Genomic DNA, 57671 nt, shown 5'->3' with positions numbered 1-57671 from the left:
ACGCGCTGCAGCAGGGCAACCAGCTGCCCGCACTCGTCGGTGAGGTCGCCCGCAACAAGGCCCTCGCCATCGCGCTCGGCAAGGTCACCGTCGTCGACACCGACGGCAAGCCCGTCGACCTGACCGGCTTCGTGGCCGTCGAGGGCGAAGAGCCCGCCGAGGGTGACGACGCCGCCGACGAGGCTCCCGCCGACGAGGCTCCCGCCGACGAGGCCGCCGCTGAGGAGGCTCCCGCGAAGGCTCCCGCCAAGAAGCGCGCCCCCGCGAAGAAGAAGGCGGCTGCCGACGAGGCTCCCGCCGACGAGGCCGCGGCTGACGAGGCTCCCGCGAAGGCTCCCGCCACGAAGCGCGCCCCGGCCAAGAAGAAGGCCGACGCCGCTGACAGCGAGTAAGTCATGACGGAGGGGGCGGATGCCACGGCATCCGCCCCTTCTTCGTTCCCGGATGCCGTCGAGCGGCCTCGGCGCGCCGTTCGGCGCATCGCTCGCGCGGTGTGTCTCGGGCGCGCGGCGTGCCGGACATCAACCCCCGTCGAGTATCCAGGACACGCCGCACGGCCCGACGGTCAGCGGCGTGTCCTGGGCATTCGACACGCCTGACGACAAATGGATGCGACACATGAACGACTGGCAGAACAGAGTGGATGCCGTCTGGGCAGACGAGGCGCTGAGCCCTGACGACGTGGTGACCCGGATCGACGAGCTCGCCGCCGAGCGACCGGCCGATGACGCCGTGGCGCTGTTCGAGCGCGCCGGAGCGCGCGACTCGGCCGGGATCGAGGGAGAGGCCGAGGTGCTGTACCGCCGCGCTCTCGAGATCGGCCTCGACGACGAGCGCCGCACGCGCGCCACGATCCAGCTGGCGAGCACGATCCGCAACCTCGGCAAGACCGAGGAGTCGCTCGCGATGCTGCAGGCCGAATACGAGCGCGAACCCCGCGGTCCGTTGCACGACGCGGCCGCCGCCTTCTACGCCCTGGCGCTGGTGTCGAGCGGAGCGCCCGAGCGGGCGGCATCCATCGCCCTTCAGGCCCTCGCACCGCACCTGCCCCGCTATACCCGGTCGGTAACCGGATACGCGCGAGAAATCGCCGGAACACCGCGCTGATCCGCCCGCGGCGAACACGGCATCCGGTGTCGGAGGCCCCCGGTAGATTCATTGCAGATCACGGAAGAGGAGCACACATGCCCGAACCCCTTATGGCAACGAGCGTCTTCGACAGACTGCTCAAGGACCGCATCATCTGGCTCGGTTCCGAGGTGCGCGACGACAACGCCAACGAGATCTGCGCCAAGATCCTGCTGCTTGCCGCAGAAGACCCGCAGAAGGACATCTACCTCTACATCAACTCGCCCGGTGGCTCGATCACGGCCGGCATGGCGATCTACGACACGATGCAGTTCGTGCCGAACGACATCGTCACCGTCGGTATCGGCATGGCGGCGTCGATGGGCCAGCTGCTGCTGACCAGCGGCACCAAGGGCAAGCGCTACATCACGCCCAACGCCCGCGTGCTTCTGCACCAGCCGCACGGTGGCTTCGGCGGAACCTCGAGCGACATCCAGACGCAGGCGCAGCTCATCCTCGACATGAAGCGTCGTCTGGCCGAGATCACCGCGGCCCAGACCGGCAAGAGCGTCGAGCAGATCAACGCCGACGGTGACCGCGACCGCTGGTTCACCGCTCAGGAAGCCCTCGAGTACGGCTTCGTCGACCACATGCGCGAGCACGCCACCGACGTCACCGGCGGCGGCGGAACCGCAGCGGTCTGAGGCGAGAGGAAAAGGACACCCACATGAACATCCCCACCTTCGGCGGCGCAGCGTCTCACATGCCGTCCAGCCGTTACGTCCTTCCTCAGTTCGAGGAGCGCACGGCCTACGGCTACAAGCGCCAGGACCCCTACAACAAGCTGTTCGAAGACCGCGTGATCTTCCTCGGCGTGCAGGTCGACGACGCGTCGGCCGACGACGTCATGGCCCAGCTGCTCGTTCTCGAGTCGCAGGACCCCGACCGCGACATCATCATGTACATCAACTCGCCCGGTGGCTCGTTCACGGCCATGACGGCGATCTACGACACGATGCAGTACGTCTCGCCGCAGATCCAGACGGTCGTGCTCGGTCAGGCCGCCTCCGCGGCCTCCGTGCTGCTGGCCGCCGGCGCCCCCGGCAAGCGTCTCGCCCTGCCGAACGCCCGCATCCTGATCCACCAGCCCGCGATGGGCGAGGCCGGTCACGGTCAGGCGTCCGACATCGAGATCCAGGCGCAGGAGATCCTCCGCATGCGCACCTGGCTCGAAGAGACCATGGCGCGCCACACCGGTCAGGACGTCGCGAAGGTCAATAAGGACATCGACCGCGACAAGATCCTCTCCGCCGCCGAGGCGATGGAGTACGGCATCGTCGACCAGGTGCTCACGACCCGCAAGCGCACCCCGGCGGCCCTCACCGCCTGACGCGCTCGCGACACGATGAAGCCCCGCAGACCCGTTTCGGTCTGCGGGGCTTCATCGTGCGCGGGGAGCGGTGCCGCGCGGGACCAGTGCTGCGCGGGGCTTGGTGCCGCGCGGGGCCGGTGCTGCGCGGGGCCAGTGCTGCGCGGGGCCAGTGCTGCGCGGGGCTCCGCCGCGGCTTGCGCGCTCTTGCGGTGCGGCGCGTGCGGCGGTCCCCACCCATCGCGAGACTGCATCTCGCTGACGAACCGGCGTCAGGCTGCAGCGGCGATGTCAGCGAGATGCAGTCTCGGCGTCGCCGGGCACCACCGCGGCGGGGTGACCATCCCCGCGGGTCGACGTTCGCGATGATCCGGCGGGCGAACGGATGCCGTGTGTCCGCCGTCGGCGATCATGACGCCGCCGCGCGCGCGAATGCCCTCGGTTCGCCCGGGCTCGGGTTAGGCTCGGGTAACACACCGGCGCAGGCCGGGTGACGGGAGGATCCGCGATGGCACGTATCGGTGAGAGCGCCGACCTGTTCAAGTGTTCCTTCTGCGGCAAGAGCCAGAAGCAGGTGCAGCAGCTGATCGCCGGTCCGGGCGTCTACATCTGCGACGAGTGCGTCGAGCTCTGCAACGAGATCATCGAAGAGCGCATGGCCGAGTCGTCGGCCGGCGAGGTCGCCGAGTTCGATCTGCCGAAGCCGCGCGAGATCTTCTCGTTCCTCGAGGAGTACGTCGTCGGGCAAGAGCCCGCCAAGCGCGCTCTGGCCGTCGCCGTCTACAACCACTACAAGCGCGTGCGCTCGCACGGCACCCTTCAGCCCGCGGAGCAGCGCGCCGAAGAGATCGACATCGCCAAGAGCAACATCCTGCTGCTCGGGCCCACCGGTTGCGGCAAGACCTACCTCGCTCAGACGCTCGCGAAGCGCCTCAACGTGCCGTTCGCCGTCGCCGACGCCACGGCCCTCACCGAGGCCGGCTACGTCGGTGAAGACGTCGAGAACATCCTGCTCAAGCTGCTGCAGGCCGCCGACTTCGACGTCAAGCGCGCCGAAACCGGCATCATCTACATCGATGAGGTCGACAAGATCGCCCGCAAGGCCGAGAACCCCTCGATCACCCGCGACGTGTCGGGCGAGGGCGTGCAGCAGGCGCTGCTGAAGATCCTCGAGGGAACGGTCGCCTCGGTTCCGCCGCAGGGCGGCCGCAAGCACCCGCACCAGGAGTTCATCCAGATCGACACGACGAACGTGCTGTTCATCGTGGCGGGCGCCTTCGCCGGGCTCGAGGAGATCATCTCCGCTCGCGTCGGCAAGCACGGCGTCGGCTTCGGAGCGCCCCTCCAGCGCAAGGAAGACGCGCCCGATCTCTTCAGCGAGGCGCTGCCCGAAGACCTGCACAAGTTCGGTCTGATCCCCGAGTTCATCGGTCGCCTGCCCGTCGTGGCATCCGTCTCGCCCCTCGACCAGGACGCGCTGACCGAGATCCTCACGACGCCGCGCAACGCGCTGATCAAGCAGTACCAGCGCATGTTCGAGCTCGACGGGGTTCAGCTCGAGTTCGACGACGACGCCCTGCGCGCGATCGCCGACCTCGCCGTCAAGCGCAAGACCGGCGCTCGTGGGCTCCGCGCGATCCTCGAAGACGTGCTCGGCCCGATCATGTTCGACGTGCCCTCGGCCGACGACATCGCCAAGGTCGTCATCACCCGCGCGGCCGTCGAAGACGGGGCGCAGCCGACGATCGTGCTGGCGCAGAAGCGCCGCAGCGCCTGACCGCGCTCCCCGTGTTCCACGGGCGCGGCGAGCAGCTGCGGGTGAGTCCCCTCACCGTCGGGGGTATGACCCGCGGCGCCCGGCTGATCGTGCGTGATCGTCCGGACGCCGCGCTGACGACGCTCGTCGAGGCCCTGCGCGCCGAGCGATTCGACGTCGGCGACGACCGGATGTCGAAGGCGTTGTCGGCACGCGGCTCGGAATGGATCGCGCAAGACCTGCGCATCGGAGCCCCCGCCCCGACGTGGTCGTCGGGCATCGTGGATGCCGCCGTGCAGCACACCCCGCTCGCCTTCGTGCCCGGTCTCCGCCGCCGGGCGACCCCGACGGTCGTCATCGCGAGCGCCCGCGCGCACGACGAGGGTGCGGAGCTCGTGGTGTTCTCGCACCCGACGCTGGTGGGCTGGACCACGGCGAACGACGCCGCGCACCTCGTCAGCGCCGCGCTCGACCGCGTCGAGGCGCAGTACGCGCCGGCGGGGCTGCTGGTCTCGCGGGAGGCGCTGCGCGGGATACCGAATGACGGGGCTCCCGCCTCGCAGGCCTTCGTGCGCGACGTGCTCGGCTGGCGCTGACGGATCGCGGGAGGGCGCCGTGCAGCAGGTGCCCAGGCCGGGGGCCGACACGAGGTTCTGCGGCGGGCAGGATGGAGGGATGCTCTCGGATCTCTCCATCCTGCCCGTCGCCCTCTCGAGCCGAGCAGGGGAGGTGCAGCTGCGTCGAGCCGTTCCCGGCGACCTGCCCGGATTGATGGCGCTTCTGTCGGACGACCCGATCAGTGCGGCCCGCGGTGATCGTGGCGACGACTCCGACGAGGAGGCCTACGCCGCGGCGCTGCGAAGCGTCTTGAACGCTCCGCTGAACGACCTCCTCGTGGTCGACGACGCGGCCGGCCGTCTGGTCGGCACCCTGCAGCTCACCGTCATCCCCGGCATGGCTCGGCGCGGTGCACCCGCCTGCTCGTCGAGGCCGTGCGCGTGTCGTCGACCGAGCGATCGTCGGGCATCGGCACCGCCGTCATGCAGTGGGTGATGCACGTGGCCGCCCCGGCGACCGGCGCGACCCTCGTGCAGCTGACCTCCGACGCCGCGCGCGTGGACGCCCACCGGTTCTACACGCGACTCGGCTTCGTCGACTCGCACGTCGGCTTCAAGTACGCGGTCTGACGACGTCGGGCCCAGCCGCACGACGCGACCGGGCCCGACATTCGGCCGACCTCAGCCGGCGAGACCGCGTCGTTCGAGGAGCGGCTGGATCTCGGCATCCCGACCCCGGAAATCGCGGTACGCGGCGAGAGGATCGCCGGAACCGCCGACCCCCAGGAGCCTCTGGCGGAAGCGGTCGCCGTTCTCGCGCGTGAGGCCGCCGTTCTCGCGGAACCACTCCACGGTGTCGGCGTCGAGCACCTCGCTCCAGATGTAGGAGTAGTAGCCGGCGCTGTAGCCGCCCGAGAACACGTGGGCGAAGTACGTCGAGGCGTAGCGGGTCGGAACGGTGGGGTTGTCGAGGCCGATGCCGGCAAGGGCGCGCGCCTCGAAGGCCGCGACGTCGATGTCGGCCGACGCCTCATCGACGGACAAGCCGTGCCACGCCTGATCGATCCATGATGCGGCGAGGTACTCGCTCGTCGCGAAGCCCTGGTTGAACGCCTCGGAGGCGTGCAGGCGCTCGACGACGTCGGCCGGGAGCGGCTCGTCGGTGTCGATGTGACGGGCGTAGTTCGTGAGGACCTCGGGCCAGAGGATCCACATCTCGTTCACCTGGCTGGGGAACTCGACGAAGTCGCGGTAGACGGCCGTTCCGCCGAAGTGCGGGTAGGTCACGGTGGCGAAGAGCCCGTGCAGGGCGTGGCCGAACTCGTGGAAGAGGGTGGTGACCTCATCCAGCGTGAGAAGCGTCGGGGTCCCGGGCGCCGGCTTGTTCACGTTGAGGTTGTTGACCACGATCGGGGCCGTGCCGCGCAGGGCCGACTGCGTCACGATCGAGTTCATCCACGCGCCGCCGCGCTTGCTGTCGCGCGTGTACAGGTCGAGCAGGAACAGGCCGAGCTCGCTGCCGTCAGCGTTGTGCACCTCGAACACGCGGACGTCGGGGTGGTAGCCCTGAAGATCGTGACGTTCGGTCATGCGGATGCCGTAGAGCTTCTCGGCCGCGAAGAACACGCCGTCGCGCAGCACGCGCTCGGCCTCGAACCACGGACGCAGGGCAGCGCGGTCGAGGTCGTAGCGCTCGGCGCGGACCTTCTCGGTGTAGAACGCCCAGTCGTGGGCTTCGATCCGGATGCCATCGACATCGGCGATCTTCTGCAGGGCCTCTTGCTCGGCGCGGGCGTTGGCGGCAGCGGGGGTGGCGAGTCGACGGAGCAGGTCGCGCGCGGCATCCGGAGACCCCGCCGTCTGATCGGCGAGGACGGCGGCGGCGTGCGAGGGGTAGCCGAGCACCTCGGCGCGCTCGGCGCGAAGGCACACGATCTCGCGGAGCACCGCGCGGTTGTCGTTGTCGTTGCCGCGGGTGGCGCGCGAGCGCGAGGCCTCGAGCAGGCGGCGGCGGCTCTCGCGGTTCGTGAGCGAGGCGAGCAGGGGGTGGCCGGTGTACAGCGTGAGGTTCACGACGTAGCGTCCGTCGAGGCCGCGGCTCGTGGCCGCCTGCGCCGCGGCCGAGAGCTCGCCGTCGCTCAGGCCGTCGAGTTCGTCGGCGGTGTCGAACACCACCGCGAGCTCGTTGGTGTCGGCGAGCAGGTTCTTCTCGAACGTGGTCGTCAGCACCGACAGTCGCTGGTTGAGCTCGGTGAGCTTCTGCTTCTGCGCGTCGTCGAGACCGGCACCGGCCAGCGACATCTCGCGGTGGTACCGCTCGACGAGGTAGCGGCTCTCGGCATCGAGGTCGAGGCCGTCGAGCTGCGCGTGCACAGCGGCGATCCGCGCGAACAGGTCGGCGTCGAGCTGGATCGCGTCGCGGTGCGCCGACATGAGGGGAGCGAGCTCTTCTTCGACGGCCTGGATCGCGAGGGTGCCGTCGGCGGATGCCACGGTGTAGAAGGTGCGCGCGACCCGGTCGAGCACCTGCCCGCTGCGCTCCAGCGCGACGAGGGTGTTCGCGAACGTGGGCTCGTCGCTTTGCGCGGTGATCGCGTCGACCTCCGCCCGCTGCGCGGCGAAACCGGCGCGGAACGCGGGGAGGTAGTGCTCGACGTCGATGCTGCCGTAGGGCGGCAGGTCGTAGGGGAGCGAGGGCGGCGCGAGGAGGGGATTGTTCACGGCATCCGTCATCGGTCCAGCCTAGGCGCAGTCTGCCGTGCGATGCAGAGAACATGTTGCAAAGAAGCGCTTGCAAAGGTAACTTTGCAGTCATGGTCGAGCAGCCGAAGCCCCGCGAAGAGCGTGTTCTGGATGCCGGGGCACTCCGCGCCCTGGCGCACCCGCTGCGCGTGCGGCTCTATGACATCCTCAGCCAGTACGGCCCGCAGACCGCGAGCAGCCTCGCGGAGCTGACGGGGGAGTCGACCGGAGCGACGAGCTACCACCTGCGAGCGTTGGCCCGTCACGACCTCATCCGCGAGGTCGCCGACCGCGGCACCGCGCGCGAACGCTGGTGGGAGCGCCCCGCCGGCAGCGTCACGCTGACGAACCCCGAGCTCGAGCACACGCCGTCGGGACGCGCCGTGATGGAGGCTGTGCACTCCGAGACCCTGACGCTGCGCCACCAGCAGCTCATGCACTTCGCCACCCACGGGTGGGACGAAGACGAAGAGTGGCGCGAGGCATCGGTGATCTCGACCGCGACCGCGCGCCTGACCGCCGAGCAGTCGCGCGACCTCGTGCAGCGCATCGGCGCCCTCATCGACGAGACCGTCCAGCGCTACCGCGACCAGACGGGCGAGGGCGTGCGCCCCGTCACGATCCGCAACGACGTCTTCCCCCTGCCGACCGAGAGGGGCTCCGCATGACCGCCGTCACCCGCACCATCGTTCTGCCGGTGCGCCCCACCCCCGTCGAGGCGGCACTGCTCGCGTTGTCGCGGGCGATGACTCGTGTCGCCGAGGAGCGGATGCGCCGTCGCGCGTGGGCCGTCGAGGCGGAGCCGGCACGGCGAGCCGGCCGTGCCGCATCGCAGGCGATGTCGGCGGATGCCCCGCGGTACCTGTTGCCGCGGTGACGCCGGCGGTTCCTGAGCTTGTCGAAGGGCCAGCGACCCGCGTGCAACCCAGGTCCCTGAGGTTGTCGAAGGGACCGGAACCCGCGTGCCCCCGGTGGCTTCGACAAGCTCAGCCACCTCGCTTCAGGCCCGGCAACCTCGCAACCCAGGTCCCTGAGCCTGTCGAAGGGACCGCGACCCGCGCGCCCCCGGTGGCTTCGACAAGCTCAGCCACCTCGCCTCAGGCCCAGCAACCTCGCAACCCAGGTCCCTGAGCCTGTCGAAGGGACCGCGACTCGCGCGCCCCCGGTGGCTTCGACAGGCTCAGCCACCTCGCCTCAGGCCCGACAACCTCGCAACCCAGGTCCCTGAGCCTGTCGAAGGGACCGCGACCCGCGTGCCCCCGGTGGCTTCGACAAGCTCAGCCACCTCGCCCAGCAACCCGCGCGCCCCCGGTGGCTTCGACAGGCTCAGCCACCTCGCTTCAGGCCCAGCAACCTCGCAACCCAGGTTCCTGAGCCTGTCGAAGGGACCGCGACCCGCGCGCCCCCGGTGGCTTCGACAGGCTCAGCCACCTCGCCCAGCGACCCGCGCGCCCCGACGGCTTCGACAAGCTCAGCCACCTCCCTGCCCCGGAACGCAAAGAGCCCGCCGACGCACGAAGGCGTCGACGGACTCAGCAGCGCGAACCCGGAGGCTCAGGCGAACTCGGCGTCGTCGTCGTAACGCACGACGACCTCGCCCGCGGCATCCTGGCTCACGATGACCCCGGTGTCGAGCTCGGCGACGGGGCGCCCCTCGAGGAAGGTCAGCGTCCACTTCGGAGCGGGCGCGCTGAGCCCGTCGGGGTTCAGCGCGGCTTCGACGGCGGCGATCTGGGCGTGAAGAACCTCGGGAACAGCCTTGGGCGGCTGCTCGCGGGCGGTCCAGCGGGTTCCGAGTTGCATCAGGCCTCCTGGGGTGCGAAAACGATGTCGGTCACGGTGGTGGTGTCGGCCTCGGCGAACAAGATCGTCTCGATGCGGCCCACGGCGCGCAGGTCGCCCTCGGCGAGGCGCAGGGCCTCGACGTTCGGCCCCGACACGGTGAGCGAGGTCACCTGCGTCTTCTGCGAGGCCTTGGCCTCGGTCTTGGCGCGACGGATGCCGATGAGGGCGGCGCTCACCGCGGTGAGAACTGCCGGGTCGCCCTCGATGCCGAGCGGCTCGGGCCAGGCCGCGGTGTGCACCGAGCCCTCTTCGAACCACGACCACACCTCTTCGGACGCGAACGACAGCACGGGCGCGAACAGACGGACGAGCGTCGACAGCGCCGTGCGCAGCGCGAGGGCGGCCGAGGCCTGGCCCACGTCGGACTGGTCGTACGCGCGCTCCTTCACGAGCTCGAGGTAGTCGTCGCAGAACGTCCAGAAGAACGACTCCGTGATCTCGAGCGCCCGCGCGTGGTCGTACGCCTCGAAGGCGGCGGTGGCGTCGCGCACCACGGCATCCAGCGTTGCGAGCATCGACGCGTCGAGCGCGTGCGTCACCGCGGCGCCCTCGGGCACGGGGAACGACAGCACGAACTTCGCCGCGTTCAGCAGCTTGATCGCGAGGCGCCGACCGATCTTCACCTGCGTCGGGTTCTGCGGGTCGAACGCCGCGTCGGTGCCCAGGCGGCTCGACGCCGACCAGTAGCGCACCGCGTCGGAACCGTGCTGCTTGAGGATGTCGGCGGGCGTGACGACGTTGCCCTTCGACTTCGACATCTTCTTGCGGTCGGGGTCGACGATGAAGCCCGAGATCGCGGCATCCGTCCACGGGCTGCGGTCGTCTTCGAGGGCGCTGCGCAGCATGGTCGAGAAGAGCCACGTGCGGATGATGTCCTGCCCCTGGGGGCGCAGGTCGAACGGGGCCACGAGATTCCACAGCTCCTCGTCGCGCTGCCAGCCACCGGCCAGCTGCGGGGTGAGCGACGAGGTCGCCCACGTGTCGAGGATGTCGCGCTCGGCGTCGAAGCCGCCCGCCGCGCCCCGCTGGTCTTCGGTGTAGCCCGGGGGCACGTCCACCGTCGGGTCGACCGGCAGCGAGGCGAGATCGGGCGTCAGCACGCGCGAGTAGTCGCGCTCACCACTGTCGTCGAGGCCGTACCAGACCGGGATCGGCACGCCGAAGAACCGCTGACGCGACACGAGCCAGTCGCCCGTGAGGCCGCTGGTCCAGTTCTCGAAGCGCACGCGCATGAAGTCGGGATGCCACGACATCTCGCGACCGAGCGAGATGAGGCGCTCGCGCAGCTCGGCGTCGCGCGCGCCGTTGCGGATGTACCACTGGCGCGTCGACACGATCTCGAGCGGGCGGTCGCCCTTCTCGAAGAACTTCACGGGGTGGGTGAAGGGCTTGGGGGCGCCCTCCATGACGCCGGACTCCTGCAGGAGCTCGACGATGCGCTTCTTGGCGCTGAACACGGTCTTGCCCGCGAGCTCGTCGTAGGCCGCCTTCGCGGCATCCGTCACGATCACATCGGGGGCCTCGGCCACGATGCGGCCGTCCTTGCCGATGATGGTGCGGTTCGGCAGGTCGAGCTCGCGCCACCAGATGATGTCGGTCACGTCGCCGAAGGTGCAGATCATGGCGATGCCCGATCCCTTGTCCTTCTGCGCGAGGGGGTGCGCGAGCACCGGCACTTCGACGTCGAACAGAGGCGTGCGCACGGTCGTGCCGAACAGCGGCTGGTAACGCTCGTCGTCGGGGTTGGCCACCAGCGCCACGCAGGCCGGCAGCAGCTCCGGGCGGGTGGTCTCGATGAACACATCGCCCGAGCCGTCGGTCTTGGCGAAGCCCACCCGGTGGTACGCGGCGGGCTGGTCGCGGTCTTCGAGCTCGGCCTGGGCGATCGCGGAGCGGAAGTCCACGTCCCACAGCGTCGGGGCCATCGACTGGTACGCCTCGCCGCGCTCGATGTTGCGCAGGAACGCCAGCTGGCTCGTGCGGATCGAGTCGTCGGAGATCGTGCGGTAGGTCTGCGTCCAGTCGACGCTGAGGCCCAACTCGCGGAAGAGCTCCTCGAACTGCTTCTCGTCTTCGATCGTCAGCTGCTCGCACAGCTCGATGAAGTTGCGGCGGCTGATGGGCACCTGGTCGGCGGCCTTGCTGCTCTTGTTGTCGCCGCCCGCGAACGGCGGGGTGAAGTCGGCGTCGTAGGGGAGCGAGGGGTCGCAGCGCACGCCGTAGTAGTTCTGCACGCGGCGCTCGGTCGGCAGGCCGTTGTCGTCCCAGCCCATGGGGTAGAACACGGTCTTGCCGCGCATGCGCTCGAAGCGCACCTTCACGTCGGTGTGCGTGAACGAGAACACGTGGCCGATGTGGAGGCTTCCGGATGCCGTCGGCGGCGGGGTGTCGACGGAGTACACGCCCTGGCGGCCGAGCTCGGCGGCGCGCAGGCGGTCGAAGACGTAGGTGCCGCGTGCACGCCAGGCGGCGTCCCATTTCTGCTCGAGGCCTTCCAGGGCGGGCTTGTCGGGAATGGTGGCCATAGGGGTACTCCTCGAGCGATATGGGCGGCACTGTGTGAGCGTGCCTGATGGGTTCTGCGTCCACGATACCGGGGGTCTCGCGCGAGCGCGCGTCGTGGCGCGCAAGCTCAGCGATTCGCGCAGATTCAGCCCGGCGGGGCGAATGCGGGCTGAGCTTGTGGGGATTGCTGAGGTTGCGCGGGCATGCGTCACGTGCCGCGCGGTGTGAGGGAATCGCGCATCCTCAGCTTGCGAGGGTGGATGCCGACTGAGATTGCGGGGATCGCGGAGGTTGCGCGGACGAGCACGCAATCGGCGCCCGCACAGGGTCAGGGATTCGCGCACCTTCAGCTTCCGGAGGCGGATGCCGACTGAGATTGCGGGGATCGCTGAGATTGCTCCATCTGCAGCGATTGCGTGTTGGCATTCCTCCCCAGCGGGATGTTCATCCACAGGGGTCGCCGCGGTGCGTTTTTGCTGCTCCAGGCGGGCGACGATGGCGCACATGGATGACGCCCTCGCCCGTGCCGTCGCAACGCGAACCGCTGAACTCGGAGGCGTTGTCCGCCCGACCCGTCTCATCCGCGAGGGGCACAGCCGACACCGGATCTCCCAAGCGCTCCAACGTGGATTCGTTCTGAGGGTCAGGCGGGACTGGATCGCGCTTCCGACGGCCGACGCACACGTGGTCTCCGCCGCGCGAACGGGCGTCGTGCTGTCGTGCGTCACCGCCGCCGACAGGCGTGGGCTGTGGGTCGCCGAACGGCCGGACAAGCCACACGTCGCGTATCCCGGCCGGGGAAGGGTCGCAGGTCCCGCCGCCGTCGTGCACTGGCAGCGGGCTATCGTCCCTCGGCATCCGGATCTGCTCGAAGACGAGATCGAGAACATCCTGCTCACTGTCGCCTCGTGTCAGCCGTACGAGGCGGCTCGCGCGATCTGGGACTCCGCGCTGAACAAGAAGCTGGTCGATCTGGCGCACCTACGCCGTCTGCCCTGGACCGGTGCCGCACGCCGGCTCGTTCGAGAGGCGTCGCCCTGGGCCGACTCCGGGCTCGAGACGTTCGTGATCGTCCGACTGCGGTGGATGGGTCTCCCCATCCGATCGCAGATCTGGATCCACGGTCATCGCGTCGACTTCCTCATCGGAGAGCGGCTCGTCCTTCAGGTCGACGGCGGACACCACGTCGGGGCGCAGCGCACGGAAGACATCCGCCACGACGCGGAACTGATGCTGCTGGGCTACCACGTCATCCGCGTGGGATACGAGCAGGTCATGAACCGCTGGCCCGAGGTGCAGGAGCAGATCATGCACGCCGTGGCGCAGGGGCTGCACAAGGCGTGAGCGGTCGCGCACACTCAGCGATTCGCAGATCTTCAGCAAGATGGGGCGGATGCCGACGGAGGTTCTGCGAATCTCGGAGGTGAGGCGGGTTACGAGCGAGACGCCGGCCGCGCAGCTCAGCAATCCGCACGGAGTCGCCGATCCGCGCGACCTCGGTGCCGAAAGACGGATGCCGACGGAGACTGGGCGTACCACTGAGGTGGTGAGTTCCTGTGGGTACACGGTGCCGCTCTCGCAAACTCAGCGATTCGCACGTCCTCGGCCCGCCGGGGCGGATGCCGACGGAAGTTCTGCGAATCGCTGAGCTTGTGAAAGCCCGTGGATGCGGTGCTGCTTTCGCAAACTCAGCGATTCGCACATCCTCGGCCCCGAGGGGCGCATGCCGACTGAGGTTGTGCGAATCGCTGACTTTCTGCGGCGGGGCACCCGCCCGCGTTCGCTGTGAGCGCGCGCGGCGCCGCGGACTTTCCGCACTCGGTCCAGGAACCCCGGTAAGCTGAAAGCCTTCCCACCAGAGATTCCGAGGTTTCTCCATGCCTTCTTCGCTTTCGCGCCGCGTGCTGTCGGCTGTCGCCGTCGCGGCCGTCGCCGCCCTCTCGCTCTCGGCCTGCGCCGGGTCGGACCCTGCCGCGCAGGGCGACGGCGAGGTCGTCTGGGCGATCGAGGGAGCGAACCTCTCGGCCGGGCACATGGATCCGCAGACCAGCCAGCTCGACGTGTCGGCGATGGTGCAGCGCGCGGTGCTCGACTCGCTCGTGTTCCAGGAGGCCGACGGTACGTTCTCGCCGTGGCTCGCCGAGTCGTGGGACGTCGAGGACGGCGGCGCGAGCTACCTCTTCCGCCTGCGCACCGACGTGACCTTCCACGACGGCACCCCTTTCGACGCGGCCGCGGTCAAGGCGAACTTCGACCGCATCGTGAACCCCGACACCGCTTCGGCGCAGGCGGCCAGCATGCTCGGCGGTGACCTGTACGCGGGCACCGATGTCGTCGACGAGCACACCGTGCGGGTGCGCTTCACGCAGCCCTACGCTCCGTTCCTGCAGGCCGCCAGCACCGCCCTGCTCGGCTTTTACTCGCCCAAGGTGCTCGAGACCAAGGCCGACCAGCTGAAGGCCGGCGGTCCCGACGTGACCGTCGGCACCGGCCCGTTCGAGCTCACCGAATACACGCCCGACCAGGACATCGTGTACACCCGCAACGACGACTACACGTGGGGTCCCGACGGCGGTGGCAAGCCGAGCTTCAAGACGCTGCGCGTCGACATCCTCCCCGAGGCGTCGGTGCGCGTCGGTGCGCTCTCGAGCGGACAGGCCGACGTGGTGACCAACCTGCCGCCGAACCTCGTGCAGCAGGTTCCCGCCGACGACACCGTGAAGTCGATCGCCTACCCGGGCCTGCCGTACTCGCTGTTCCTCAACGAGAAGTACGGCGTCTTCGCCGACCAGAAGGTGCGTCAGGCGTTCACCCGCGCGATCGACGTCGACACCGCGGTGAACGAGATCTTCTTCGGTCAGTACCCCCGCGCCTGGAGCGTCCTCGGCGCGACGACCCCCGGCTACGACGCGAGCCTCGAGAACTCCTGGCCCTTCGACCAGGCTCAGGCCAACGCCCTTCTCGACGAGGCCGGATGGACGGGTCGGGATGCCGACGGCATCCGGACCAAAGACGGTCAGCGTCTCACCGCCCGGTGGATTGCCTGGACCCCGGTTCCCGACGACCGCGCCGCACTCGCCAACGCCGTGCAGAGCGACCTGAAGGCCGTGGGCTTCGACCTGCAGCGCGAGGTGCTCGAGCCGGGTGCCTACAACGAGCAGTACGGCCCCAAGACCTACGACGTCACCGACTGGGGCTTCTCGGGCGTCGACGCCGACCTGCTGCGCAGCCACCTCGCCACCGACGGGTTCCAGAACGCCTCTCAGGTGAGCGACCCCGCCCTCGACGCGCTGCTCGAGCAGGGCGCCTCGACGACCGACCCCGCCGCCCGCAATGCGATCTACGCCCAGGTGCAGCAATGGAACGCCGACCAGGCCACCATCGTGCCGCTGTACAGCCCGGCCCTGATCAGCGCCGTGACCCCGAAGGTCTCGGGTCTGACGTTCGACCTGTACGGCCGTCCGCTCTTCGCGACCGCTACGGTCGGCTGAGCCGTCGGGTCTCAGACACACTATTCGGATGCCACGCTCTCGCTCGCACGTACTGCTGACGCGCCTCGGCGGGATCGTGGCATCCGTCGTCCTGGTGCTCTGGGGAGCGGCGACGCTGGCGTTCATGGCGTTCCGGATCATCCCGGGCGACCCGGTCGACGTGCTGCTCGGACCGCAGGCGCAGGTGAGCGAGGCGGTCAAGGCCGGCATCCGCAGCGACCTGGGTCTCGACCGACCCGTGCTCGAGCAGTACGCGACCTTCCTCGGCAGGCTCGTGCGCGGCGACCTCGGTGAGTCGTACCAGCTGCGCCAACCGGTCGTCGAGGTCATCGGGCGCCAGCTCGCCCCGACTCTGCAGCTCTCCGCGCTCGCGCTGGTGATCGCCGTGGTGCTGGCCCTCGCCTCGTCGCTGCTCGTGCGCGGGCGGACCGGTCGGGCCGTGGCATCCGGGATCGAACTCGTCGTGCTGTCGTCGCCGGTGTTCTGGACGGGGCTGCTGCTGCTGAGCGTCTTCTCGTTCCAGCTCGGGTGGTTCCCAGTGTCGGGGGCGCGGGATGCCGCCGCGATCGTGCTGCCCGCGGTGACCCTGGCCCTGCCGATCGCGGCGCTGCTGTCGCAGGTGCTGCGCGACGGCGTCGAAGCGGCCGAGCGCGAGCCGTTCCTCACCACCGTCCGCGCGCGCGGGGCGACGCCCCTGCGCGAGAGCGTGCACCACACGCTGCGCCACGCGAGCGTCGGGGGAGTGACGCTCGCGGCCTATCTCGTCGGGTCGCTGCTCGGCGGCGCGGTGCTGGTCGAGACCGTGTTCGCCCGACCCGGCATCGGCCGCGTGACGCTGACGGCGATCACCGACCGCGACCTGCCGGTGATCACGGGCGTGATCCTGCTGAGCGCCCTCGTCTTCGTCGTCGTGAACACCGTCGTCGACCTCGTCGTGCCCCTGATCGACCCGCGCCTGCGCACCGCCGCGCCGGCGGTGGCCGCCCGAGCGGCGGTGCCGTCGTGAGCGCCCCCGTCACGCTGCGGCAGCGCACCCTCCGCGGTCAGGCCGCCGCGCTGTGGATCGCCGGCGCCGTGCTCGCCCTCATCGCCCTGGCCGCCGTCGCCCCCGGGCTGCTCGCGACCCACGACCCGCTGCTGACCGACGTGCGCGCTACCCTGCAGCCGCCCAGCGCCGCGCACTGGTTCGGCACCGACCAGAGCGGACGCGACGTGTACTCGCGCGTGATCTACGGGGCCGGACGCTCGGTCGGCATCGGCCTGCTCGCCACCGGCCTCGCCCTGGTCGTCGGGGTGATCGCCGGTTCGCTCTCGGCCGTCGCGCCGCGATGGGCGGATGCCGCGGCCATGCGCATCGTCGACGTGCTGCTCGCGTTTCCGGAGTTCCTCGTCGCCCTGCTGGTCGTCGCGGTGCTCGGTCCCGGCCCGGTCAACGTCGCGGTCGCCGTGACCATCGCCGCGGTGCCCGTGTACATCCGCCTGGCGCGGGCGCAGACGCGCACCCTCGCCGCCGCCGAACACGTCGAGGCCGCACGGATCATCGGGGTTCCGACCGCCGTCGTGCACGTGCGGCACGTACTGCCCGGCGTGCTGGGCGCGGTGAGCGTGCTGGCCACGATCGGCATCGGTACCTCCATCCTCGCCGCCGCCGGGCTGAGCTTCCTCGGGCTCGGCCCCACCGAACCCACCGCCGAATGGGGCCTCATGCTCTCCGCCGGCCGCAACCTGCTGCTGCAGGCGCCGTGGGTAGCCGTCTTCCCCGGGCTCGCGATCACCGCGACCGTCGTGAGCGTCAGCGTGATCGGCCGCGTCCTGCGCGCCCGCGCCGAGGAGCGCGACGCATGAGCGGGCTGCGGGTGCGTGGACTCCGCATCGACGGATCGACCGGCGCGATCGTGCGCGGGCTCGAACTCGACGTCGCCCCGGGCGAATGCGTCGCGATCGTGGGGGAGTCGGGCACCGGCAAGTCGGTGAGCGCCCGCGCCCTGCTCGGCCTCCTGCCCGCGGGCCTCACGGCTCGCACCGACGAGCTCGAGGTCGACGGCGTCGACGCCCGATCGTTCGGCGAGCGGCAGTGGCGCGGGCTGCGCGGCGACCGGATCGCCCTTGTGTCGCAGGACGCCCTCGTCTCACTCGACCCGCTGCGCCGCATCGGTGCCGAGGTGGCCGAGCCCGTCCGCATCCACGAGCCCGACGTGCGGGGAACGGCGTTGGCCGCGCGCGTGCGCGAGAGCCTCGGGCGGGTGTCGCTCCCCGAGCCCGAGACGCGGGCACGTCAGTACCCCCACGAGCTGTCGGGAGGTCTGCGGCAGCGCGCGCTGATCGCCTCCGCGCTCGCCGCGAATCCCGCCGTACTGGTCGCCGACGAGCCGACGACGGCGTTGGATGCCACCGTGCAGGCGCGCGTGCTCGATCTGTTGCGCCGCATCGCCGACGACGGCGTGGCCGTGGTCTTCATCAGTCACGACCTCGGGGCGGTCGCCCGCGTGGCGGACCGCGTCGTCGTGATGCACGAGGGGCGCATCGTCGAGACCGGACGGACCGCCGAGTTGCTCGCCTCTCCCCGTGATCCTCATACGCGCGCGCTAGTCGAGGCGGTGTCGCACGAGCCCCTCCGCCGGGCACCGCGCACCGACGCCCCCATCTTCACCGCCGACGCCCTGACCAAGCGCTTCGGCGACCGTAAGGCGGTCGACGACGTGTCGATCGAGTTGCGCCGCGGCCGCACACTCGCCGTCGTGGGGGAGTCGGGCTCGGGCAAGACGACCCTCGCGCGCCTGATCGTCGGGGTGTCGGATCCGGATGCCGGGACCATGACGTTCGCGGGCCGCCCCTGGTCGTCGCGGGTCGCCCGCGGCGCCGCGCGGACCCGCGTGCAGCTCGTGCAGCAGAACCCGTGGGGCGCCCTCGACCCCCGCTGGACGGTCGGCCGCACGCTCACCGAGGCCGTGGCCGCCGGGGGAGTCGCGCGTTCCGAACGTCGCTCCGCCGTCGCCGCGCTGCTCGAAGAGGTGGGCCTGTCTCCCGCGTTCGTCCGGCACCGGCCCGCGCAGCTGTCGGGCGGGCAGCGCCAACGCGTCGCGATCGCCCGCGCCCTCGCCGTGACGCCCGACCTCCTCGTGCTCGACGAGCCGGTGTCGGCGCTCGACGCGTCGGTGCGCGCGCGGATCCTCGACCGCCTCCGCGCCCTGCAGGCCGAGCGCGACCTCGCGATGGTGTTCGTCACGCACGACCTCGACGTGGTGGCCGGCATCGCCGATGACGTGATCGTGATGAAGGACGGGCGCGTCGTCGACTCGGGCACCGTGTCGTGCGTCTTCGCGGCTCCGCGGCATCCGTTCACCCGAGAGCTGCTGGCCGCGGCGGGTCTGGGCTCGGCCGGCGCGTGAGGCGGGGGTCGTGTCCGGCCCCGCACCTTCCGTTGAGCGTCCACAACACCCGGACGAGACCGCCCCCGCGTCCGGGTTTCTTGGACGCTCGACCGCCGCGCACACCCCGCAGCGCGCCGCGCCCGGCTCGCGTAGACTGGATCCACACGCACCGATCCGGCCATCACCGGGGAGCACGCGGAAGAACGTCCGGCCCTTCGACTCGCTCAGGGACCGGATCAGTAGAACCGCGCGGGGCAGGCCCGTCACAGCCGCAGTGAGAGTGGCACCGGTCCCGAACGGGGGCGGCGCAACGCGGGGTGGTACCGCGGTCCGCACGGATCGTCCCCGCAGGTGGATCCCAACCTGCGGAGAGACATGACCTACCCACGCCCCTCATCCTTCGGCCCGGCCGCTGACGCGCAGAGCGTCGCCGCCACGGCATCCGTCGTTCCGAGCCCCCGCTTCCCGTCGATCGAGAACGACACGCTCGACTTCTGGGCGCACGACGACACCTTCCGTGCCTCGATCGCCAACCGCGAGGGCGCCGAGGAGTGGGTCTTCTACGACGGCCCGCCCTTCGCCAACGGCCTTCCGCACTACGGCCACCTGCTCACCGGCTACGCGAAGGACGTCTTCCCGCGCTTCCAGACGATGCGCGGCAAGAAGGTCGACCGCGTCTTCGGGTGGGACACGCACGGTCTTCCCGCCGAGCTCGAGGCGATGAAGCAGCTCGGCATCACCGAGAAGGACGAGATCGAGGCGATGGGCGTGGCGACCTTCAACGCCAAGGCCCGCGAGTCGGTGCTCGAGTACACGCGCGACTGGCAGGACTACGTCACGCGTCAGGCCCGCTGGGTCGACTTCGAGCGCGGCTACAAGACGCTTGACACCACCTACATGGAGAGCGTGCTGTGGGCGTTCAAGACGCTCCACGACAAGGGTCTCGCCTACGAGGGCTATCGCGTGCTGCCGTACTGCTGGCGCGACGAGACGCCCCTGTCGACGCACGAGCTGCGCATGGACGACGACGTCTACAAGATGCGTCAGGACCCCTCGGTCACCGTGACCTTCCCGCTCGTCGGGGCCAAGGCCGAGGCGCTGGGTCTCACCGGCGTGCGTGCTCTCGCGTGGACGACGACGCCGTGGACGCTCCCGACGAACCTCGCGCTGGCCGTGGGTCCCGGCATCCGCTACGCCGTGATCGAGGGCGGGCCGAACGGTGCCGCCGACGTGCACCGCGCTCCCGACGGCACGCCCGACGAGGCGTTCGAGGCCGTCGCCCACCGCTACCTGCTGGCCGAAGACCTGCTTCCGGGCTACGCCAAGGACCTCGGATACGAGAGCGCGGATGCCGCCCGCGAGGCCGTGCAGTCCACGATCCTGGGCTCCGAGCTCGAAGGTGTGTCGTACGACCGCCTCTTCGACTACTACGCCGACGCCTCCGTCTGGGGCACGCAGGACGCCTGGAAGATCCTCGTCGACGACTACGTCACCGTCAGCGACGGCACGGGCATCGTGCACCAGGCTCCGGCCTATGGTGAGGACGACAAGCGGTTGGCGGATGCCGCGGGCCTGCCGACGATCATCTCGCTCGACGACAGCGGCCGCTTCCTGCCCGCCGTCGCCGACGTCGCCGGCGAGCTGTGGATGGAGGCCAACCGCCCTCTGATCCGCCTGCTCAAGCAGGACGGGCGCCTGCTGCGCGAAGCCTCGTACGAGCACTCGTACCCGCACTGCTGGCGCTGCCGGAACCCCCTGATCTACAAGGCCGTGTCGAGCTGGTTCGTGCGCGTGACCGACATCAAGGACGACCTGCTGGCGAACAACCAGCAGATCACCTGGGTGCCCGAGAACGTCAAGGAGGGCCAGTTCGGCAAGTGGCTCGAGGGCGCGCGCGACTGGTCGATCAGCCGCAACCGCTACTGGGGCTCGCCGATCCCGGTGTGGAAGAGCGACGACCCGAACTACCCGCGCGTCGACGTCTACGGCTCGCTCGCCGACATGGAGGCCGACTTCGGCCGCCTTCCGGTGAACGCCGACGGCGAGGTCGACCTGCACCGCCCGTACATCGACGACCTCACGCGTCCGAACCCCGACGACCCGACGGGGAAGTCGACGATGCGCCGCATCGAAGACGTGCTCGACGTGTGGTTCGACTCGGGCTCGATGCCGTTCGCGCAGGTGCACTACCCGTTCGAGAACCACGAGTGGTTCGACGAGCACGCCCCCGCCGACTTCATCGTCGAGTACATCGGGCAGACGCGCGGCTGGTTCTACGTGATGCACGTGCTCTCGACCGCGCTGTTCGACCGCCCGGCGTTCACCGGGGTGTCGTGCCACGGCATCGTTCTGGGCAACGACGGGCAGAAGATGTCGAAGTCGCTGCGCAACTACCCCGACGTGCGCGAGGTGTTCGATCGCGACGGGTCGGATGCCATGCGGTGGTTCCTCATGTCGTCGAGCGTGCTGCGCGGGGGCAATCTCGTCGTGACCGAGGAGGGCATCCGTTCGGGCGTGCGCGAGTTCCTGCTGCCGCTGTGGAACGCGTGGTACTTCTTCGCGACGTACGCCAATGCTTCGGCGGCGCCGATGGCTGAGCCTGTCGAAGCCTCCGGCCCCGGGGCCGCGGGGGTACCGGCAGCGACCGGCGGATACGACGCCGAGTGGCGCACCGACTCCACCGACGTGCTCGACCGCTACATCCTGGCGCTCACCGGCGACCTGGTGACGAACGTCGCCGCCGACCTCGAGGGTCTCGACTCCACGACGGCCGCCGAGCGCCTGCGCGACTTCGCCGAGGTGCTGACCAACTGGTACATCCGCCGCTCGCGCGACCGCTTCTGGGTGGGCGTGACCGACGACCCGCGCAGTCGCGAAGCCTTCGACACGCTCTACACCGTGCTCGAGACGCTGACCCGCGTCGCGGCCCCCCTGCTGCCGCTGGTCACCGAGCGCGTGTGGCAGGGCCTGACGGGCGGGCGCAGCGTCCACCTGACCGACTGGCCCGACGCCGCGGCGTTCCCCGCCGCCGAAGACATCCGCACCGCGATGGACACCGTGCGCGAGGTCTCGAGCGTCGCCAACGCGCTGCGCAAGCGCGAAGGCAAGCGTGTGCGCCTGCCGCTGCCGCGTCTGACGGTGGTGACTCCGGATGCCGCGGGCCTGGCCCAGTTCGACGACATCCTCCGCGAGGAGCTCAACGTGAAGAGCGTCGAGCAGGTCGCCCTGCAAGACGGGACGGCCGCCGAGTACGGCATCACGCACCGCCTGTCGGTCAACGCACGCGCCGCCGGACCCCGCCTGGGCAAGCAGGTGCAGCAGGCGATCAAGGCCGCCCGCGAGGGCGACTGGAGCGAGGTCGACGGACGGGTCGTCGCGGGCGGCATCGCCCTCGAGCCCACCGAGTACGACCTGGTGGTCGAGACGGCGGGTCGCCCCGAGGGCGAGGCGTTGGCCGTGCTCGCGCGCGGCGGTTTCGTGCTGCTCGACACCGTGACCACTCCCGAGCTCGAGGCCGAGGGACTGGCCCGCGACATGATCCGCGGCATCCAGGACACCCGCAAGGCCGCCGGCTTCGACGTGAGCGACCGCATCTTCCTCTCGCTCACCTTCGTCGAAGACACCGACGCGCAGGCCGTGGCCCAGGCGTTCGACGTCGCGGGCGTGGCATCCGAGACCCTCGCCGAAGCCGTCGTGCTCGCCGGTCCCGAGGGTCGCCTGATCGAGCGCGGCGAACTCGCGCCGGCCGAGTACGAGACAGTCATCGACGCCAAGACCTACGCGAACGTCGGCGCCGTCACGGTGGCCGTCGCGCGGATCGGAGCCCCCGCATGAGCGATCGCACCAGGGCGGATGCCGTCTACTCGGCGCTGCTCGAACGCCAGGGCGAGCAGTGGGTGCAGCCGCGCGTCGAGCGCACGCGCCGCGTGCTCGAACTGTTGGCCGACCCGCAGCGGACGTACCGCGTCATCCACGTGACGGGCACGAACGGCAAGACCTCGACCAGCCGCATGATCGAGAGCCTGCTGCGTGCGATGGGGCTTCGCACGGGCCTGTTCACCAGCCCGCACCTCGAGCGCTTCACCGAGCGGATCCTCATCGACGGAGAGCCCGTGGCCGACGCCGCGATCGCCGATGCGTGGGACGAGATCCAGCCGTTCGTCGGCATGGTCGACGGCGAGCTCGAAGCCGCCGGAGACGCCCCGCTGACGTTCTTCGAGCTGCTCACGGTGCTCGCGTTCGTCGTCGCGGCCGACGCGCCGATCGACGTGCTCGTGCTCGAGGTCGGCATGGGCGGGGAGTGGGACTCCACGAACACCGCCGACGGCGACGTCGCGGTCTTCACCCCGATCGACATCGATCACGTCGACCGTCTGGGCTCGACGATCGCCGAGATCGCCACGGTGAAGGCCGGCATCATCAAGCCGGGTGCCGCGGTCGTCTCGGCCGCGCAGCCCGACGAGGCCCTGCGCGCGATCCGCGCTCGCGCCGAGAAGGAGGGCGCCACGGTCGCGGTGGCCGGAGACGGCTTCGCCCTCGAGGGCCAGACCCTCGCGGTCGGCGGGCAGCAGCTCGACATCCGCGGGGTCGCGGGTGCGTACCGCGAGGTCTACCTGCCGATGTACGGCGCGCACCAGGGCGCCAACGCGGCCCTCGCCGTCGCTGCCGTTGAGTCGCTCATCGGGGGCGGCACCCAGCCCCTCGCCGCCGACGTGGTGGCCGACGGCATCGGCAACGCCACCTCGCCCGGCCGCCTGCAGCTCGTCGGCACCGCACCGACCGTGCTGGTCGACGCCGCGCACAACCCTCACGGCGCCCGCGCGTTGGTCGCCGCCCTCGACGAGGCCTTCGACATCGACGAGTGGGGCGCCGTGGTCGGCATCCTCGACGGGAAGGACGCGGTCGGCATCATGTCGGCCCTCGTCCCCGCCGTCGCGCGCGTGTTCGCCACGGCTCCCGACAGCGACCGCGCGACCGACCCCGACGTGATCGCCGATGTGGCCGAGGCCGCCGACCTTCCGGTCACCGTGCACCCGACCCTCGAAGACGCCGCCGACGCGGCGCGCGCGTGGGCCACGGAGTCCGACCGCCGGGCCGTCGTCATCGCCGGATCCGTCGTGCTCGCCGGAGAAGCCCTGCGCCTGGCGGAGCTCGAGGACTGGAAGTCGGGGTGGCAGGCGTGAGCCCGCGTGAGCCACGCGCTCCGCGCCCCCGGCGCCAGCGCGGCGCGCAGGAGTCGCTCGGCTCCGTCGTGCTCGGCTTCGAGTCGATCATCGTCTTCCTCGGCGGTCTCGTCGTCTACGGCCTCAAGGTGCTCCCCGCGGGCATCGAGCCGTGGTGGGGGATCGTCGGCGGTGTCGTCATGGCGATCGCGATGGTCGCCGTCTCGGGCCTGCTGCGTCACCGCTGGGCGCTCTTCGCCGGGTGGGGCCTGCAGGTCGTGCTGCTGCTCGCCGGTTTCCTGGTTCCGGCCCTCGCCGTGGTCGCCGTCATTTTCGGCGGCATGTGGGCGTATGCGACGATCAAGGGAGCGGCGCTCGACCGACGCAACGCCCGGCTCGCCGCTGACCCCGACCTCTCGAACGGAGAATGACCCATGGCTACCGAAGAGACCCTCGTCCTGGTCAAGCCCGACGGCGTCGCCCGCGGCCTGACCGGTGCGATCCTGGCCCGCATCGAGGCGAAGGGCTACGCGCTCGTCGACATCCGCCTCGTCGAGCCTGACCGCGAGACCCTCGCCCAGCACTACGCCGAGCACGAGGGCAAGCCGTTCTACGAGCCGCTGCTCGAGTTCATGATGTCGGGACCCTCCGTCGCGATCCGCCTCGCCGGCAACCGCGTCATCGAGGGCTTCCGCTCGCTCGCGGGCACGACCGACCCCACCACCGCCGCCCCTGGCACGATCCGCGGCGACTTCGGCCGCGACTGGGGCCTCAAGGTGCAGCAGAACCTCGTCCACGGATCCGACAGTGTCGAGTCCGCCGAGCGCGAGCTCGCGATCTGGTTCTCCTGATCCCGGATGCCGAGAAGGCCGCCGCCCCGCGAGGGGTGGCGGCCCTCGTCGTTCGGGGGAGAAGTGGCTGACCCTGTCGAAGCCGCCGGGCCCTGTGTCGGGCTCGCGGCAGAGGTGGCTGAGCCTGTCGAAGCCACCGGTCCCCGCGTCGGTCGGGGGAGAGGTGGCTGAGCCTGTCGAAGCCACCGGTTCCTGCGTCAGGCTCACGGCAGAGGTGGCTGACCCTGTCGAAGCCGCCGGGCCCCGCGTCGGGCTCGCGGCAGAGGTGGCTGAGCCTGTCGAAGCCACCGGGACCCGCGTCGGTCGGGGGAGAGGTGGCTGAGCCTGTCGAAGCCACCGGGCCCTGCGTCGGGCTCGCGGCAGAGGTGGCTGAGCCTGTCGAAGCCACCGGGCCTGCAGTGGGTCCCGGTCCCTTCGACAGGCTCAGGGACCTCAGTTGCGCGGGCTCACGCGGGTCCCGGTCCCTTCGACAAGCTCAGGGACCTGTGCTGCGCGGCCTCGCGCGGGTCCCGGTCCCTTCGACAGGCTCAGGGACCTGCGCTGCGCGGGCTCACGCGGGTCCCGGTCCCTTCGACAGGCTCAGGGACCTGCGCTGCGCGGCATCGCACGGGTCCCGGTCCCTTCGACAGGCTCAGGGACCTCAGTTGCGCGGGCTCACGCGGGTCCCGGTCCCTTCGACAAGCTCAGGGACCTGTGCTGCACGGGTCCCGGTCCCTTCGACAGGCTCAGGGACCTGCGCTGCGCGGGCTCACGTGGGTCCCGGTCCCTTCGACAGGCTCAGGGACCTGTGCTGCGCGGCCTCGCACGGGTCCCGGTCCCTTCGACAAGCTCAGGGACCTGTGCTGCACGGGTCTCGGTCCCTTCGACCAGCTCAGGGACCTGTGCACCCCGTGGGGTCAGAGCTGGGCGAGCACGTTCAGCCGCAGCTGCGCGATCACCGCGACGACGACGAACGCCACGATCGTCATGAGCGGCACCCACGCCATGAGGCGGTCGGCGACCTCGCGCACGCGCTCTCGCGGGATCACACCCTCGCGCAGCACGTGCAGCGTCACCACGAAGAACGACGGGATCACCACCGACCACGTCACCATGCACCACGGGCAGAGGGTCGCCAGCACGAACAGGCTCTGCGAGATCAGCCAGATGACGAAGCTGATCGCGAAGACGAAGCCCAGCCAGAACAGCACCCAGAACCACCGGGCGAAGCGGGCGCCGGCCAGCAGCGCCATGCCGACCACGATCGGAGCGATCCACGCGCCGAGACCGATGATCGGATTGGGGAAGCCGAACACGCTGCCCTGGGCCGACTGCAGGTTGGCCGAGCACTGCACGAGCACGCTGAAGTCGCAGGATGCCGCGGTGCCGGGGTTCTGCAGTTGGGCGAAGCGTTCCATCGTGAGCGAGAAGGCCGCCCACCACCCGACGACGCCCGCGAAGATCAGCCAGATCGCGACCACGACCGGACGACGGGGAGTGACGGTTTCGCTCATGGGGGCGATTCTTGCACTGCCCCGCTATGCAGTCGCTTTGAACGCGCCTGGCCGTCGCGACGCGCCCGCGAGACCGGCAGAAGGCTTCTCGTGGGCGAACGCGGCGGTTCGTGCGATAATAAAGGCTGATGTGACCGCGGCCGCGCCGCAGGAACATCACCCAGAAGACTTCGGGCGATGACCGCCCTTCGCAGCACGAGCCGCAGGCCGGCTGCAGACCGAGTGAGTTCGCGGCCCCGCCGGGTGCGGCGCCGCATGAGATTTCGTCGGGCGACGCGCGGTGTCGCCCGCCAGGGAGTACCTCCGCATGGCTGATGTGACCGACGATCAGAACCCCACCGACGACACGCCCCCCACGTCCGCGTCCGACGTGACTGCCCCCGATCTCGCGGCCCCTGCGGTCGACGAAGAAGAGGCCGCGGTTCAGGATGCCGAAGACGCGGCGTCGACCGACACCGAGGCCCCCGCGGTGCTCGACGAGGCCGCCGCGGCGTCCGAGGACGACGCGAGCGCGCCCGCCGAGGCTCCCTCCGACGAGGTGCCCGCCGAGGCCCCTGTCGACGAGGCCCCCGCCGAGGCAGCGGCCGACGAGGCGACTCCGGCTGCCACAACCGAGCACACGGCACCCGAGGCCGACGCGACGGCCGAGGCGCCGGCATCCGCCCCCGAGCCCGAGGCAACCTCCGAGCCCCAGGCGGCCCCCGAGCCCACGGCCCCCGCCGAGCCCGAGAAGCCCGCGCGCCCGACCGCCGTCTCGCTCGGACTGCTCCCCGAGAACTTCGTCTCCGCCGTCTCGACGGCCCTGCACTTCTACGCCCCCGAGCTGCCGCCGCTTCCCGTGCGCGACGACTCGTGGGACCGCGACGACCGCGACGACGACGCCCCCGCTGAGCGCGGCTCCGCCAACGCGCGTCGCCGCAACCGCCGCCGCGGGGGAGTGGGCACCGGTTCCGACGAGGTCGTCGAGGCCCCGGCTCCGCCCGTGCGCCAGCGCGCGGTCGAGGTCATCACCGAGCCGCAGCGCATCAAGGGTTCCACGCGCCTCGAAGCCAAGAAGCAGCGTCGCCGCGACGGTCGCGAGGCCGGTCGCCGTCGCCCCGTCGTGACCGAGGCCGAGTTCCTCGCCCGCCGCGAGGCCGTCGACCGCGTCATGGTCGTGCGCTCGAAGGCCGGTCGCATCCAGATCGCCGTCCTCGAAGACAACGTGCTCGTCGAGCACTACGTCGCGCGCAACCAGGACGCCTCGCTCATCGGCAACGTGTACCTGGGCCGCGTGCAGAACGTGCTGCCGAGCATGGAGGCCGCGTTCGTCGACATCGGTCGCGGCCGCAACGCCGTGCTGTACTCCGGCGAGGTCGACTGGGACGGCGTCGAGACCAACAACCAGCCGCGTCGCATCGAGCTCGCCCTCAAGTCGGGCGACCGCGTGCTCGTGCAGGTCACCAAGGACCCCGTGGGTCACAAGGGTGCTCGCCTGACGAGCCAGATCTCGCTGCCCGGCCGCTACCTGGTCTACGTGCCCAACGGCACGATGAACGGCATCTCGCGCAAGCTCCCCGACACCGAGCGCGCGCGCCTGAAGAAGATCCTCAAGGAGGTGCTCCCCGAGTCGTCGGGCGTGATCGTGCGCACCGCCGCCGAGGGCGCCACCGAAGAGCAGCTGACCCTCGACGTCCAGCGCCTCACCGCGCAGTGGGAGCACGTCTCGAGCCAGATCAAGACCATCCAGGCCCCGGCCCTGCTGCACTCCGAGCCCGACCTCCTGGTCAAGATCGTCCGCGACGTCTTCAACGAGGACTTCACGCGCATGCTCATCCAGGGCGACGAGGCGCTGCAGACGATCTCGTCGTACCTCCAGGGCGTCGCCCCCGACCTGCTCGAGCGGGTCGAGAAGTACGAAGGCGAGCAGGACCCGTTCGACGCGTTCCGCGTGACCGAGCAGATCGAGAAGGCCCTCGACCGCAAGGTCTGGCTGCCCTCGGGCGGCTCGCTCGTGATCGACCGCACCGAGGCCATGACGGTCGTCGACGTCAACACCGGCAAGTTCGTCGGCTCGGGCGGAAACCTCGAAGAGACCGTCACCAAGAACAACCTCGAAGCGGCCGAAGAGATCGTGCGCCAGCTGCGCCTGCGCGACATCGGCGGCATCATCGTCGTCGACTTCATCGACATGGTGCTCGAGTCCAACCGCGACCTCGTGCTGCGCCGCCTCATCGAGTGCCTGAGCCGTGACCGCACGAAGCACCAGGTCGCCGAGGTCACCTCGCTCGGTCTGGTGCAGATGACCCGCAAGAAGCTCGGCCTCGGCCTTCTCGAGACCTTCAGCGAGGCGTGCGAGGTCTGCGCCGGTCGTGGCGTCGTCGTGCACCACGACCCCGTGGTCAAGCACCGTCCCGCGGGCTCGTCGTCCAACGGCGGCGGCAACGCCAACGGCGGTTCGTCGAACCGTCGCGGCCGCGGCGGCAACGGCCCCTCGAACGGCAACAACGGAAACGGCGGGGGCAACGCTCCGGCGCAGAACACCGGCGCAGCGGCGGCCCCGGCCGGCGGCACGCACACCATCACCGAGGGCGTGAAGTCGGCGCTGGCGCAGATCGCGGCATCCACGGTCAAGCCCACCCTCGACGATCCCGCCGTGGTCGAGGCGGCGGTCGTCGCGTCCGTCGAAGCCGTGCTCGAGGCGAAGAGCGATTCCGCCGCCGAGGCCCCGGCCCCGGCGCGCGAGAAGCGTCCGCGCAAGAAGCGCGAGCCCAAGGCTCCCCGCACCGAGAAGGACGCCCTGCTGGAGTCGGTGCTCGAGGCGCTTCCCGAGCCCAAGGCCCCCGGTCAGGGACGCTCGCGTCGTCGCGTGACCACGGCAGCGCTGACCGGTACGCCGGTCAACGCGCAGCCGACCACCGAGGCCTGAGCCCGCTTCTCCCGTGAGGGGTCGCTCTCCGTCGCCGAGCATCGCTCGGGCGAGGGCGAGCGGCCCCTCACGCGCAGGAGGAGGGGGACGGATGCCGAGGGGCCCGGCGGGCCGTCAGAACGCCGACAGTCGGCCGTCAGGCGCCGGGGCGGCGCTCTCGTGCCGTGATCCGCAGACCCGAGGCGCGCAGACGGCGCACGAGCTCCTTGCCGCCCACGTGCTCCGCGCCCGCGGCGACGAGGTCGGCGTGCCGCTCGTCGGGCACGTCGTAGTGGTCGAGGTCGAAGGCGCGGCGGGGAATGCCGGCGGCGGAGGCGAAGGCGTGCAGCTCGGCGAGATCGCTGTCGCTGACCAGGTGCGCCCACAGTCGACCGTGTGCGGGCCACTGCGGGTCGTCGATGAGGATCGCCATCCCGCGATCCTACGGTCGACACGCGGGCGGATGCTTTTGCCGGATGCCCTCCGGTGAGCTAAACTCGACCCTTGGTGCGTCGCGTCCGCTCTGTACGAGCGAGACCCCGCTGACTTTCGTCGGCCGGATCGCACCGAGACTTGGGTCATCAGACCCTCCCGACGTCATCAGACAACCGGAGCCCCGCGGCTCCCGAACGAAACAGGTGTGAAGTGGTTTACGCAGTTGTGCGCGCCGGCGGCCGCCAGGAGAAGGTCCAGGTCGGCACCATCGTCGTGCTCGACCGCCAGAAGGCGAAGATCGGCGAGAGCATCCAGCTGCCCGCCGTCCTGTTCGTCGACGGCGACGCGGTCACGACCGACGCCGACAAGCTCGCGAAGGTCTCGGTCACGGCCGAGGTGCTCGGCGAGGAGCGCGGTCCGAAGATCGTGATCCAGAAGTTCAAGAACAAGACCGGCTACAAGAAGCGCCAGGGCCACCGACAGGACCTCACGCGCGTCAAGATCACCGGCATCAAGTAAGAGCCAGGAGACGCAGAGATGGCACACAAAAAGGGCGCAAGCTCCACCCGTAACGGTCGTGATTCCAACGCACAGCGCCTCGGCGTGAAGCGTTTCGGCGGCCAGGTCGTCCTCGCCGGCGAGATCATCGTCCGCCAGCGCGGCACGCACTTCCACCCCGGCGCCAACGTCGGCCGTGGTGGCGACGACACGCTGTTCGCTCTGGCCCCCGGTGCGGTCCAGTTCGGCGCGAAGGGCGGCCGCAAGGTCGTCAACATCGTCACCGCTGCAGCGGAGTAATCCACAGCGCTTCGGCGCTCCAGAGGGGGTGGGCTCAGCCCGCCCCCTCTTCTCGTTTTTCACGTCGGCATCGCCCGACCCTTCCCGGAAGGACCCGCCATGGTCACCTTCGTCGACCGCGTGACCCTGCACCTGCGTGCAGGAAAGGGCGGCAACGGCTGCGTCTCGGTGCGCCGTGAGAAGTTCAAGCCGCTGGCCGGTCCCGACGGAGGCAACGGCGGCAGCGGCGGCGACGTCGTTCTCGTCGCCGACCCGCAGACGACCACGCTGCTGTCGTACCACCACTCGCCGCACCGCTCCGCAGGCAACGGCGGATTCGGCATGGGCGATCACCGCTCGGGCGCCCTCGGTGAAGACCAGGAGCTGCCCGTTCCGCTGGGCACCGTCGTGAAAGACGTCGACGGCAACGTGCTCGTCGACATGATCGCCCCGGGTATGCGTTTCGTCGCCGCCCCGGGCGGCCTCGGCGGGCTCGGCAACGCGGCCCTGTCCTCTCCCAAGCGCAAGGCTCCCGGCTTCGCGCTGCTGGGCACCCCCGGCTACGAGGGCGACGTCGTCCTCGAGCTCAAGACCGTCGCCGACGTGGCCCTGGTCGGGTTCCCCTCGGCCGGCAAGTCGAGCCTCATCGCCGCCGTGTCGGCGGCGCGGCCCAAGATCGCCGACTACCCGTTCACCACGCTGCATCCCAACCTCGGTGTCGTGCAGGCCGGCGACGCGCGCTTCACGATCGCCGACGTGCCCGGCCTCATCGAGGGCGCGAGCGAGGGCAAGGGCCTCGGGCTGGAGTTCCTCCGCCACGTCGAGCGCTGCACGGCCCTCGTGCACGTGCTCGACTGCGCCACCCTCGACCCCGGCCGCGACCCGCTGAGCGATCTCGACATCATCCTCGCCGAGCTCGCCGCGTACCCCGTGCCCGAGGGCCAGGTACCCCTGCTCGAGCGCCCGCAGATCATCGCCCTCAACAAGGTCGACGTTCCCGAGGCGCACGAGCTCGCCGACTTCGTGCGCCCCGATCTCGAGGCCCGCGGCTTCCGCGTGTTCGAGATCTCGACTGTCAGTCGCTCGGGCCTGCGCGAACTGACCTTCGCCCTGGGCGAGCTCGTCGAGCAGCACCGCCTGGCCACGATCGCTGAGGCTCCCGCCGAGCGCGTCGTCATCCGCCCGCGCGGCGCCCAGAAGGACTTCGAGATCAAGGTCGAGGGCGGCACGTACGGCCCGGTGTACCGGATCCTCGGCGACAAGCCGGTCAAGTGGGTGCAGCAGACCGACTTCCAGAACGAAGAGGCCGTCGGCTACCTCGCCGATCGTCTCGCGCGCCTCGGCGTCGAAGACGGACTGTTCCGCGCCGGCGCGGTCGCGGGTGCGACCGTCGTCATCGGCCCCGGAGACGGCATCGTCTTCGACTGGGAGCCCACGCTCACCTCGGCCGCCGAGCTGATGACCGCTCCCCGCGGCACCGACCCGCGTCTGGTGCAGAACCCGCGTCGCACCTCGTCGGAGCGTCGCGAGCAGTACCACGAGCGCATGGATGCCAAGGCCGACGCCCGCGCCGAGCTCGAGGCCGAGCGCCGCGCGGCGCGTGCCGTGGGCATCACGCCCGACGGCGACTCGGCGGAGCTGCAGGAAGCGGCATCCGGTACCGAGGACGACCAACGGTGACCGCGTCGACGCGCGCCGACATCCCCGGCGCCGCCCGCGTCGTGGTGAAGGTCGGTTCGTCGTCGATCAGCGGCGACGGTGCGCACCGCATCGACACGATCGTCGAGGCCCTCTCGCGCGCGCATGCGGCGGGGACCGAGGTCGTGCTCGTGTCGTCGGGTGCCATCGCCACCGCTCTGCCGCTGCTCGATCTGGGCGGGCGTCCGAACGACCTCGCCACGCAGCAGGCCGCCGCGGCGGTGGGGCAGAACGTGCTCATGTGGCGCTATCAGACCTCGCTCGATCGCTTCGGGCTCCTCGCCGGTCAGGTGCTGCTGACCGCGGGCGACCTCGAGAACGCCACCCACCGCTCCAACGCCCGTCGGGCCATGGAGCGTCTGCTGGGCCTCGGCATCCTCCCGATCGTCAACGAGAACGACACCGTCGCGACGCACGAGATCCGCTTCGGCGACAACGACCGCCTCGCGGCCCTCGTCGCCCAGCTGATCGGCGCCGACGCCCTGGTTCTGCTCAGCGACATCGAGACGCTCTTCACGCGTCCGCCGAGCGAAGCGGGCGCGCGTCCGATCGTCGACGTGGCCTGGGGCGACGACCTGTCGGACTTCGAGTTCGGCGCGGGCGTCGTCAACGGCGTGGGCACCGGGGGAGCGGCCACCAAGGCCTCCGCGGCCAAGCTCGCCTCCACCGCCGGCGTGGGAGTGCTGGTCACCAGCGCCGACCTCGTCGCCTCGGCCCTCGCGGGCGAGCAGGTGGGCACCTGGTTCGCCCCCAACCCCGACCCGGTGACCCTGGCAACGGGCCCCGTGGGCGCTGTGGGCGCGCCGGTACACTGAGCGCATGTCCGTGATCGCCGCCTCCGTCGACGAGCGCCTGCGTCTGGCGAAAGACGCCGCGCGCGAGATCGGGCTGCTCGACTCCGTACGCAAGTCCGCGGTGCTGCGCGCCGTCGCCGACGCCGTCGAGGCCGCGACCGACGAGATCGTCGCCGCGAACGCCGAAGACCTCGAGCGAGGGCGGGCGGATGCCATCGGCGAGGCCCTCCTCGACCGCCTGCGCCTCGACGCGGGGCGCGTAGCGGCCCTCGCCGCGGCGGTGCGCGACGTCGCCGACCTGCCCGACCCCGTCGGACGCGTGCTCGACACCCGCACCCTGCCCAACGGCCTCGCGCTGCAGAAGGTCGCGGTGCCGTTCGGCGTCGTCGGTTCGATCTACGAGGCGCGTCCCAACGTCACGGTCGACATCGCCTCCCTCGCCCTGCGCTCCGGCAACGCCGTCGTCTTGCGCGGCGGCTCGGCGGCCCAGGCCAGCAACGCCACCCTCGTGCGCGTCATGCGCGATGCGCTGAGCGCCCAGGGGGTCGATCCCGAGGCGATCCAGAGCGTCGACGATTTCGGCCGCGACGGCGCCCGCGCGCTGATGAACGCCCGCGGGCTCGTCGACGTGCTGGTGCCCCGCGGCAGCGCGGGTCTCATCGAGACCGTCGTGACCGAGTCGACCGTGCCGGTGATCGAGACCGGAGCCGGTGTCGTGCACATCGTCGTCGACGCCTCCGCGCGCGCCGACTGGGCGCGCGATATCGTGCTGAACGCCAAGACGCAGCGCCCGAGCGTGTGCAACGCCGTCGAGACGGTGCTCGTGCACCGCGACGCGGCCGACCGTCTGCTGCCCGAGCTCTTGGCATCCGTGATCGACGCCGGCGTCACCGTGCACGGCGACGAGACCACTCGCGCGACCGACTCGCGCGTCGTGCCGGCCAACGACGACGACTGGGCGCGCGAATACGGAACCCTCGACCTCGCCGTGCGCGTCGTCGACGACCTCGACGAGGCCCTCGCCCACATCCGCCGCTACTCGACCCAGCACACCGAGTCGATCATCACCGATGACCAGAGCGCCGCCGATCGCTTCCTCGCCGAGGTCGACTCGGCCGTCGTGCTGGTGAACGCCTCGACACGTTTCACCGACGGCGGGGAGTTCGGCTTCGGCGCCGAGGTCGGCATCTCGACCCAGAAACTCCATGCCCGCGGCCCCATGGGGCTCGCCGAACTGACGAGCACCAAGTGGCTCGGGCGCGGCGGCGGCCAGGTCCGCGCCTGACCGCCTAAAATGACAATGCGCTCTGCGCAGACACTTCGAACGGAGCACTGATGACTTTCGTGTCACTTCTCGCCCAGGTCGCCGAACAGGCCGGACACCACGAGGGCGGCAACGTGCAGGCCACGACCTTCTGGTACGGCGCCCTGGCCTTCGTGGTCTTCGTCTGCCTGAGCCTGGTCACCCTGTCGTACCGCAACGTGTCGAACCGTCACGCGCACAAGGCCGAGGCGTACACGAAGAAGCACGGCACGCCCACCCCCGAGGCGCACGGCCACTGAGGCCCGCTGTATGTCGGTGACGCGCGCCCCTCGGATCGGGGTCATGGGTGGGACGTTCGATCCCATCCATCACGGTCACCTGGTCGCCGCCAGCGAGGTCGCCCAGTCGTTCGATCTCGATGAAGTCGTCTTCGTTCCCACGGGTCGCCCGTGGCAGAAAGACGACGTCACCGAGAGCGAGCACCGCTACCTCATGACGGTGATCGCGACGGCATCCAACCCGCAGTTCACCGTGAGCCGCGTCGACATCGACCGCGCCGGCCCGACGTACACGATCGACACGCTGCGCGACCTGCAAGACCAGCGGCCCGGTGCCGAGTTGTTCTTCATCACCGGCGCCGACGCGGTGGCCCAGATCCTGAGCTGGCGCAACCACCAGGAGCTGTGGGTCCTCGCGCACTTCGTCGCCGTCTCGCGCCCCGGTCACGTACTGACCACCGAGGGCCTCCCGTCGCAGAATGTGAGCCAGCTGGAGATTCCGGCGCTGTCGATCTCGTCCACCGACTGCCGCGCCCGTGTGCGCCGAGGACACCCCGTGTGGTACCTCGTGCCCGACGGCGTCGTGCAGTACATCGCGAAGCACCACCTCTACCGGAGCAAGCCATGAGCACGTCCGAGAACCCCGAGACTCCGCCCCTGACCCGTCGTCAGCTGCGTGAGCTCCGCCAGACCGGCGCGACGCCCATCATCGTCCCGCAGCCCGACGGCGAGACCCCGGATGCCGCGGCCGTCGAGCCCGCGACCCCGACGACCCCCATCGACGAGACGTCGACGCCGCACCAGGTCATCGATGCCGTGCCCGAGGGTGAGCAGCCGGCCGAGCCCGCTTCCGCGGAGGAGGCGCCCGTCGAGGAAGCCCTGTCCGACGAGGCTCCGGCCGAGGAAGCACCCTCCGACGAGGCTCCGGCCGAGGACGCCCCGGTCGACGAGGCTCCGGCCGACCAGGCTCCGGCCGAGGAGGCCCCGGCCGACACCGCCGACGAGCCCGCGCCCGCCGTGGCCGCCCTCGACGAGCGTCCGGCCGCTGCGGCCTTCCCCCCGGCCTTCGGCTCGCCCTTCTCCGACGACGGCGCCGAGTTCGGCGTCTCGGGTCTCACCCGCCGCCAGGTGCGCGAGCAGGAGAAGATCCGTACGGCCGCCGTACCGATCATCAGCTCCGATCTCGAGCGGTCGCAGCCCGCGGCTCCGGCCCCGGCTCCCCGCGCCGACGATGCGCCGGTGCTCCCCGCGATCTTCCGCCCCTCCGCCCCCGAGACCGACGAGACGGCCGTCTCCGAGCCGCAGGGCGCCGCCTCCGTCGTCAATCCGGCGCTGGGCTCCGACCTGCTCGAGGGTGTGACGCCCGACGTCACCCTGCCCGCCTCGTTCGATCAGCTGATCACGCGCGGACCGGGCGGCACGGGCGCCGTCTCGACGCCCAATGCGCTGATCCTCTCGCAGACCCCGACCGGCGTGCCGCTGGTCGGCCCGATGACCGGCACCGGCGAGATCATGATCACCGGTTCGTTCGACCTTCCGGCGGGCCTCGGCTCGGTCGGGCACGCCCCCGGCACGACCGACGGCCATGACGCCGACGCCGTGCTTCTCGACGGCGAGCTTCCGCCCGCCTCGTCGCCCACGCCGATCGCCGCGAGTGCGGCCATCAGCACCGTCAAGCAACCCGGCGAGATCATTCGCCCCCCGGCGCCCGAGAAGGGGAGCAAGCTCCTCCTCGTGCTCGTCATCACGACGGGCATCCTCGCGCTGGGAGTGGTCGTGGCCCTCGGCCTCGCCATCACGACAGGAGTCTTCCGATGACAGCCACCGACAACGGCCGCGAGATGGCGCAGATCGCCGCCATCGCCGCCGACGCGAAGGGCGGCGACGACATCGTCGCGCTCGACGTGTCGGAGCCTCTTCCCCTCGTCGACATCTTCCTTCTCATCACCGGTCGCAACGAGCGCAACGTCGCCGCGATCGCGGACGAGATCGAAGAGAAGCTCCTCGAGTCGGGCCACAAGCGCCTGCGCCGCGAGGGCCGACAGGAGTCCCGCTGGGTGCTCCTCGACTTCGGCGACCTCGTCGTGCACGTCTTCCACGAGGAGGAGCGCGTGTACTACGGCCTCGAGCGCCTCTGGAAGGACTGCCCGGTCGTTCCGATCGAGCTGCCCACGCCGGCCAACGCCGCCGACTGAGCTGCGCGTGTTCGACGCCCTCTGCCCGCTCGGGCAGGGGGCGTTCTGGCGTGCGCCCGAGCGGATCGGGTCAGCCGTACCGTTCGCGATAGCGCCGCTCCGCCGCCGGGTGCAGCGCGAGGGGCGCGGTGTCGATCAGGCTCGCCGGCGTCAGGTATTGGATGCCGAGGGCGTCGGCCGGCACGAGCGCCGGGGCGTCGTCGATGAGCGCGTCGACGAGCCCGCGTACGAGGTCGTCGGCGAGGTCGCTGCGCGCGAGCAGCAGGTTGGCGACGCCGATCGTGGGGACAGCGCGCGGGGCGTCGTACACACCCGCCGGAATCGTCGTCGCCGCGTACACCTCGGGGTACGCGCGGGCGAGACCGTCGAGGGCGGGGGTGGTGTCGATCACGGTGATCGGCACCCGGGTTGCGAGGTCGGCGATCTGCGGGGTGGGAACACCGCCCGACCAGAACAGCGCGTCGATCGTGCCGGCCGCGAGGTCGTCTACCGCTTCGCGGAACGTGCGCTCGACGACGCGGGGCGGCGTGGCCGAACCGGCCAGCCCCGACACCTCGAGCACACGACGCGCGGTGGCCGCCGCCCCCGATCCCGGCGCCCCGAGAGACACCGTCCGCCCCGCGAGGTCGTCGAGGGTCCGGATGCCGCCGTCGGCACGCACCACGCACTGCAGGTAGTTCTGGTAGACGCGCCCGATGGCCACGACGTCGGCGGCGGGATCCGCGGCCGCCGCGGAATCCACCAGCGACAGCGCGAGGTCGACGTGTCGCGCGGCGAGCAGAGCGAGGTTGTCGACGCTGCCCTCGGTGGGCAACGGTGAGATGCGCAGGCGGGTCGACGAGCTCGTGGCATCCGCCAGCAACTCTCCGAACTGCAGGTAGCTTCCGCCCGCTTCGCCGCAGCCCAGCACCAGGGGAGGGGCGGCGGTGGGGACGCACCCGGAGAGCACGGCCGTCGATCCGGCGAGCAGAGCCCACGCGAGCGCCTCACGGCGCGTCAGGGCCGTCATCGGTGCTCCCAGACGAGACGCGCCGCGAGACCGCCCGCAGCCGCCCGTGAGAGGTCGAGCCGGCCGCCCGCGGCGCGCATGAGCTGCGCCACGATCGCCAGACCCAGGCCGGTGCCCGGGCGCGAGGGCTGCGCGGTGCTCCTCCAGAAGCGCGTGCCCATGCGCTCGAGGTCGGCATCGGTCAGGCGCGTGCCCGAATCCTCCACGACGAGCTCGACCCCCGCGGCATCCGGAACGAAGTGCACCCACACCTCGGCACCGGCCCCGGCGTACTTCGCGGCGTTGTCGAGCAGCACGTCGACCATCTCCTCGAGATCCGCCTGCGCGCACGGGGCGGTCACGAGCGCGTCGTCGTCCGCGTGAAGGGTCAGCCCCGCGTCGGTGAGGCGCCGGCGGTGCCGGTCGGCGAGGCTCGCGGCCGACACCGTGCACTCGCGCACGACGCCGTCGTCGCGTGCGGCGTCGAATCCGTGGCTGCGCGCTGAGGCGCGGTGCTCGGCGTTCGCGAGGGTCAGCATACGCTCGACCGTGTGCTCGAGGCGGTCGAGGTCGTCGTCGACCGCGGAGAGGTCATCGGCGGCGTCGCCCTCGCGCGGAAGACCGTCGACGCGCAAACGGATCGCGGCGAGCGGCGTGCGCAGCTGGTGCGAGGCGTCGGCGACGAATCCGCGCTGTTGTTCAAGGCTGCTCTCGACCTCGGCCGTCATGGCGTCGAACGCCCGGCTCAGCCGGCGCAGCTCGGGCGGACCCATCGGGGGCAGGGGAGTGGGGTCGCGGTGGGCGGTGAGCGCGGCGACGGCGGAATCCAGCGCGCGCACGGGACGCAGGACCCATCGGGTCCACAGCAGCGAGGCGCCCATGAGCGCGGCCAGCAGCAGCAGGCCGATCACCCCGACGACCACCCACGCCCATGTCACCTCGGCCTTGGCCGCGGTCAGGTCGACCTCGAGCACGACCACGCCCGTCGACAGGTCGCCCGCCGCGATCACCGGCACGGCAACGAGCGCCGTAGAGGGCGCCCACGGGGTGACCCGCGGCAGGTCGAGCTGGGGGATCGCGCGCGCGGCGGCGCCGACGATGCCCGAGACGCGGTCGTCGGGCACGAGGGTCCCTGCCGCCGCGACCGGCACGCCGCGGTCGTCGAGCACCATCACCGACTCGCCGTACACCGCGTGGAAGCGATCCAGGTAGGTCTGCAGCGACGCGGCCTGGTTCTGCACGAGCGCCGTGCGCGCCCGCTGCACGACCTGGTCGAGCGCGGCGCTGCGTTGCAGCGACACCTGCTGCGTACGCGAGTCGGCGATGGACTGCGCCACCGGGATGAGCACCGCGATCACGGCGATGAGGCCGAACACCAGCAGCGGCAGGAGCACGCGAAGTCTCACGCGGCGTCCTCGAGGCGGTAGCCGAAGCCGCGGATGGTCGTGATCGTGACCTCGGGCACCTTCTGCCGCACCTGACCCAGATGCACGTCGAACGAGCGCGACGACGCCGCGTAGGCATCGCCCCAGACCTCGTCGAGGATGAGGCGGCGGCTCACCGCCTGTCCTGCCCGACGGGCGAGGGCGAGCAGGATGCCGAACTCGTTGGGCGTCAGCGCCACCTCGCGCCCACCGACCTGCACGCGGTGCGCATCCACGTCGATGTCGACGGGACCTGCCTGCACGCGCGTGGGCTCGTCGGGAGGGCTGTAGCGCCGCGTGACGGCGATGAGACGGGCGAGGAGCTCGTGCAGGCGAACGGGTTTGACGAGGTAGTCGTCGGCGCCGAGCGACAGCGCCCGCACCGTCGAGCGCTCATCGCCGCGGGCCGTCACCACGATCACGGGGATGGCGGTCACCTCGCGCAGCTGGCGCAGCGCGTCGAGGCCGTCCATGTCTTCGAGCCCGAGGTCGAGCAGCACGACGTGGGCGTCGCGGTGGCGCAGCAGCACGTCGCTGCCACGGGAGACGCGGGTGCACGTGTGACCCGCGCGCGTGAGCGCCGAGACCAGCGCTGCGGCGACGGAGCCGTCGTCCTCGGCTACGAGTACGTGCATCGCACCATCGTAGGCAGACGCGCCCTCGGGCTGCGGTCGGGCGGGCCGGGTGGAATGTAAGGCGGATGTAAGGATTCCGGATGCCGCGTCGCCGGTCGACCACGATGGCGGAGACACCCCGCGACGCCGCCGGGATCGCGAGTCGGCGACGCGGGGTTCCAGAACCCTTCGACAGATCGGAACCACGATGTCAACGACGACAACGATCCCCACGAGCATGCGGCGGTCGATCTCGAACACGCTCAAAGGCTCCGCGGGCAACCTCGTGGAGTGGTACGACGTCTACGTCTACTCCGTGTTCGCGGTCTACTTCGAGTCGCAGTTCTTCAGCGCCGACGACAAGAACTCGACCATCTACGTGTGGGCGATCTTCGCCGTCACCTTCCTCATGCGACCGATCGGGTCGTGGTTCTTCGGACGCTTCGCCGACCGGCACGGACGCCGCCTGTCGCTGACGGTGTCGGTGTCGCTGATGGCCTTCTGCTCGCTCGTGATCGCCCTCGCACCGACGGCCCAGGCGATCGGCGCCGGCGCCGTCGTCATCCTCGTGTTCGCGCGTCTCGTTCAGGGCTTCGCCACCGGCGGTGAGTACGGCACGAGCGCGACCTACATGTCGGAGGCCGCGATGCCCGGTCGCCGCGGCTTCCTCTCGTCGTTCCACTACGTCACCCTCGTGGGCGGTCACGTGCTCGCCCAGACGACGCTGCTCGTGATGGTGCTGACCCTCGACGATCAGGCCATCACCGAGTGGGGCTGGCGCGTCGCCTTCGCGATCGGCGGCGTCGCCGCCGTGGCCGTCTTCTGGATGCGACGCACCATGGACGAGTCGCTCGAGAAGAGCGTCATCGCCGACACCAAGGCAGGCAAGACGCGGCAGTCGGGCTCGATGCGCGACCTGTTCGTCAACAACTGGCGTCCGCTGCTGCTGTGCTTCGCCGTGACCGCCGGTGGCACCGTCGCGTTCTACACGTACTCGGTGACCGGGCCCAACATCGTCAAGACGGCCTTCTCGGGCGGCGACGTCGTGACCGGAACCGTGATCAACCTGATCGCGCTGACGGCCCTCATGCTCATGCAGCCCCTCGGCGGGTGGCTGTCCGACAAGGTCGGACGCAAGAGCCTGCTGGTGTTCTTCGGCGTCGGCGGCGTGATCTACACGTGGTTCCTCATCACGATGCTGCCGCAGCAGACGAACGAGTTCGCGGCGTTCGCGATCCTGCTCGGCGGGTTCGTCATCCTCACCGGGTACACCTCGATCAACGCGCTCGTGAAGGCGCAGCTGTTCCCGACCCACGTGCGGGCGCTGGGCGTGGGCCTCGGCTACGCGCTGGCCAACTCGCTCTTCGGCGGCACCGCCCCGCTGCTGTACGCCGGAGCGCAGAGCACCTCTCAGGTGCCGCTGTTCATCGTCTACGTCACGGCGATCATCGCCGCCTCGCTGCTGGTGTACATCTTCGCCCTGCGCAACAAGGCGCCGAACTGGCTCGACGACGAATTGCTCATGCGCGAGACGCACGCAGTGAAGTCCCGCGAGACGGTGTCGTCCCGCTGACACGTCCCCGAGGGGCGCCTCCTCCGTCGAGGGGAGGCGCCCCTCGCCGTGCGCGTGCCCGGCGAGGCGGTTGTCGAGGGATGCCGCGGTGCGCAGCGCACTGCGCAACCTCAGCGATCCGCACAATGTCGGTGGCATCCGGCGCCCTCGGGCTGAGGTTGTGCGGATCGCCGAGGTCGTGAGGAAAGGGGAGAGGGGCCCCGCGCGCGGCGCAAACTCAGCGATTCGCGCTTTGTCGGTGGCATCCGGTGCCCTCGGGCTGAGGTCGTGCGAATCACCGAAGTTGTGCGGCCTCGGACGGATGCCGCGGTGCCCCGTGCACGGCGTAACCTCAGCGATCCGCGCAATGTCGGTGGCATCCGGCGCCCTCAGGCTGAGGATGTGCGAATCGCCGAGGTCGTGCGGAAGGGGAGAGATGCCGTGACCTCGGCCGACCGGGAACGCACCGTGCGGGAACGAAGAAAGCCCCCGCCGAAGCGGGGGCTTTCTCTCTGGGTGGACCTGAGGGGACTCGAACCCCTGACCCCCTGCATGCCATGCAGGTGCGCTACCAGCTGCGCCACAGGCCCGTATTTTTTGTTTTCCGCCCCGTTTGAGGCAACTCCATGAGCTTACAACAGAGTTCGCGACGGCAGGAAATCCGCGCCGCCGGGCGTGTCGTCGACCCCCGTGACGGCCGTCAGGATGCGGCCGCGTAGGCGCTGTCCGCGCTCGCTCAGAGCACGCTGTCGCGAGACATACTGCGCCTTGCCCTCGGGCGTCTCGATCGCGACGGGCTCGTAGCCCCAGGCGGTCAGGTCGTAGGGCGAGGCCTCCATGTCGAGGGTGCGGATATCGCGGGCCAGCTCGAACGCATCGAGCAGCGCATCGCCGGGAACCAGCGGTCCGAGCTTGACCGCCCACTTGTAGAGGTCCATGCCGGCGTGCAGGCACCCGGGCTGCTCGCGCTGCGGTTGATCGTCGCGCGTGAGGGGCGATCGGTTCAACGGCACGGCCTCGGGCGTGAAGAACCGGAAGGCATCGAAGTGCGTGCAGCGCAGATCGTGCGCCTCCACCACGGCGTCGGTGCCCGCGCGGCCCAGGCGCAGGGGCACCGCGTGCCGCACCTCGTCGGCGCGATAGGCCATGGCCCATTCGTGCAGGCCGAAGCAGCCGAACTGGCCCGGGCGCTCGCGCGTGGCGCGTAGCAGGTTGACGATGCCGCGGTACATCGCCCCCTTCTCGTCGCGGAAGCGAGCGGCATCCACCCGCACGTCCGCGCCCTCGGCGCGGTACCAGCGCCACTCGGCGCGCTCGGGCGCCTGCTCGAGCGCGACGTCGGCGCCCGGATGCCAGCGCCGCAGGATTGCGGGCTTGTACGAGTAGTACGTGAAGAGGAAGTCCTCGACGGGGTGCTTCTCGGCACGGCTCGCGCGGGCGCGGTGCTCGGCGGTGAGCAGGTCGGCGCGCTCGGCGTGCGCGGTCGCGGCGGCGGTCCACTCCACCCGCGAGAGCGCCGGAGCCTCGAGCAGCAGCGTCACTCCACCGGCTCGATCAGCTCGGGGGAGTCGTTGCGCACGTTGCCGACCGCGGCCGACACGACGTGGTCGTCGAGTGTCTCGGCGACGTCGGGAGCGGCGTCGATCGCGGCGTCGAGGATGTCGCCCACGTTCTCGGTCGTCGGATCGAGCCAGAAGTCGGCGAAGTCGGGGTCCATGAACAGCGGCATGCGGTCGTGGATCGACCCGAGGCGCCCGATCGCGTCGCGCGTGAGGATCGTGCAGCTGAGCACCCAGCGGGCGGGGTCGTCGTCGGCGCGCGCGGGGTCTTTCCACCACTCGTACAGGCCGGCGAAGAACATCGGCGACCCGTCGGCGGGGTGGATGTAGTGCGGCGTCTTGCCGGCCTCGGTCGTCTTCCACTCGTAGTACCCGGATGCCGGGATGATCGCCCGTCGCTTGATCAGCGCGTTGCGGAACATGGGCTTGTCTTCGACCTCTTCGCTGCGCGCGTTGAACGCGCGAGCGCCGATCTTGACGTCTTTGGCCCACCCGGGGACGAGGCCCCAGCGCGCGACCTCGAGGCGCCGCACCGGGGGCTCGCTCTTGATCGAGTCGAGCACGATGCCGACCTGCGAGGTCGGGGCGATGTTGTAGGAGGGCTGGGGCAGCTCATCGGCCTCGACGTCGACGCGGAGCACCCCCACGAGCTCGCTGGCCACATTGGCTACGACGAATCGACCGCACATGCCTCCACCGTACGCGCCACCTCCGACATCGGGCCGCCCGCGCACGTCGGGCGGCCGCGCAGCCTCAGTGATCCGCACATCCTCAGCCGGAGGGCACCGGATGCCGCCGACATCGTGCGAATCGCTGAAGATACGCGGCGCGCCGGGGCCGCGGCATCCGGGATCACGCGTCGCGCAGCCTCGGTGATCCGCGCACCCTCAGCCGGAGGGCACCGAATGCCGCCGACATCGTGCGAATCGCTGAAGATACGCGGCGCGCCGGGGTCGCGGCATCCGGGGTCACGCGTCGCGCAGCCTCAGTGATCCGCGCACCCTCAGCCGAAAGGCGCCGGATGCCACCGACATTGCGCGAATCGCTGAAAATACGCGGCGCGCCGGGGCCGCGGCATCCGGGATCACGCGTCGCGCAGCCTCAGCGATCCGCGCACCCTCAGCCGGAAGGCACCGGATGCCACCGACATTGCGCGAATCGCTGAAGATACGCGGCGCGCCGGGGTCGCGGCCTCCGAGATCACGCGTCGCGCAGCCGCAGCGATCCGCGCACCCTCAGCCGAAAGGCGCCGGATGCCACCGACATTGCGCGAATCGCTGAACATACGCGAAGCCACCGGGCCGCGGCATCCGACATCAGGCGTCGCGCGAGATGACGCCCGTGTTCTGCAGGCGGTCCAGCAGGCCCGCGCCGTCGGACTCGCTCACCCACGGCACCTCGGCCGCGGAGTGATCGTCGACGACGGTGCGGCCACCGGCCAGCACGGCCTCGGCGGGCAGCAGCTTGCGGATCGCGACGGCCGCGACGTTGTCGGGGTGCTCGATCGCGAAGCCGGTGTAGATGGCGTCGTCGTGCTGACCGTCGTCGCCGACCAGCAGCCACTTCACCTGTGGGAACTCCGCGGCGAGGCGGCGCAGGTTCTGCTCCTTGTGGTCGCGTCCGCTGCGGAACCACCGGTCGTGCGTGGGGCCCCAGTCAGTCAGCAGGAACGACCCGGCCGGGAAGAGGTGACGGCGCATGAAGCGCGTGAGGGTCGGGGCGACGTTCCACGCACCGGTCGACAGGTAGATGATCGGGGTTCCCGGATGCTCCCGCGTCAGTCGCTCGAGCATCACGGCCATGCCGGGTACGGGCTGGCGCGCGTGCTCGTCGACCACGAAGGAGTTCCACGCCGCGAGCAACGGGCGGGGGAGCAGCGTGACCATGACGGTGTCGTCGATGTCGCTGACCACGCCGAAGCGCACGTCGGAGCCGACGATGAACACGCGGGTCTCGGTGGGCTCGCTGCCCTCGACCGACATCGTGATGCTCTGCCACCCGGGCTTCAGCGTCGCGGGGAGCTTGGCGTCGATGACCCCGCCGCGGTCGGCGGGGACGTTGTGCTCGACGCCGTCGATCGTCACGGTCACGTGCGCGAAGCCGACCGGAACGGCGGCAAAGCTACGCCATCCCCGCAGGCTCTCGACGTCGCCGGTCGAGGTGCGGCGGGCCGGCGGGGCGATCAGCACGCGGCCGAGCACGCGCACCCATTCCTCGGTGCCGTACCCGGGGAAGCCCGTCACGCCGGGGCGCAGGCCCCGCGCGCGGGCGCGGCGTTCGCGCCACCGGTGGAACCGGCGCTCGAGTCGGGCGAACCAGAGCACTTTGGCGCGAGGAGAGCGAGGCATCGGCCTCAGTCTTTCACGTCACCGTCCGCAGGTTCGAGGGTGGCGCTCTCGTCGGCGAGGTGTCGGCGCTCGACGCGCTCCAGGATCTTCTTGCCCACGAACACCAGCACGAGGAACGCCGCGAGGATCCCCACGAAGATGTAGCCGGCGTAGTGGATCTGATCGCTCAGCTCGCGGTAGGTGCCGGCGGCGGTCGCCGCGATGGTGACGTAGAGGCCGGCCCACACGATGCAGGCGGGGGTGGTCCAGGCGAGGAAGCGGCGGTAGCGGTAGCCGCTCATGCCGACCGTCAGCGGCACGAGCGAGTGCAGCACGGGCAGGAAGCGCGAGAGGAAGATGGCGGGGCCACCGCGACGGCGGAGGTAGCGGTCGGCGCGCTCCCAGTTGCGTTCGCCGAGCTTCTGACCGAGCTTCGACGCCCGAATGCGCGGGCCGAAGTAGCGGCCGAGCCAGAACCCGAGGCTCTCACCGGCCAGGGCGCCGATGACGATCGCGGCGGCCAGCACCACGCCTTCGACGGGTGAGGCGACGGCGGTGCCGGCGACGATGACCATGGTGTCGCCGGGGACGATCAGCCCGACGAGCACGCTCGTCTCGAGCATGACCGCGACACCGGCGAGGATCGTGCGCAGCACGGGATCGACGTTCTGGACGACGTCGAGGAGCCACGTGAGGATCTCGTTCACCTCGGTCAGCCTAGGGCCGCGGGCTCGCCCTAGCCTGGGAGCGTGCCCGAATCCGCCTTCCCGTTCGCCCTGCGCGACTGGGTCGATCCCGAAGCGGTGTTCCTGCACCTGTTCTCCACGGCTCCGCACGCGTTCTGGCTCGACGCCGGGGTCGACGCGAGCGCGGGCTGGAGCTGGATGGGGACGGGCACTCCCGACGCGGCGGAGCACCCCCTGAAGGCGGATGCCGCGGCATCCGGAACCGTCTCGCACGAAGCGGGGGCCTTCCGTGGCGGATGGGTCGGGTGGCGAACGTACGAGGGCGACGACGCCTGGATGCGCGTGGATCGCCTGCTCGCGTTCGACCACGAGAACCGGCGCGTGTTCGCGATCGGCGACGAGACCCTGGCCGCGCGGGCCGCCGAGGCCCCACCGGCGGGTGCGGTGCCGACGGCGTCGGCTCGGGGCGCGGCATCCGCCCGCGTGACACCCGAGGGCTACGCCGAACGGATCGAGGCGTGCCGCGAGCGGATCCGCCTCGGTGACGCGTACCAGCTCTGCCTCACCACACGCTTCACCGTTCCCGGGCGCTTCGCCGCGCTCGAGGTGTTCCGCCGGCTGCGCCGCGCCTCGACCTCGCACCACGCGGGCTTCGTGCGCCGCGGCGCCACGGCGCTCGTGAGCGCCTCGCCCGAGCGGTTCGTCGAGGTGCGCGAGGGGCGCGTGCACACGCATCCGATCAAGGGCACGCGTCCGCGCTCCGCCGAAGCCGCCGTCGACGCGGCCCTCGCGGAGGAATTGCGGGCGGATGCCAAGGAGCAGGCCGAGAACGTCATGATCGTCGACCTGATGCGCAACGACCTGTCGCGGGTGTGCGCCCCCTCGAGCGTGGGGGTCGACCGCCTGCTCGAGGTGGAGACGTACCCGCACGTGCACCAGCTCGTGAGCGAGGTGTCGGGTGAACTGCTGCCGGGAACGAGCGTGGGTGGGCTGCTCGACGCGGTCTTCCCGGCCGGCAGCATGACCGGCGCCCCCAAGCAGTCGGCGATGCAGATCCTCGCCGGCCTCGAAGCGGCCCCGCGCGGGGTCTACTCCGGCGCGTTCGGCTGGATCGGCGACGACGGGTCCGCGGATCTCGCGATGGTCATCCGCAGCGTCGTGGTCGAACCGGATGCCGCCTGGGTCGGCGCCGGAGGCGGCATCACGTGGCGCTCGGTCGCGGCATCCGAAGTCGCCGAGGTGGGCATCAAGGCCCGAGCCCCGCTGGCGGCCCTGGGAGCCGAGGTTCCGCCGGGGTGGTGACCCGCGGGTCCGATAGCCTGGAGGTTGGCCCCCGCGGCCTCCCGACCTTCACGATTGGCTTCACCCGTGTCTCAGAACACCGCACCAGACCCCCGCGAGGGGGGCTTCGACACCCACGCCATCCAGGCGAAGTGGCAGCAGGCTTGGGCCGAGAAAGACCCGTTCCGCGCCGGCGGCGACGACGACAAGCGCCCCCGCAAGTACGTGCTCGCGATGTTCCCCTACCCCTCGGGCGACCTGCACATGGGGCACGCCGAGAACTACCTCTACTCCGACATCGTGGCCCGCTTCTGGCGTCACCGCGGCTACAACGTGCTCAACCCCATCGGGTGGGACTCGTTCGGCCTGCCCGCCGAGAACGCCGCCATCAAGCGCGGCGCCGACCCGGTCGAGTGGACCTACGCGAACATCGCCCAGCAGAAGGAGAGCCTGAAGGACTACGGCGTCTCGTTCGACTGGAGCCGCGTGCTGCACACGAGCGACCCCGAGTACTACCGCTGGAACCAGTGGCTGTTCCAGAAGCTGTACGAGAAGGGCCTGGCCTACCGCAAGGACGCCCTCGTCAACTGGGACCCGGTCGATCAGACCGTGCTCGCGAACGAGCAGGTGCTGCCCGACGGCACGAGCGAGCGCAGCGGCGCGGTCGTGGTCAAGAAGAAGCTGACGCAGTGGTTCCTGCGCATCACCGACTACGCCGACCGCCTGCTCGACGACCTCAACCAGCTCGAGGGTTTCTGGCCTAGCAAGGTCATCCAGATGCAGCGCAACTGGATCGGCCGCTCCGTCGGCGCCGACATCGAGTTCGAGATCGAGGGCCGCGACGAGAAGATCACGGTCTTCTCCACGCGCCCCGACACCCTGCACGGCGCCACGTTCTTCGTCGTGGCCCCGGAGTCCGACCTGGCCGCCGAGCTCGCGGCATCCGCCGATCAGGGCGTGCGCGAGAGCTTCGAGGCCTACCTCGCCCAGGTGCAGCGCGCGACCGACATCGAGCGTCAGGCGACCGACCGCCCGAAGACCGGCGTGTTCCTCGGTCACTACGCGATCAACCCGGTCAACGGCGAGAAGCTGCCCATCTGGGCCGCCGACTACGTGCTGGCCGACTACGGTCACGGCGCGGTCATGGCCGTGCCCGCGCACGACCAGCGCGACCTCGACTTCGCCCGCGCGTTCGACCTGCCCGTCAAGGTCGTCGTCGACACCAACGCGCCCGTCACCGGCGCGATCCCGGTGATCGAGCTCGACGCCGACGGCGTGCCGATCGATCCGCTCGGCGACCTCGACGAGCTCGACCCGGTCAAGACCGGCATCGCGCTGACCGGTGAGGGACGCCTGATCAACTCCGGCACGCTGAACGGCCTGAGCAAGCGCCACGCGATCACCCGCATGATCGAAGAGCTCGAGGCGAAGGGCGTCGGTCGCGCGGCCAAGACCTACCGCCTGCGCGACTGGCTCATCTCGCGCCAGCGCTACTGGGGCACGCCCATCCCCATGCTGCACGGGGAGGACGGCTCGATCACGCCGGTCCCCGCCGACCAGCTGCCGGTCACGCTGCCCTCGGTCGAGGGTCTCGACCTGAAGCCCAAGGGCACCTCGCCCCTGGGCGCCGCCACCGAGTGGGTGCAGGTCACCGACCCCGAGACGGGCCAGACGCTGCTGCGCGACCCCGACACGATGGACACCTTCGTCGATAGCTCGTGGTACTACCTGCGCTTCCTCTCGCCGAACAGCGAGACCGAGGCGTTCTCGGGCCGCGAGGCCTCGAAGTGGGGCCCGGTCGACTTCTACATCGGCGGCGTCGAGCACGCGATCCTGCACCTGCTGTACGCGCGTTTCATCACGAAGGCGCTGTTCGACATGGGCCTGGTGGAGTTCACCGAGCCCTTCTCGAGCCTCATCAACCAGGGCATGGTCATCCTCGACGGCACCAAGATGTCGAAGAGCAAGGGCAACCTCGTGCTGTTCCAGGAGGAGCTCGACGCCCACGGCGCCGACGCCCTGCGCGTGGCCCTGGCCTTCGCGGGTCCCGTGGAAGACGACAAGGACTGGAACGACGTCTCGACCACGGGTGCGGCGAAGTTCCTGGCCCGTGCGCTGCGCATCGCGCACGACGTCGACAGCGAGACCGACGTGGTCTGGGCCGAGGGCGACAAGACCCTCCGCCGCGTCACGCACCGCCTGCTGGCCGACGCCGCGAACCTCATCGAGCAGACGAAGTTCAACGTCGTCGTCGCGCGCCTGATGGAGCTGGTCAACGCCACCCGCAAGGCGATCGACGGTAAGCCCGGAGCGAGCGACCCCGCCGTGCGCGAGGCGGCCGAGGTCATCGCGATGACCCTCGACCTGTTCGCCCCGCACACCGCAGAGGAGATGTGGCAGACGCTCGGCTACACCGGCTTCGTGGGGCTCGCGACCTGGCGTCAGGCCGACCCGACGCTGCTGGTCGAAGACACCGTCACCGCCGTGGTGCAGATCGACGGAAAGGTGCGCGGCACGCTCGAGGTCTCGGCCAAGATCGGCGCCGACGAGCTCGAAGCGATGGCCCGCGCCGATGAGAAGGTGCTCCGCGCCCTCGGCGACCGCGAGATCGTGCGCGCTGTCGTGCGCCCGCCCAAGGTGGTCAGCTTCTCGACGACGTAGGTTCTGATTCCGGATGCCACGTCCCCGACGCTCTGCGGAGTGCGGGGGACGTGGCATCCGGGGTTTTCGGGGGCGGGGCTCCTCCCCAGCGGCCGATCGCTCCGGGTTCTCCCCATCTGACCGAACTCGCCCCACGACGCCCTCCGGCCCCTCCCTACCGTGGCAGCGTGACGGACGAGACCGAGCCCGACGAGCGGTTGCGCGCGCGCACGCGCCTCGGGATCGGCGGGGTCATCGTGCTGGTGTTGCTCGCATTCGCCGTGACCATCGCGATCGGCATGTTCCGTGGAGCGACCGGAGCCGAGGTGGTCGCTCCCCAGCCGTCGTCGTCGGCGGCGTCGCTGCTGCCCGCGGAGGCCGGACTGTACGTCCACGTCGCCGGCGCGGTGCGCAAGCCGGGGCTCTACCGCCTCGACGCGGGAGACCGCGTGGCCGACGCGATCGCCCGCGCGGGCGGCTTCTCCGACGAGGCCGCACGCGACGGGGTGAACCTCGCCCGCCCGGTCGCCGACGGCGAGCAGATCGTGGTGCCCGTGATCGGGGCCGAGACCGCCGCGCCGACGGCGGGTGGCTCGGGCGGGGGTGCGGCCGGAGGCGTACTCGACCTCAACACTGCCACCCGCGATCAACTCGACACCCTCCCGCGCGTGGGGCCGGCGATCGCGGATCGCATCATCGCGTGGCGCGAGCAGAACGGACGCTTCACCAGCGTCGACGACCTGCTGTCGGTGCCGGGAATCGGGCAGAAGATGCTCGACGGCATCCGCGATCTGGTGCGCGTATGAGCGTGCGGAGAGCGGTGCGGGGGCGGGCGCTCCGCTCGGTCTCGGTGGCCGCCCTGACCTGGGTCGCCGCCGGGGTGGCGGTGGGCGTTCCGGATGCCGAGGTGCTCGCCCTCGTGCTCGCCTCAGGCGCGCTCGTCGCCACAGGCGTCTTCGTGTGGCGGCGGCGGGCCGTCGTCGGCGTGGTGGCCGTGGCCCTCGCCTGCGCCGGGGCGGCGGCGGGAGCCGTGGCATCCGTCGCGCCCGTGCGCGATCACGTCGCGGCCCTGCAGACCGAGGGCGGGCGGCAGCTCGAGCTCGACGTCACCGTCGCGGGACGCATCGACGGCACTCCCGACGGGGGAGCGTGGTTCGATGCGATCGCGGCAGAGGTGCGCGCGGGGCCGGTCTCGCTGAGCGGAGGCGTGCCCGTGCGCGTGATGGTCGACGCCGAGGGACGCGCAGCGCTCGCGGGCACGGGCATGGGGGGAGAGGTCGGCGTCGTCGGGCGCGGCATCGCGGCCGACCCCGCGGAACGGGCGGTGCTCGTGGTGCGCGCGAACGAGGTGCACGATGTGCGGCCTCCGGAAGGGCTGTGGGCGTTCTTCGAGGGGCTGCGAGACGGGCTGGTCGCCTCGACGCGCGGACTCCCGCAGCCCGGCGCAGGACTGGTACCGGGTCTGGCCGTCGGTGACACCTCCAGCCTCGATCCGTCGACGGAGGCGGCCATGAACGCGGCATCGCTGTCGCACCTGACGGCCGTCTCGGGCGCGAACTGCGCGATCGTGGTGGGCGCGGCGTTCGCGTTGCTCGCACTCTGCGGTGCCTCGCGTGGAGTGCGCGTGGTCGGTGCAACCGTCGTGCTGGTCGCCTTCGTGGCCCTGGTCACCCCCGAACCGAGCGTCGTGCGGGCCGCGGCGATGGCCGTCGTCGCGATGCTCGCTCTGGCCCTCGGGCGGCCCGCGGTCGGCATCGCGGTGCTCTCGGCGGCCGTGACGGCGTTGCTCGTCATCGATCCGTGGCTCGCGCGTTCGCTCGGCTTCGCCCTGTCGGCGGGCGCCACCGCTGCCCTCCTGGTGCTCGCGCGGCCCCTCGCGGGCGGGTTGGAGCGGTGGATGCCGCGTGCCTTGGCTCTCGGACTCGCCGTGCCCACGTCGGCCCAACTCGTCTGCGGCCCGCTGATCGTGCTGATCGATCCGCACGTGCCACTGCTGGGGATCGCCGCGAACCTCGTGGCCGATCCGGCGGCCGCTCCGGCCACCATCGCGGGAGCACTGGCGTGCATCGCGCCCTTCACCTGGCTGCGCGACGGACTCACCGCTCTCGCGTGGGTCCCCGCCGCATGGATCGCCGCGGTCGCCCACACAACGACCGCCGTCTCAGTGCAGAACCTGCCGTGGCCCGACGGTCTGCTCGGTGCCGCCCTGCTCGCCGCCGTGGGTGCGGCGGTGAGCATCGCGATCCTGCGACCGCGACGACTCCCGCGTCTCACGGCGCTGTCGTCGGCGGCGATGGCCGTGGTGGTCGGCCTGGTGCTCGGGCAGACCACCGTGCGCACCGTCGGCGGCCCGCTCACGGTGCCCAGCGCATGGCAGGTCGCGATGTGCGACGTCGGCCAAGGCGATGCGACGCTCTGGAGATCCGGCGAGGCGGTCGCCCTCGTCGACACCGGTCCGGAGCCCGCCGCGATGGATCGCTGCCTCACCACCTTCGGCATCGACCGGGTCGATCTGCTCGTGCTCACGCACTTCGACCTCGACCACGTCGGCGGCTCCGGGGCGCTGATCGGTCGAGCTGCGGTCGTCCTGCACGGCCCTCCGGGCGAAGCGGCGGATCAGCGGCTGCTCGAACGCTTCGCCGCGGCTGGCTCCCGCCTGCAATCCGCGTCGATCGGTCTGACGGGCACCATCGGCTCGACCCGGTGGCAGGCGCTCGGCCCTCCGCCCCGCGCCGAACCCGGTAACGACGCCAGCGTCGCCCTCGACGTCGTCGGGCCGGGCTTCCCCCGCACCGCGCTGCTCGGCGACCTCGGCGAGCAGTCGCAGGCCGACCTCCGCCGGCGGCTCGCTGTGCCCCGCGTCGACGTGGTCAAGGTCTCGCACCACGGCAGCGCCGATCAGGATGCGGAGCTCTACCGCGAACTCCACCCGCGGGTCGGGCTCATCGGCGTGGGAGCGGACAACAGCTACGGACACCCGACCGCGAAGCTCCTGGGCATCCTGACCTCGATCGGAGCGACGGCGGGTCGGACGGATCAGGATGGCGCGCTGGCGGTGTGGCTCGACGCTGACGGGCGCCTGACGATGTGGCGGGAGAAGGCTCCGGCCGTCGTCCCTGCTGCGGCCATGCCGGTGCCCCGAGCGCGGGGTGGAGGCGCCCGGCGTCGGTCATCGTCGCCTCCGCCCGACGGCCGATGTCGGAGGCGGTCGGTAGGCTGGGGGAGTGACTCCGGCTCCCCGACGCTCCGCCCCCGCCAAGGCGAAGTCGGCCATTCCGCAGGTATCGTGGCGCAGTCCGCAGCCCGCACCGATCGTGCTCGTCTCGGGTCCCGAAGAGGTGTGCGCCGAGCGCGCGACGGCCGGCATCCGCGCAATGCTCAAGAGCGAAGACCCCAGCCTCGAGGTCACCGACATCCGCGCCGACGACTACACCGCGGGCACCCTGCTCTCCGTCACCTCCCCGTCGCTGTTCGGCGAGCCGCGGCTCGTGCGCGTCACCGGCGTCGAGAAGTGCAGCGACACCTTCCTCAGCGAAGCCGTCTCGTATCTCTCGCAGACGCAAGAGGGCGCGACCGTCGTGCTGCGCCACACCGGGGCGAGCGTGCGCGGCAAGAAGCTGCTCGACGGCATCCGCGCGGGCCAGGGCGGCGGCATCGAGATCGCGTGCCCCGCCGTCAAGCGCGACTCCGACCGGTTCGACTTCGCCGTCGGCGAGTTCAAGACCGCGGGCAAGCGCATCGCGCCGGTCGCCTTGCGCTCGCTCGTCTCGGCCTTCGCCGACGACCTCACCGAACTCGCCGCGGCGTGCCAGCAGCTCATCGCCGACGTCCCGGGCGACATCGACGAGCGCATCGTCGAGCGGTACTACGGGGGTCGCGTCGAGACCTCGGCGTTCACCGTCGCCGACACCGCCATCGCCGGCCACTACGGGCCCGCACTCCTCGCGCTGCGTCACGCCCTGGCATCCGGAGCCGACCCCGTGCCGCTCGTCGCCGCCGTGGCGATGAAGCTGCGCACGATGGCCCGTGTCGCCGGCAGCCGCGAGTCGTCGTCGATGCTCGCTCAGCGACTCGGCATGAAGGACTGGCAGGTCGACCGCGCGCGGCGCGACCTCGTCGGCTGGACCGGCAACACCCTCGGCATGGCGATCCACGCCACCGCCCGCGCCGACGCCGAGGTCAAGGGCGCGTCGCGCGACGCCGTGTTCGCGCTCGAGCGCATGATCACAATCATCGCGACCCGCGCGCCCTTCGGCGACTGATCGCGACTTCGGCCCGGCCCCGCCTCAGACGGTCCACGCCGGTCGACTGCCGGCCAGCGTCGGCGTGTCGATGAAAAGTCCCGCCGTTGGGCACAGCCGCGACCACCCCGGAAACGACGAAGCCCGCCCCGCGCAGTGCGGGACGGGCTGTCGAGAAGAGCTGCGGCTCAGAGAGCGGCGACCTGCTTCGCGATGGCCGACTTGCGGTTCGCGGCCTGGTTCTGGTGGATGACACCCTTGCTCACGGCCTTGTCGAGCTTCTTGCCGGCGGTGACGAGCGCCTTCTCGGCGGCCGCCTTGTCTCCGGCCAGCACGGCCTCGCGGGTGCGACGCACGTGCGTGCGCAGCTCGCTCTTGACGGCCTTGTTGCGCTCGCGCGCCTTCTCGTTGGTCTTGTTGCGCTTGATCTGCGACTTGATATTCGCCACGTCGACGGTCTTTCGTTTGAGTGAGTGTTGGAAGTGCCGGGCGAGCGGTAGAGGGGCGCTGCACCGGCGATCGTGGAGGTCGGGAAAAACCCCACACGCAAGCCAAGAAGCGAGTCTAACAGGTCGAGGCTTCGACCGTTGTGAGCGCCACGTTCAGCACGGCGTTGAAGACGCGCGGCCGCATCGCCGTCACGAGGTGGGTCGTGCGCGGGACGACGATGAGCTCGGCATCCGGAGCGATCGTGGTGAACAGCTTCTCGTTCATGCGCAGCTGGTCCCACTGCCCGTTGACGAACCAGAGCGGCACGTCGATCCGGCGCAGCGCCGTCAGAAGATCGAGCACCGACAGCGACGCGAGAGCGGTGTCTTGTGCGTCGAACGCGTAGCCGCCGGCTCCGAAATCCGGGCGCGTCTCGGCAGGGAGCGTGCGGTCGAGCACCCGATTGGTGAGGCCGAGGCCGCGGTCGGGCAGGCTGTCGAACCGTCGAGCGAGGAAACGGTAGGCGGCGAGTCCGATCCCGCGGGGGAGAGAGGTGCAGGATGCCGCGACGAAACCCCCGACCGGGGGAGCGTCCTCGCTCCCGGTGTAGGCGATCGACAGCAGACCGCCCATCGAGTGCCCGACGAGCAGCACGGGGCCGCGGGAGGCGGCATCCCGAACCGCCCGATCGATCGTCGCGAACGCCTCGTCGAGCGTGAACTCCTCGCCGCGGCGGGTTCCGTGCCCCGGCAGGTCGACGGCGGTGACGGGGGTGCCGCGTTCTTCGAGGTACGCGACCTGCGCGCGCCACATGGTCGCCGACGTGCGGATGCCGTGCACGAGCACGACCTGGACCGTCATGGCATCCACTGTAAAAGGCTCCGGAGGCCGAGAGCCTGAGCGCTCGCGGACGGCGATGTCGGCGCACCACCGTAGAATCGACGGAACATGTCACCGCGCGCCCTGAAGCCCCTCGAGCCGTCTGCCACTCCGCCGGAGCAGATCCGCAACTTCTGCATCATCGCTCACATCGACCACGGCAAGTCGACGTTGGCCGACCGCATGCTGCAGATCACCGGCGTCGTCAGCGACCGCGATATGCGCGCGCAGTACCTCGACCGCATGGACATCGAGCGCGAACGCGGCATCACGATCAAGTCGCAGGCGGTGCGGATGCCGTGGTCGACTCGCGCGATCCCTGAGCTTGTCGAAGGGCAGGGACCCGAGCAGACGTTCGCCCTGAACATGATCGACACGCCCGGTCACGTCGACTTCACCTACGAGGTCAGCCGATCGCTCGCGGCGTGCGAGGGAGCGATCCTGCTCGTCGACGCCGCTCAGGGCATCGAGGCGCAGACGCTCGCCAACCTCTACCTCGCGCTCGAGAACGATCTGACGATCATCCCGGTGCTGAACAAGATCGACCTGCCCGCGGCCGACCCCGACAAGTACGCCGCCGAGCTCGCCGGCCTCATCGGCGGCGACCCGGCCGACGTGCTGCGCGTCAGCGGCAAGACCGGCATGGGCGTCGAAGCGCTGCTCGACCTGATCGTCGAGAAGATTCCCGCCCCGGTCGGCAAGGCCGACGCTCCGGCGCGCGCGATGATCTTCGACTCCGTCTACGACGCCTACCGCGGCGTCGTCACCTACGTCCGCATGATCGACGGGTCGTTGCAGCCGCGCGAGCGCCTGCAGATGATGTCGACGGGGGCGACGCACGAGGCCCTCGAGATCGGCGTCTCGAGCCCCGAGCCGGTTCCGACCAAGGGTCTCGGCGTGGGCGAGGTCGGCTACCTCATCACGGGCGTGAAAGACGTGCGCCAGTCGAAGGTCGGCGACACGATCACCACGCACCGCAAGCCCGCGACCGAAGCGCTGCCCGGGTACACCGACCCCAAGCCCATGGTCTTCTCGGGCATCTATCCGATCGACGGCAGCGACTACGCCGAGCTGCGCGAAGCGCTCGACAAGCTCAAGCTCTCCGACGCGTCGCTGCAGTACGAGCCCGAGACCTCGGTCGCCCTGGGCTTCGGTTTCCGCTGCGGCTTCCTCGGTCTGCTGCACCTCGAGATCATCACCGAGCGCCTGTCGCGCGAGTTCGACCTCGACCTCATCACCACCGCTCCCTCGGTGACCTACGAGGTCACCACCGACACCGGCGAGACGGTCTCGGTCACCAACCCCAGCGAATACCCCGACGGTCGCGTCGCCTCGGTGTCGGAGCCGATCGTCAAGGTCGGCATCCTGCTGCCCAAGGACTACGTCGGTACCGTGATGGAGCTCTGCCAGACGCGTCGCGGCACCCTGCTGGGCATGGAGTACCTCAGCGAAGACCGCGTGGAGCTCCGCTACCACATGCCCCTCGGCGAGATCGTGTTCGACTTCTTCGACCACCTCAAGAGCCGCACGCAGGGCTACGCGAGCCTCGATTACGAACCCGCCGGCCAGCAGACCGCCGACCTGGTCAAGGTCGACATCCTGCTGCAGGGCGACAAGGTCGACGCGTTCAGCTCGATCGTGCACCGCGAGAAGGCCTACGCCTACGGCACGCTCATGGCCGAGCGTCTGCGCAAGCTCATCCCGCGCCAGCAGTTCGAAGTGCCCATCCAGGCCGCGATCGGCGCGCGCATCATCGCGCGCGAGACGATCCGCGCGATCCGCAAGGACGTCCTCGCCAAGTGCTACGGCGGTGACATCACCCGAAAGCGCAAGCTCCTCGAAAAGCAGAAAGAGGGCAAGAAGCGCATGAAGATGGTGGGCCGTGTCGAGGTGCCGCAGGAGGCGTTCATCGCCGCCCTGTCGGGCGACGTCGAGACCAAGAAGTAACGCACCACACCGAGAGGGGTGAGCCATGCGCAGGCAGAGTTTCACCGATGACACGGTCGACTACGCAGCCGTCGGCGCCACCCAGGCGCACGACCTCATGCAGTACCCGCCCGAGCACTCCGTGCCGGCCGAGGACTCGTGGCGCATCGGCAGCGGCGAAGAGCGCTTCGCCGCCGCCGGCGAGCTGCTGCTGTCGTGGGCGCCGCTGCGCACCGGAGAACTGAGCATCACCGACGTGCGCCCCGCGGCCAACGCGGGGTACTCGGGGGTGGGTTTCGACGCTGACGGTGCCCCCGTGGCCCCCTCGAGCCTCGAGGCCGAGCAGCGCTTCGCCGCCGACGGCACGCCGTTCGTCAGCCCCGGCGCCGGAGTCCGTCTGCACGGCAAGGTCGACGGCCACCGCGCCGATGCCGAGCTGCGCGTGATCTCGGTCTTCGAAGAGCCCCGTCGTGTCGGCTTCATCCTCGGCACCGTCGGACACTCGATCGTCAGCGGCGAGGAGCTGTTCGCGGTCGAGTGGCGCGACAACGACGAGGTGTGGTTCGTCGTGCGTGCCTTCGACCGGC

The 57671-nt window shown here is 70.6% G+C and carries 50 protein-coding genes, 1 tRNA gene and 1 pseudogene (2 of these 52 cut by a window edge); 36 read left to right on the top strand and 16 right to left on the bottom strand.

Annotated elements, in window-relative coordinates; genetic code table 11:
- The 7 genes from tig to RWH43_RS07735 form a co-directional block, all read left to right on the top strand.
- Positions 1-392, top strand: partial view of a trigger factor gene (gene tig / locus RWH43_RS07765; RefSeq protein ID WP_316001160.1) — the 3' portion only. The gene continues 1135 nt to the left of window position 1, outside the view; the window shows 392 of its 1527 coding nt (coding positions 1136-1527); its start codon lies off the left edge, out of view; the stop codon is at positions 390-392.
- Positions 393-618: 226 nt separating this feature from the next.
- A complete protein-coding gene (locus RWH43_RS07760; protein ID WP_144835367.1) occupies positions 619-1107 on the top strand; it encodes a tetratricopeptide repeat protein in 489 nt (162 codons plus the stop codon).
- Between the two features lie 77 nt (positions 1108-1184).
- On the top strand, positions 1185-1772 hold the full coding sequence (locus RWH43_RS07755; RefSeq protein ID WP_174799692.1) for an ATP-dependent Clp protease proteolytic subunit: 588 nt from the start codon (positions 1185-1187) through the stop codon (positions 1770-1772).
- Positions 1773-1795: 23 nt separating this feature from the next.
- On the top strand, positions 1796-2458 hold the full coding sequence (locus RWH43_RS07750; RefSeq protein ID WP_056231073.1) for an ATP-dependent Clp protease proteolytic subunit: 663 nt from the start codon (positions 1796-1798) through the stop codon (positions 2456-2458).
- Between the two features lie 487 nt (positions 2459-2945).
- On the top strand, positions 2946-4214 hold the full coding sequence (clpX, locus tag RWH43_RS07745) for an ATP-dependent Clp protease ATP-binding subunit ClpX (protein ID WP_144835365.1): 1269 nt from the start codon (positions 2946-2948) through the stop codon (positions 4212-4214).
- 41 nt (positions 4215-4255) lie between these two features.
- Complete coding sequence (locus RWH43_RS07740; RefSeq protein WP_230704715.1) at positions 4256-4789, top strand: hypothetical protein; 534 nt, start codon at positions 4256-4258, stop codon at positions 4787-4789.
- 402 nt (positions 4790-5191) lie between these two features.
- Positions 5192-5380, top strand: coding sequence for a GNAT family N-acetyltransferase (locus RWH43_RS07735; protein ID WP_316001159.1), 189 nt, complete (start codon positions 5192-5194; stop codon positions 5378-5380).
- A gap of 51 nt (positions 5381-5431) precedes the next feature.
- Here the strand turns inward: RWH43_RS07735 and RWH43_RS07730 are convergent, their stop codons facing one another.
- Complete coding sequence (locus tag RWH43_RS07730; protein ID WP_316001158.1) at positions 5432-7483, bottom strand: M3 family metallopeptidase; 2052 nt, start codon at positions 7481-7483, stop codon at positions 5432-5434.
- Positions 7484-7563: 80 nt separating this feature from the next.
- Between RWH43_RS07730 and RWH43_RS07725 the strand changes: the two genes are divergently transcribed.
- Positions 7564-8160, top strand: coding sequence for a helix-turn-helix domain-containing protein (locus tag RWH43_RS07725; RefSeq protein WP_144785255.1), 597 nt, complete (start codon positions 7564-7566; stop codon positions 8158-8160).
- On the top strand, positions 8157-8369 hold the full coding sequence (locus RWH43_RS07720) for a hypothetical protein (protein WP_144835359.1): 213 nt from the start codon (positions 8157-8159) through the stop codon (positions 8367-8369). The genes RWH43_RS07725 and RWH43_RS07720 overlap by 4 nt, the downstream gene beginning before the upstream one ends.
- A 677-nt stretch (positions 8370-9046) precedes the next feature.
- On the opposite strand, the gene RWH43_RS07715 is transcribed toward RWH43_RS07720, so the two are convergent.
- Positions 9047-9295, bottom strand: coding sequence for a hypothetical protein (locus RWH43_RS07715; protein ID WP_056231099.1), 249 nt, complete (start codon positions 9293-9295; stop codon positions 9047-9049).
- Entirely contained in the window at positions 9295-11862 is a 2568-nt protein-coding gene (gene valS / locus RWH43_RS07710; RefSeq protein ID WP_316001157.1) for a valine--tRNA ligase, read from the bottom strand. Before valS ends, RWH43_RS07715 begins: the two co-directional genes overlap by 1 nt.
- 805 nt (positions 11863-12667) lie before the next feature.
- On the opposite strand from valS, the gene RWH43_RS07705 reads away from it, so the two are divergent.
- The 9 genes from RWH43_RS07705 (at position 12668) to ndk (ending at position 24717) form a co-directional block, all read left to right on the top strand.
- Complete coding sequence (locus RWH43_RS07705; protein WP_230704711.1) at positions 12668-13186, top strand: endonuclease domain-containing protein; 519 nt, start codon at positions 12668-12670, stop codon at positions 13184-13186.
- Between the two features lie 533 nt (positions 13187-13719).
- Positions 13720-15333, top strand: coding sequence for an ABC transporter substrate-binding protein (locus RWH43_RS07700; protein WP_144835393.1), 1614 nt, complete (start codon positions 13720-13722; stop codon positions 15331-15333).
- A gap of 28 nt (positions 15334-15361) precedes the next feature.
- Positions 15362-16339 (top strand): ABC transporter permease, encoded by a 978-nt coding sequence (locus RWH43_RS07695; RefSeq protein WP_154096560.1) that lies wholly within the window; start codon positions 15362-15364, stop codon positions 16337-16339.
- A complete protein-coding gene (locus RWH43_RS07690; protein WP_316001156.1) occupies positions 16336-17178 on the top strand; it encodes an ABC transporter permease in 843 nt (280 codons plus the stop codon). The genes RWH43_RS07695 and RWH43_RS07690 overlap by 4 nt, the downstream gene beginning before the upstream one ends.
- Complete coding sequence (locus RWH43_RS07685; RefSeq protein WP_316001155.1) at positions 17175-18722, top strand: dipeptide ABC transporter ATP-binding protein; 1548 nt, start codon at positions 17175-17177, stop codon at positions 18720-18722. The genes RWH43_RS07690 and RWH43_RS07685 overlap by 4 nt, the downstream gene beginning before the upstream one ends.
- Before the next feature lie 357 nt (positions 18723-19079).
- Positions 19080-22538, top strand: coding sequence for an isoleucine--tRNA ligase (ileS, locus tag RWH43_RS07680; RefSeq protein WP_316001154.1), 3459 nt, complete (start codon positions 19080-19082; stop codon positions 22536-22538).
- Entirely contained in the window at positions 22535-23887 is a 1353-nt protein-coding gene (locus RWH43_RS07675; protein ID WP_316001153.1) for a bifunctional folylpolyglutamate synthase/dihydrofolate synthase, read from the top strand. Before ileS ends, RWH43_RS07675 begins: the two co-directional genes overlap by 4 nt.
- Entirely contained in the window at positions 23884-24297 is a 414-nt protein-coding gene (locus RWH43_RS07670) for a DUF4233 domain-containing protein (protein ID WP_396652429.1), read from the top strand. The genes RWH43_RS07675 and RWH43_RS07670 overlap by 4 nt, the downstream gene beginning before the upstream one ends.
- Before the next feature lie 3 nt (positions 24298-24300).
- Positions 24301-24717: a nucleoside-diphosphate kinase gene (gene ndk / locus RWH43_RS07665; protein WP_144785245.1), complete on the top strand. Its 417-nt coding sequence runs from the start codon at positions 24301-24303 to the stop codon at positions 24715-24717.
- A gap of 896 nt (positions 24718-25613) precedes the next feature.
- On the opposite strand, the gene RWH43_RS07660 is transcribed toward ndk, so the two are convergent.
- Positions 25614-26210 carry a vitamin K epoxide reductase family protein gene (locus RWH43_RS07660; protein ID WP_144833751.1) on the bottom strand — a complete coding sequence of 199 codons (597 nt, stop codon included), beginning with the start codon at positions 26208-26210 and terminating at the stop codon, positions 25614-25616.
- Positions 26211-26517: 307 nt separating this feature from the next.
- On the opposite strand from RWH43_RS07660, the gene RWH43_RS07655 reads away from it, so the two are divergent.
- Entirely contained in the window at positions 26518-29118 is a 2601-nt protein-coding gene (locus RWH43_RS07655; RefSeq protein WP_316001152.1) for an Rne/Rng family ribonuclease, read from the top strand.
- 136 nt (positions 29119-29254) lie between these two features.
- On the opposite strand, the gene RWH43_RS07650 is transcribed toward RWH43_RS07655, so the two are convergent.
- Positions 29255-29530 carry a DUF4031 domain-containing protein gene (locus RWH43_RS07650; protein WP_144833747.1) on the bottom strand — a complete coding sequence of 92 codons (276 nt, stop codon included), beginning with the start codon at positions 29528-29530 and terminating at the stop codon, positions 29255-29257.
- A 212-nt stretch (positions 29531-29742) separates the two neighbouring features.
- Between RWH43_RS07650 and rplU the strand changes: the two genes are divergently transcribed.
- The 9 genes from rplU (at position 29743) to rsfS (ending at position 36538) form a co-directional block, all read left to right on the top strand.
- Positions 29743-30051, top strand: a complete 309-nt coding sequence (gene rplU / locus RWH43_RS07645; protein WP_138172328.1) for a 50S ribosomal protein L21 — start codon at positions 29743-29745, stop codon at positions 30049-30051.
- An 18-nt stretch (positions 30052-30069) separates the two neighbouring features.
- On the top strand, positions 30070-30330 hold the full coding sequence (gene rpmA, locus RWH43_RS07640) for a 50S ribosomal protein L27 (RefSeq protein WP_055836932.1): 261 nt from the start codon (positions 30070-30072) through the stop codon (positions 30328-30330).
- A 99-nt stretch (positions 30331-30429) separates the two neighbouring features.
- Positions 30430-31989: a GTPase ObgE gene (obgE, locus tag RWH43_RS07635; RefSeq protein WP_144833745.1), complete on the top strand. Its 1560-nt coding sequence runs from the start codon at positions 30430-30432 to the stop codon at positions 31987-31989.
- Positions 31986-32822, top strand: a complete 837-nt coding sequence (proB, locus tag RWH43_RS07630) for a glutamate 5-kinase (protein ID WP_144833743.1) — start codon at positions 31986-31988, stop codon at positions 32820-32822. The genes obgE and proB overlap by 4 nt, the downstream gene beginning before the upstream one ends.
- A 4-nt stretch (positions 32823-32826) precedes the next feature.
- Positions 32827-34086 carry a glutamate-5-semialdehyde dehydrogenase gene (locus RWH43_RS07625; RefSeq protein WP_316001151.1) on the top strand — a complete coding sequence of 420 codons (1260 nt, stop codon included), beginning with the start codon at positions 32827-32829 and terminating at the stop codon, positions 34084-34086.
- A gap of 50 nt (positions 34087-34136) precedes the next feature.
- Positions 34137-34364, top strand: a complete 228-nt coding sequence (locus RWH43_RS07620) for a hypothetical protein (protein WP_144833739.1) — start codon at positions 34137-34139, stop codon at positions 34362-34364.
- A 10-nt stretch (positions 34365-34374) separates the two neighbouring features.
- Positions 34375-34971 carry a nicotinate-nucleotide adenylyltransferase gene (nadD, locus tag RWH43_RS07615; RefSeq protein ID WP_316001150.1) on the top strand — a complete coding sequence of 199 codons (597 nt, stop codon included), beginning with the start codon at positions 34375-34377 and terminating at the stop codon, positions 34969-34971.
- Positions 34968-36161 (top strand): hypothetical protein, encoded by a 1194-nt coding sequence (locus RWH43_RS07610; RefSeq protein WP_316001149.1) that lies wholly within the window; start codon positions 34968-34970, stop codon positions 36159-36161. The genes nadD and RWH43_RS07610 overlap by 4 nt, the downstream gene beginning before the upstream one ends.
- On the top strand, positions 36158-36538 hold the full coding sequence (gene rsfS, locus RWH43_RS07605; protein ID WP_144833735.1) for a ribosome silencing factor: 381 nt from the start codon (positions 36158-36160) through the stop codon (positions 36536-36538). The genes RWH43_RS07610 and rsfS overlap by 4 nt, the downstream gene beginning before the upstream one ends.
- 70 nt (positions 36539-36608) lie before the next feature.
- Here the strand turns inward: rsfS and RWH43_RS07600 are convergent, their stop codons facing one another.
- Genes RWH43_RS07600 through RWH43_RS07590 form a run of 3 tightly spaced genes read right to left on the bottom strand, consistent with a single transcriptional unit; the run spans position 36609 to position 39585 of the window.
- A complete protein-coding gene (locus RWH43_RS07600) occupies positions 36609-37547 on the bottom strand; it encodes a TAXI family TRAP transporter solute-binding subunit (RefSeq protein ID WP_316001148.1) in 939 nt (312 codons plus the stop codon).
- The gene (locus RWH43_RS07595) at positions 37544-38932 is read right to left on the bottom strand and encodes a sensor histidine kinase (RefSeq protein WP_144833731.1); all 1389 of its coding nucleotides are present in this window, start codon (positions 38930-38932) and stop codon (positions 37544-37546) included. Before RWH43_RS07595 ends, RWH43_RS07600 begins: the two co-directional genes overlap by 4 nt.
- The gene (locus tag RWH43_RS07590; protein WP_144833729.1) at positions 38929-39585 is read right to left on the bottom strand and encodes a response regulator transcription factor; all 657 of its coding nucleotides are present in this window, start codon (positions 39583-39585) and stop codon (positions 38929-38931) included. Before RWH43_RS07590 ends, RWH43_RS07595 begins: the two co-directional genes overlap by 4 nt.
- Positions 39586-39772: 187 nt before the next feature.
- On the opposite strand from RWH43_RS07590, the gene RWH43_RS07585 reads away from it, so the two are divergent.
- Positions 39773-41137 (top strand): MFS transporter, encoded by a 1365-nt coding sequence (locus RWH43_RS07585; protein WP_230704699.1) that lies wholly within the window; start codon positions 39773-39775, stop codon positions 41135-41137.
- 496 nt (positions 41138-41633) lie between these two features.
- Here RWH43_RS07585 and RWH43_RS07580 read toward each other — a convergent pair.
- From RWH43_RS07580 to RWH43_RS07560, 5 genes are all read right to left on the bottom strand, one after another.
- Positions 41634-41706, bottom strand: a tRNA-Ala gene (locus RWH43_RS07580).
- Positions 41707-41748: 42 nt separating this feature from the next.
- On the bottom strand, positions 41749-42657 hold the full coding sequence (locus RWH43_RS07575) for a 3-methyladenine DNA glycosylase (protein ID WP_262346213.1): 909 nt from the start codon (positions 42655-42657) through the stop codon (positions 41749-41751).
- Complete coding sequence (locus tag RWH43_RS07570) at positions 42654-43364, bottom strand: SOS response-associated peptidase (RefSeq protein ID WP_144833725.1); 711 nt, start codon at positions 43362-43364, stop codon at positions 42654-42656. The genes RWH43_RS07575 and RWH43_RS07570 overlap by 4 nt, the downstream gene beginning before the upstream one ends.
- A 627-nt stretch (positions 43365-43991) precedes the next feature.
- Complete coding sequence (locus tag RWH43_RS07565; RefSeq protein ID WP_230704697.1) at positions 43992-45023, bottom strand: App1 family protein phosphatidate phosphatase; 1032 nt, start codon at positions 45021-45023, stop codon at positions 43992-43994.
- Between the two features lie 5 nt (positions 45024-45028).
- The gene (locus RWH43_RS07560; protein WP_144833721.1) at positions 45029-45709 is read right to left on the bottom strand and encodes a DedA family protein; all 681 of its coding nucleotides are present in this window, start codon (positions 45707-45709) and stop codon (positions 45029-45031) included.
- Positions 45710-45751: 42 nt separating this feature from the next.
- On the opposite strand from RWH43_RS07560, the gene RWH43_RS07555 reads away from it, so the two are divergent.
- The 3 genes from RWH43_RS07555 to RWH43_RS07545 all read left to right on the top strand — a co-directional run bounded on the left by RWH43_RS07555 (position 45752) and on the right by RWH43_RS07545 (position 50415).
- Positions 45752-46990, top strand: a complete 1239-nt coding sequence (locus tag RWH43_RS07555; RefSeq protein ID WP_316001147.1) for an anthranilate synthase component I family protein — start codon at positions 45752-45754, stop codon at positions 46988-46990.
- 66 nt (positions 46991-47056) lie between these two features.
- Complete coding sequence (gene leuS, locus RWH43_RS07550) at positions 47057-49630, top strand: leucine--tRNA ligase (RefSeq protein ID WP_316001146.1); 2574 nt, start codon at positions 47057-47059, stop codon at positions 49628-49630.
- Positions 49631-49797: 167 nt separating this feature from the next.
- On the top strand, positions 49798-50415 hold the full coding sequence (locus RWH43_RS07545) for a helix-hairpin-helix domain-containing protein (protein WP_230704695.1): 618 nt from the start codon (positions 49798-49800) through the stop codon (positions 50413-50415).
- 122 nt (positions 50416-50537) lie between these two features.
- Here the strand turns inward: RWH43_RS07545 and RWH43_RS07540 are convergent, their stop codons facing one another.
- Positions 50538-50963, bottom strand: a complete 426-nt coding sequence (locus RWH43_RS07540) for a hypothetical protein (RefSeq protein ID WP_260979752.1) — start codon at positions 50961-50963, stop codon at positions 50538-50540.
- On the opposite strand from RWH43_RS07540, the pseudogene RWH43_RS07535 reads away from it, so the two are divergent.
- A pseudogene (locus RWH43_RS07535) lies at positions 50874-52184 on the top strand (ComEC/Rec2 family competence protein); the annotation flags it as partial. The gene RWH43_RS07540 and the pseudogene RWH43_RS07535 overlap by 90 nt on opposite strands.
- A 649-nt stretch (positions 52185-52833) precedes the next feature.
- Positions 52834-53871 (top strand): DNA polymerase III subunit delta, encoded by a 1038-nt coding sequence (holA, locus tag RWH43_RS07530; RefSeq protein WP_144833717.1) that lies wholly within the window; start codon positions 52834-52836, stop codon positions 53869-53871.
- Positions 53872-54038: 167 nt separating this feature from the next.
- On the opposite strand, the gene rpsT is transcribed toward holA, so the two are convergent.
- Together rpsT and RWH43_RS07520 are read right to left on the bottom strand one after the other, a co-directional pair.
- Positions 54039-54299 (bottom strand): 30S ribosomal protein S20, encoded by a 261-nt coding sequence (rpsT, locus tag RWH43_RS07525; protein WP_144833715.1) that lies wholly within the window; start codon positions 54297-54299, stop codon positions 54039-54041.
- 115 nt (positions 54300-54414) lie between these two features.
- Positions 54415-55140, bottom strand: a complete 726-nt coding sequence (locus RWH43_RS07520) for an alpha/beta fold hydrolase (protein WP_316001145.1) — start codon at positions 55138-55140, stop codon at positions 54415-54417.
- A gap of 87 nt (positions 55141-55227) precedes the next feature.
- On the opposite strand from RWH43_RS07520, the gene lepA reads away from it, so the two are divergent.
- On the top strand, positions 55228-57105 hold the full coding sequence (gene lepA, locus RWH43_RS07515; protein ID WP_316001144.1) for a translation elongation factor 4: 1878 nt from the start codon (positions 55228-55230) through the stop codon (positions 57103-57105).
- A gap of 25 nt (positions 57106-57130) precedes the next feature.
- Positions 57131-57671, top strand: the 5' portion of a protein-coding gene (locus RWH43_RS07510; RefSeq protein ID WP_144833709.1) for a DUF1990 domain-containing protein. Its footprint extends 104 nt past the window's final position; only the first 541 of its 645 coding nucleotides appear in the window; it begins with the start codon at positions 57131-57133; its stop codon lies beyond the right edge, outside the window.

The sequence above is a fragment of the Microbacterium algihabitans genome (assembly GCF_032464975.1).
Classification (GTDB): domain Bacteria; phylum Actinomycetota; class Actinomycetes; order Actinomycetales; family Microbacteriaceae; genus Microbacterium; species Microbacterium algihabitans.
Note: the sequence above shows the minus strand (reverse complement) of the source record. Positions and strands in the feature narration are given on the sequence as shown.

Bases quoted from the DNA above. Each gene is read 5' to 3' on its own strand.
- ndk (WP_144785245.1), top strand. From the start codon at position 24,301: ATGGCTACCGAAGAGACCCTCGTCCTGGTCAAGCCCGACGGCGTCGCC.
- RWH43_RS07675 (WP_316001153.1), top strand. From the start codon at position 22,535: ATGAGCGATCGCACCAGGGCGGATGCCGTCTACTCGGCGCTGCTCGAA.
- RWH43_RS07685 (WP_316001155.1), top strand. From the start codon at position 17,175: ATGAGCGGGCTGCGGGTGCGTGGACTCCGCATCGACGGATCGACCGGC.
- RWH43_RS07700 (WP_144835393.1), top strand. From the start codon at position 13,720: ATGCCTTCTTCGCTTTCGCGCCGCGTGCTGTCGGCTGTCGCCGTCGCG.
- RWH43_RS07760 (WP_144835367.1), top strand. From the start codon at position 619: ATGAACGACTGGCAGAACAGAGTGGATGCCGTCTGGGCAGACGAGGCG.
- RWH43_RS07570 (WP_144833725.1), bottom strand. From the start codon at position 43,364: ATGTGCGGTCGATTCGTCGTAGCCAATGTGGCCAGCGAGCTCGTGGGG.
- RWH43_RS07585 (WP_230704699.1), top strand. From the start codon at position 39,773: ATGTCAACGACGACAACGATCCCCACGAGCATGCGGCGGTCGATCTCG.
- RWH43_RS07725 (WP_144785255.1), top strand. From the start codon at position 7,564: ATGGTCGAGCAGCCGAAGCCCCGCGAAGAGCGTGTTCTGGATGCCGGG.
- clpX (WP_144835365.1), top strand. From the start codon at position 2,946: ATGGCACGTATCGGTGAGAGCGCCGACCTGTTCAAGTGTTCCTTCTGC.
- ileS (WP_316001154.1), top strand. From the start codon at position 19,080: ATGACCTACCCACGCCCCTCATCCTTCGGCCCGGCCGCTGACGCGCAG.
- RWH43_RS07520 (WP_316001145.1), bottom strand. From the start codon at position 55,140: ATGACGGTCCAGGTCGTGCTCGTGCACGGCATCCGCACGTCGGCGACC.
- RWH43_RS07625 (WP_316001151.1), top strand. From the start codon at position 32,827: ATGTCCGTGATCGCCGCCTCCGTCGACGAGCGCCTGCGTCTGGCGAAA.
- obgE (WP_144833745.1), top strand. From the start codon at position 30,430: ATGGTCACCTTCGTCGACCGCGTGACCCTGCACCTGCGTGCAGGAAAG.
- RWH43_RS07655 (WP_316001152.1), top strand. From the start codon at position 26,518: ATGGCTGATGTGACCGACGATCAGAACCCCACCGACGACACGCCCCCC.
- RWH43_RS07660 (WP_144833751.1), bottom strand. From the start codon at position 26,210: ATGAGCGAAACCGTCACTCCCCGTCGTCCGGTCGTGGTCGCGATCTGG.
- RWH43_RS07590 (WP_144833729.1), bottom strand. From the start codon at position 39,585: ATGCACGTACTCGTAGCCGAGGACGACGGCTCCGTCGCCGCAGCGCTG.
- RWH43_RS07620 (WP_144833739.1), top strand. From the start codon at position 34,137: ATGACTTTCGTGTCACTTCTCGCCCAGGTCGCCGAACAGGCCGGACAC.
- RWH43_RS07750 (WP_056231073.1), top strand. From the start codon at position 1,796: ATGAACATCCCCACCTTCGGCGGCGCAGCGTCTCACATGCCGTCCAGC.
- RWH43_RS07730 (WP_316001158.1), bottom strand. From the start codon at position 7,483: ATGACGGATGCCGTGAACAATCCCCTCCTCGCGCCGCCCTCGCTCCCC.
- RWH43_RS07755 (WP_174799692.1), top strand. From the start codon at position 1,185: ATGCCCGAACCCCTTATGGCAACGAGCGTCTTCGACAGACTGCTCAAG.
- RWH43_RS07610 (WP_316001149.1), top strand. From the start codon at position 34,968: ATGAGCACGTCCGAGAACCCCGAGACTCCGCCCCTGACCCGTCGTCAG.
- RWH43_RS07715 (WP_056231099.1), bottom strand. From the start codon at position 9,295: ATGCAACTCGGAACCCGCTGGACCGCCCGCGAGCAGCCGCCCAAGGCT.
- rsfS (WP_144833735.1), top strand. From the start codon at position 36,158: ATGACAGCCACCGACAACGGCCGCGAGATGGCGCAGATCGCCGCCATC.
- RWH43_RS07565 (WP_230704697.1), bottom strand. From the start codon at position 45,023: ATGCCTCGCTCTCCTCGCGCCAAAGTGCTCTGGTTCGCCCGACTCGAG.
- valS (WP_316001157.1), bottom strand. From the start codon at position 11,862: ATGGCCACCATTCCCGACAAGCCCGCCCTGGAAGGCCTCGAGCAGAAA.
- RWH43_RS07695 (WP_154096560.1), top strand. From the start codon at position 15,362: ATGCCACGCTCTCGCTCGCACGTACTGCTGACGCGCCTCGGCGGGATC.
- lepA (WP_316001144.1), top strand. From the start codon at position 55,228: ATGTCACCGCGCGCCCTGAAGCCCCTCGAGCCGTCTGCCACTCCGCCG.
- RWH43_RS07600 (WP_316001148.1), bottom strand. From the start codon at position 37,547: ATGACGGCCCTGACGCGCCGTGAGGCGCTCGCGTGGGCTCTGCTCGCC.
- RWH43_RS07720 (WP_144835359.1), top strand. From the start codon at position 8,157: ATGACCGCCGTCACCCGCACCATCGTTCTGCCGGTGCGCCCCACCCCC.
- nadD (WP_316001150.1), top strand. From the start codon at position 34,375: ATGTCGGTGACGCGCGCCCCTCGGATCGGGGTCATGGGTGGGACGTTC.
- rpmA (WP_055836932.1), top strand. From the start codon at position 30,070: ATGGCACACAAAAAGGGCGCAAGCTCCACCCGTAACGGTCGTGATTCC.
- RWH43_RS07650 (WP_144833747.1), bottom strand. From the start codon at position 29,530: ATGGCGATCCTCATCGACGACCCGCAGTGGCCCGCACACGGTCGACTG.